General features: G+C 68.7%; 61 protein-coding genes and 9 pseudogenes (2 of these 70 running past the window's edge). 40 read left to right on the top strand and 30 right to left on the bottom strand.

Annotation, left to right across the window (positions count from 1 at the left end; genetic code table 11):
- Positions 1-831: the 5' portion of a hypothetical protein gene (locus tag AC0OLQ_RS24515; protein WP_484532416.1), read on the bottom strand. The gene continues 60 nt to the left of window position 1, outside the view; the window shows 831 of its 891 coding nt (coding positions 1-831); its start codon is at positions 829-831; its stop codon lies off the left edge, out of view.
- 525 nt (positions 832-1,356) lie between these two features.
- Here AC0OLQ_RS24515 and AC0OLQ_RS24510 point away from each other — a divergent pair.
- A complete protein-coding gene (locus AC0OLQ_RS24510) occupies positions 1,357-2,154 on the top strand; it encodes a DeoR family transcriptional regulator (RefSeq protein ID WP_484528230.1) in 798 nt (265 codons plus the stop codon).
- Positions 2,155-2,300: 146 nt separating this feature from the next.
- On the top strand, positions 2,301-2,981 hold the full coding sequence (locus tag AC0OLQ_RS24505; RefSeq protein WP_484528229.1) for a YdcF family protein: 681 nt from the start codon (positions 2,301-2,303) through the stop codon (positions 2,979-2,981).
- A gap of 6 nt (positions 2,982-2,987) precedes the next feature.
- Here AC0OLQ_RS24505 and AC0OLQ_RS24500 read toward each other — a convergent pair whose 3' ends face one another.
- The gene (locus tag AC0OLQ_RS24500; protein WP_484528228.1) at positions 2,988-4,214 is read right to left on the bottom strand and encodes a helix-turn-helix domain-containing protein; all 1,227 of its coding nucleotides are present in this window, start codon (positions 4,212-4,214) and stop codon (positions 2,988-2,990) included.
- Positions 4,215-4,584: 370 nt separating this feature from the next.
- Here AC0OLQ_RS24500 and amcA (AC0OLQ_RS24495) point away from each other — a divergent pair, with 370 nt between their 5' ends.
- The 5 genes and pseudogenes from amcA (AC0OLQ_RS24495) to AC0OLQ_RS24475 all read left to right on the top strand — a co-directional run.
- Positions 4,585-4,749: a multiple cyclophane-containing RiPP AmcA gene (gene amcA, locus AC0OLQ_RS24495; protein ID WP_484528227.1), complete on the top strand. Its 165-nt coding sequence runs from the start codon at positions 4,585-4,587 to the stop codon at positions 4,747-4,749.
- A complete protein-coding gene (locus AC0OLQ_RS24490; protein WP_484528226.1) occupies positions 4,746-5,093 on the top strand; it encodes a hypothetical protein in 348 nt (115 codons plus the stop codon). The genes amcA (AC0OLQ_RS24495) and AC0OLQ_RS24490 overlap by 4 nt, the downstream gene beginning before the upstream one ends.
- Complete coding sequence (gene amcB / locus AC0OLQ_RS24485) at positions 5,090-6,226, top strand: cyclophane-forming radical SAM peptide maturase AmcB (protein ID WP_484528225.1); 1,137 nt, start codon at positions 5,090-5,092, stop codon at positions 6,224-6,226. The genes AC0OLQ_RS24490 and amcB overlap by 4 nt, the downstream gene beginning before the upstream one ends.
- A pseudogene (gene amcA / locus AC0OLQ_RS24480) lies at positions 6,223-6,404 on the top strand (multiple cyclophane-containing RiPP AmcA). Before amcB ends, amcA (AC0OLQ_RS24480) begins: the two are co-directional and overlap by 4 nt.
- 62 nt (positions 6,405-6,466) lie before the next feature.
- Positions 6,467-6,631, top strand: a pseudogene (locus tag AC0OLQ_RS24475) (pentapeptide repeat-containing protein); the annotation flags it as partial.
- Positions 6,632-6,696: 65 nt separating this feature from the next.
- On the opposite strand, the pseudogene AC0OLQ_RS24470 reads toward AC0OLQ_RS24475, so the two are convergent.
- Positions 6,697-8,043, bottom strand: a pseudogene (locus tag AC0OLQ_RS24470) (TOTE conflict system archaeo-eukaryotic primase domain-containing protein); the annotation flags it as partial.
- 220 nt (positions 8,044-8,263) lie between these two features.
- Between AC0OLQ_RS24470 and AC0OLQ_RS24465 the strand changes: the two are divergent.
- From AC0OLQ_RS24465 to AC0OLQ_RS24430, 8 genes and pseudogenes are all read left to right on the top strand, one after another.
- On the top strand, positions 8,264-8,575 hold the full coding sequence (locus AC0OLQ_RS24465; RefSeq protein WP_484528224.1) for a hypothetical protein: 312 nt from the start codon (positions 8,264-8,266) through the stop codon (positions 8,573-8,575).
- Positions 8,576-8,581: 6 nt separating this feature from the next.
- Positions 8,582-9,733, top strand: coding sequence for a hypothetical protein (locus AC0OLQ_RS24460; protein WP_484528223.1), 1,152 nt, complete (start codon positions 8,582-8,584; stop codon positions 9,731-9,733).
- 581 nt (positions 9,734-10,314) lie between these two features.
- A pseudogene (locus tag AC0OLQ_RS24455) lies at positions 10,315-10,791 on the top strand (IS110 family transposase); the annotation flags it as partial.
- A gap of 165 nt (positions 10,792-10,956) precedes the next feature.
- A complete protein-coding gene (locus AC0OLQ_RS24450) occupies positions 10,957-11,724 on the top strand; it encodes a DUF4396 domain-containing protein (RefSeq protein ID WP_484528222.1) in 768 nt (255 codons plus the stop codon).
- A 549-nt stretch (positions 11,725-12,273) separates the two neighbouring features.
- Positions 12,274-12,744 (top strand): annotated as a pseudogene (locus AC0OLQ_RS24445) (low temperature requirement protein A); the annotation flags it as partial.
- A gap of 175 nt (positions 12,745-12,919) precedes the next feature.
- Positions 12,920-13,150 carry a hypothetical protein gene (locus tag AC0OLQ_RS24440; RefSeq protein ID WP_484532533.1) on the top strand — a complete coding sequence of 77 codons (231 nt, stop codon included), beginning with the start codon at positions 12,920-12,922 and terminating at the stop codon, positions 13,148-13,150.
- A 121-nt stretch (positions 13,151-13,271) separates the two neighbouring features.
- The gene (locus AC0OLQ_RS24435; RefSeq protein ID WP_484528221.1) at positions 13,272-13,502 is read left to right on the top strand and encodes a hypothetical protein; all 231 of its coding nucleotides are present in this window, start codon (positions 13,272-13,274) and stop codon (positions 13,500-13,502) included.
- 420 nt (positions 13,503-13,922) lie between these two features.
- Complete coding sequence (locus AC0OLQ_RS24430) at positions 13,923-14,531, top strand: hypothetical protein (RefSeq protein ID WP_484528220.1); 609 nt, start codon at positions 13,923-13,925, stop codon at positions 14,529-14,531.
- A gap of 257 nt (positions 14,532-14,788) precedes the next feature.
- Here the strand turns inward: AC0OLQ_RS24430 and AC0OLQ_RS24425 are convergent.
- A pseudogene (locus AC0OLQ_RS24425) lies at positions 14,789-15,076 on the bottom strand (transposase); the annotation flags it as partial.
- A 33-nt stretch (positions 15,077-15,109) separates the two neighbouring features.
- Positions 15,110-15,355 carry a transposase gene (locus AC0OLQ_RS24420; RefSeq protein ID WP_484528219.1) on the bottom strand — a complete coding sequence of 82 codons (246 nt, stop codon included), beginning with the start codon at positions 15,353-15,355 and terminating at the stop codon, positions 15,110-15,112.
- Between the two features lie 148 nt (positions 15,356-15,503).
- Between AC0OLQ_RS24420 and AC0OLQ_RS24415 the strand changes: the two are divergent.
- A pseudogene (locus tag AC0OLQ_RS24415) lies at positions 15,504-15,901 on the top strand (transposase); the annotation flags it as partial.
- 82 nt (positions 15,902-15,983) lie between these two features.
- Here AC0OLQ_RS24415 and AC0OLQ_RS24410 read toward each other — a convergent pair.
- A complete protein-coding gene (locus AC0OLQ_RS24410; protein ID WP_484528218.1) occupies positions 15,984-16,304 on the bottom strand; it encodes an STAS domain-containing protein in 321 nt (106 codons plus the stop codon).
- Positions 16,305-16,493: 189 nt separating this feature from the next.
- On the opposite strand from AC0OLQ_RS24410, the gene AC0OLQ_RS24405 reads away from it, so the two are divergent.
- A protein-coding gene (locus tag AC0OLQ_RS24405; protein WP_484532363.1) for an IS5 family transposase occupies positions 16,494-17,299 on the top strand; the annotation gives its coding sequence in 2 pieces (ribosomal slippage) (positions 16,494-16,829 and positions 16,832-17,299; 804 coding nt in all).
- Between the two features lie 233 nt (positions 17,300-17,532).
- Here the strand turns inward: AC0OLQ_RS24405 and AC0OLQ_RS24400 are convergent.
- The 6 genes from AC0OLQ_RS24400 to AC0OLQ_RS24375 all read right to left on the bottom strand — a co-directional run bounded on the left by AC0OLQ_RS24400 (position 17,533) and on the right by AC0OLQ_RS24375 (position 23,178).
- Entirely contained in the window at positions 17,533-18,525 is a 993-nt protein-coding gene (locus AC0OLQ_RS24400) for a hypothetical protein (RefSeq protein ID WP_484528217.1), read from the bottom strand.
- Positions 18,526-18,745: 220 nt separating this feature from the next.
- Positions 18,746-19,426 carry a hypothetical protein gene (locus tag AC0OLQ_RS24395; protein WP_484528216.1) on the bottom strand — a complete coding sequence of 227 codons (681 nt, stop codon included), beginning with the start codon at positions 19,424-19,426 and terminating at the stop codon, positions 18,746-18,748.
- A 158-nt stretch (positions 19,427-19,584) separates the two neighbouring features.
- On the bottom strand, positions 19,585-20,232 hold the full coding sequence (locus tag AC0OLQ_RS24390; protein WP_484528215.1) for a hypothetical protein: 648 nt from the start codon (positions 20,230-20,232) through the stop codon (positions 19,585-19,587).
- Between the two features lie 1,253 nt (positions 20,233-21,485).
- Positions 21,486-21,704, bottom strand: a complete 219-nt coding sequence (locus tag AC0OLQ_RS24385; protein ID WP_484528214.1) for a Rho termination factor N-terminal domain-containing protein — start codon at positions 21,702-21,704, stop codon at positions 21,486-21,488.
- Between the two features lie 15 nt (positions 21,705-21,719).
- Complete coding sequence (locus AC0OLQ_RS24380) at positions 21,720-21,956, bottom strand: hypothetical protein (protein WP_484528213.1); 237 nt, start codon at positions 21,954-21,956, stop codon at positions 21,720-21,722.
- Between the two features lie 442 nt (positions 21,957-22,398).
- Positions 22,399-23,178, bottom strand: coding sequence for a transposase family protein (locus tag AC0OLQ_RS24375; protein WP_484532318.1), 780 nt, complete (start codon positions 23,176-23,178; stop codon positions 22,399-22,401).
- Between the two features lie 99 nt (positions 23,179-23,277).
- Between AC0OLQ_RS24375 and AC0OLQ_RS24370 the strand changes: the two genes are divergently transcribed.
- The 4 genes from AC0OLQ_RS24370 to AC0OLQ_RS24355 all read left to right on the top strand — a co-directional run bounded on the left by AC0OLQ_RS24370 (position 23,278) and on the right by AC0OLQ_RS24355 (position 26,255).
- Positions 23,278-23,772 carry a hemerythrin domain-containing protein gene (locus AC0OLQ_RS24370; protein WP_484528212.1) on the top strand — a complete coding sequence of 165 codons (495 nt, stop codon included), beginning with the start codon at positions 23,278-23,280 and terminating at the stop codon, positions 23,770-23,772.
- A gap of 224 nt (positions 23,773-23,996) precedes the next feature.
- Positions 23,997-24,851 (top strand): RNA-guided endonuclease InsQ/TnpB family protein, encoded by an 855-nt coding sequence (locus AC0OLQ_RS24365; RefSeq protein WP_484528211.1) that lies wholly within the window; start codon positions 23,997-23,999, stop codon positions 24,849-24,851.
- Positions 24,852-25,038: 187 nt separating this feature from the next.
- Entirely contained in the window at positions 25,039-25,812 is a 774-nt protein-coding gene (locus AC0OLQ_RS24360; RefSeq protein WP_484528210.1) for a hypothetical protein, read from the top strand.
- Positions 25,809-26,255, top strand: a complete 447-nt coding sequence (locus AC0OLQ_RS24355) for a PP2C family protein-serine/threonine phosphatase (RefSeq protein WP_484528209.1) — start codon at positions 25,809-25,811, stop codon at positions 26,253-26,255. Before AC0OLQ_RS24360 ends, AC0OLQ_RS24355 begins: the two co-directional genes overlap by 4 nt.
- A 61-nt stretch (positions 26,256-26,316) precedes the next feature.
- On the opposite strand, the gene AC0OLQ_RS24350 is transcribed toward AC0OLQ_RS24355, so the two are convergent.
- Positions 26,317-26,583: an STAS domain-containing protein gene (locus AC0OLQ_RS24350; RefSeq protein WP_484532415.1), complete on the bottom strand. Its 267-nt coding sequence runs from the start codon at positions 26,581-26,583 to the stop codon at positions 26,317-26,319.
- A gap of 954 nt (positions 26,584-27,537) precedes the next feature.
- Between AC0OLQ_RS24350 and AC0OLQ_RS24345 the strand changes: the two genes are divergently transcribed.
- Positions 27,538-28,020 (top strand): DUF6766 family protein, encoded by a 483-nt coding sequence (locus tag AC0OLQ_RS24345; protein ID WP_484528208.1) that lies wholly within the window; start codon positions 27,538-27,540, stop codon positions 28,018-28,020.
- Positions 28,021-28,373: 353 nt separating this feature from the next.
- A pseudogene (locus AC0OLQ_RS24340) lies at positions 28,374-28,541 on the top strand (transposase); the annotation flags it as partial.
- 18 nt (positions 28,542-28,559) lie between these two features.
- On the opposite strand, the gene AC0OLQ_RS24335 reads toward AC0OLQ_RS24340, so the two are convergent.
- Positions 28,560-28,901, bottom strand: a complete 342-nt coding sequence (locus AC0OLQ_RS24335) for an STAS domain-containing protein (protein WP_484528207.1) — start codon at positions 28,899-28,901, stop codon at positions 28,560-28,562.
- Between the two features lie 1,502 nt (positions 28,902-30,403).
- On the opposite strand from AC0OLQ_RS24335, the gene AC0OLQ_RS24330 reads away from it, so the two are divergent.
- Together AC0OLQ_RS24330 and AC0OLQ_RS24325 are read left to right on the top strand one after the other, a co-directional pair.
- Positions 30,404-30,619, top strand: coding sequence for a thiamine pyrophosphate-dependent enzyme (locus tag AC0OLQ_RS24330; protein WP_484528206.1), 216 nt, complete (start codon positions 30,404-30,406; stop codon positions 30,617-30,619).
- Between the two features lie 80 nt (positions 30,620-30,699).
- Complete coding sequence (locus AC0OLQ_RS24325) at positions 30,700-30,930, top strand: hypothetical protein (RefSeq protein ID WP_484528205.1); 231 nt, start codon at positions 30,700-30,702, stop codon at positions 30,928-30,930.
- 162 nt (positions 30,931-31,092) lie between these two features.
- On the opposite strand, the gene AC0OLQ_RS24320 is transcribed toward AC0OLQ_RS24325, so the two are convergent.
- From AC0OLQ_RS24320 to AC0OLQ_RS24300, 5 genes are all read right to left on the bottom strand, one after another.
- Entirely contained in the window at positions 31,093-31,488 is a 396-nt protein-coding gene (locus tag AC0OLQ_RS24320) for a hypothetical protein (protein WP_484528204.1), read from the bottom strand.
- Positions 31,489-31,648: 160 nt separating this feature from the next.
- Complete coding sequence (locus AC0OLQ_RS24315) at positions 31,649-31,936, bottom strand: PRC-barrel domain-containing protein (protein ID WP_484528203.1); 288 nt, start codon at positions 31,934-31,936, stop codon at positions 31,649-31,651.
- Positions 31,926-32,297: a hypothetical protein gene (locus tag AC0OLQ_RS24310; RefSeq protein WP_484528202.1), complete on the bottom strand. Its 372-nt coding sequence runs from the start codon at positions 32,295-32,297 to the stop codon at positions 31,926-31,928. The genes AC0OLQ_RS24315 and AC0OLQ_RS24310 overlap by 11 nt, the downstream gene beginning before the upstream one ends.
- A 1-nt stretch (position 32,298) precedes the next feature.
- Positions 32,299-33,597, bottom strand: a complete 1,299-nt coding sequence (locus AC0OLQ_RS24305) for an NRAMP family divalent metal transporter (protein WP_484528201.1) — start codon at positions 33,595-33,597, stop codon at positions 32,299-32,301.
- On the bottom strand, positions 33,594-34,043 hold the full coding sequence (locus tag AC0OLQ_RS24300; RefSeq protein WP_484528200.1) for a hypothetical protein: 450 nt from the start codon (positions 34,041-34,043) through the stop codon (positions 33,594-33,596). Before AC0OLQ_RS24300 ends, AC0OLQ_RS24305 begins: the two co-directional genes overlap by 4 nt.
- Before the next feature lie 273 nt (positions 34,044-34,316).
- On the opposite strand from AC0OLQ_RS24300, the gene AC0OLQ_RS24295 reads away from it, so the two are divergent.
- Entirely contained in the window at positions 34,317-34,646 is a 330-nt protein-coding gene (locus AC0OLQ_RS24295; RefSeq protein ID WP_484528199.1) for a hypothetical protein, read from the top strand.
- A 290-nt stretch (positions 34,647-34,936) separates the two neighbouring features.
- Here AC0OLQ_RS24295 and AC0OLQ_RS24290 read toward each other — a convergent pair whose 3' ends face one another.
- Positions 34,937-35,095 (bottom strand): hypothetical protein, encoded by a 159-nt coding sequence (locus AC0OLQ_RS24290; RefSeq protein ID WP_484528198.1) that lies wholly within the window; start codon positions 35,093-35,095, stop codon positions 34,937-34,939.
- A 387-nt stretch (positions 35,096-35,482) separates the two neighbouring features.
- Here AC0OLQ_RS24290 and AC0OLQ_RS24285 point away from each other — a divergent pair, with 387 nt between their 5' ends.
- The 4 genes from AC0OLQ_RS24285 to AC0OLQ_RS24270 are packed head-to-tail and all read left to right on the top strand — an operon-like array spanning position 35,483 to position 37,823.
- Positions 35,483-35,881, top strand: a complete 399-nt coding sequence (locus tag AC0OLQ_RS24285; protein ID WP_484528197.1) for a hypothetical protein — start codon at positions 35,483-35,485, stop codon at positions 35,879-35,881.
- 53 nt (positions 35,882-35,934) lie between these two features.
- Positions 35,935-37,131 (top strand): NRAMP family divalent metal transporter, encoded by a 1,197-nt coding sequence (locus AC0OLQ_RS24280; RefSeq protein ID WP_484528196.1) that lies wholly within the window; start codon positions 35,935-35,937, stop codon positions 37,129-37,131.
- Position 37,132: 1 nt separating this feature from the next.
- The gene (locus AC0OLQ_RS24275) at positions 37,133-37,504 is read left to right on the top strand and encodes a hypothetical protein (RefSeq protein ID WP_484528195.1); all 372 of its coding nucleotides are present in this window, start codon (positions 37,133-37,135) and stop codon (positions 37,502-37,504) included.
- Complete coding sequence (locus tag AC0OLQ_RS24270; RefSeq protein ID WP_484528194.1) at positions 37,494-37,823, top strand: PRC-barrel domain-containing protein; 330 nt, start codon at positions 37,494-37,496, stop codon at positions 37,821-37,823. Before AC0OLQ_RS24275 ends, AC0OLQ_RS24270 begins: the two co-directional genes overlap by 11 nt.
- A gap of 124 nt (positions 37,824-37,947) precedes the next feature.
- Here AC0OLQ_RS24270 and AC0OLQ_RS24265 read toward each other — a convergent pair whose 3' ends face one another.
- Positions 37,948-38,139 (bottom strand): sigma factor-like helix-turn-helix DNA-binding protein, encoded by a 192-nt coding sequence (locus tag AC0OLQ_RS24265; RefSeq protein ID WP_484528193.1) that lies wholly within the window; start codon positions 38,137-38,139, stop codon positions 37,948-37,950.
- A gap of 41 nt (positions 38,140-38,180) precedes the next feature.
- On the opposite strand from AC0OLQ_RS24265, the gene AC0OLQ_RS24260 reads away from it, so the two are divergent.
- Complete coding sequence (locus AC0OLQ_RS24260) at positions 38,181-39,659, top strand: tripartite tricarboxylate transporter permease (protein WP_484528192.1); 1,479 nt, start codon at positions 38,181-38,183, stop codon at positions 39,657-39,659.
- Positions 39,660-39,802: 143 nt separating this feature from the next.
- Complete coding sequence (locus AC0OLQ_RS24255) at positions 39,803-40,447, top strand: GNAT family N-acetyltransferase (protein ID WP_484528191.1); 645 nt, start codon at positions 39,803-39,805, stop codon at positions 40,445-40,447.
- 247 nt (positions 40,448-40,694) lie between these two features.
- Here the strand turns inward: AC0OLQ_RS24255 and AC0OLQ_RS24250 are convergent, their stop codons facing one another.
- On the bottom strand, positions 40,695-40,871 hold the full coding sequence (locus AC0OLQ_RS24250; RefSeq protein ID WP_484528190.1) for a hypothetical protein: 177 nt from the start codon (positions 40,869-40,871) through the stop codon (positions 40,695-40,697).
- 409 nt (positions 40,872-41,280) lie between these two features.
- Positions 41,281-41,583, bottom strand: coding sequence for a hypothetical protein (locus AC0OLQ_RS24245; RefSeq protein ID WP_484528189.1), 303 nt, complete (start codon positions 41,581-41,583; stop codon positions 41,281-41,283).
- A 59-nt stretch (positions 41,584-41,642) separates the two neighbouring features.
- Between AC0OLQ_RS24245 and AC0OLQ_RS24240 the strand changes: the two genes are divergently transcribed.
- Complete coding sequence (locus AC0OLQ_RS24240) at positions 41,643-42,272, top strand: TetR/AcrR family transcriptional regulator (protein WP_484528188.1); 630 nt, start codon at positions 41,643-41,645, stop codon at positions 42,270-42,272.
- 882 nt (positions 42,273-43,154) lie between these two features.
- On the opposite strand, the gene AC0OLQ_RS24235 is transcribed toward AC0OLQ_RS24240, so the two are convergent.
- Positions 43,155-43,730: a TetR/AcrR family transcriptional regulator gene (locus AC0OLQ_RS24235; RefSeq protein ID WP_484528187.1), complete on the bottom strand. Its 576-nt coding sequence runs from the start codon at positions 43,728-43,730 to the stop codon at positions 43,155-43,157.
- Between AC0OLQ_RS24235 and AC0OLQ_RS24230 the strand changes: the two genes are divergently transcribed.
- On the top strand, positions 43,720-44,775 hold the full coding sequence (locus AC0OLQ_RS24230; protein ID WP_484528186.1) for an SMP-30/gluconolactonase/LRE family protein: 1,056 nt from the start codon (positions 43,720-43,722) through the stop codon (positions 44,773-44,775). The two genes, AC0OLQ_RS24235 and AC0OLQ_RS24230, sit on opposite strands and share 11 nt — an antisense overlap.
- Before the next feature lie 432 nt (positions 44,776-45,207).
- Here the strand turns inward: AC0OLQ_RS24230 and AC0OLQ_RS24225 are convergent.
- Positions 45,208-45,393: pseudogene (locus AC0OLQ_RS24225) on the bottom strand (TetR family transcriptional regulator); the annotation flags it as partial.
- A gap of 35 nt (positions 45,394-45,428) precedes the next feature.
- Here AC0OLQ_RS24225 and AC0OLQ_RS24220 point away from each other — a divergent pair.
- The 5 genes from AC0OLQ_RS24220 to AC0OLQ_RS24200 all read left to right on the top strand — a co-directional run bounded on the left by AC0OLQ_RS24220 (position 45,429) and on the right by AC0OLQ_RS24200 (position 48,529).
- Positions 45,429-45,719, top strand: coding sequence for an antibiotic biosynthesis monooxygenase (locus AC0OLQ_RS24220; protein ID WP_484528185.1), 291 nt, complete (start codon positions 45,429-45,431; stop codon positions 45,717-45,719).
- Positions 45,709-46,698: an ATP-binding cassette domain-containing protein gene (locus tag AC0OLQ_RS24215; protein ID WP_484528184.1), complete on the top strand. Its 990-nt coding sequence runs from the start codon at positions 45,709-45,711 to the stop codon at positions 46,696-46,698. The genes AC0OLQ_RS24220 and AC0OLQ_RS24215 overlap by 11 nt, the downstream gene beginning before the upstream one ends.
- Complete coding sequence (locus AC0OLQ_RS24210; protein ID WP_484528183.1) at positions 46,695-47,531, top strand: ABC transporter permease; 837 nt, start codon at positions 46,695-46,697, stop codon at positions 47,529-47,531. Before AC0OLQ_RS24215 ends, AC0OLQ_RS24210 begins: the two co-directional genes overlap by 4 nt.
- Positions 47,532-47,581: 50 nt before the next feature.
- Positions 47,582-48,010 (top strand): hypothetical protein, encoded by a 429-nt coding sequence (locus AC0OLQ_RS24205; RefSeq protein ID WP_484528182.1) that lies wholly within the window; start codon positions 47,582-47,584, stop codon positions 48,008-48,010.
- 126 nt (positions 48,011-48,136) lie between these two features.
- Positions 48,137-48,529 carry a TrmO family methyltransferase domain-containing protein gene (locus tag AC0OLQ_RS24200; RefSeq protein ID WP_484528181.1) on the top strand — a complete coding sequence of 131 codons (393 nt, stop codon included), beginning with the start codon at positions 48,137-48,139 and terminating at the stop codon, positions 48,527-48,529.
- Between the two features lie 206 nt (positions 48,530-48,735).
- Here AC0OLQ_RS24200 and AC0OLQ_RS24195 read toward each other — a convergent pair whose 3' ends face one another.
- From AC0OLQ_RS24195 to AC0OLQ_RS24175, 5 genes are all read right to left on the bottom strand, one after another.
- A complete protein-coding gene (locus tag AC0OLQ_RS24195) occupies positions 48,736-49,647 on the bottom strand; it encodes an NADP-dependent oxidoreductase (protein WP_484528180.1) in 912 nt (303 codons plus the stop codon).
- 44 nt (positions 49,648-49,691) lie between these two features.
- A complete protein-coding gene (locus AC0OLQ_RS24190) occupies positions 49,692-50,072 on the bottom strand; it encodes an MmcQ/YjbR family DNA-binding protein (protein WP_074311761.1) in 381 nt (126 codons plus the stop codon).
- 45 nt (positions 50,073-50,117) lie between these two features.
- The gene (locus AC0OLQ_RS24185) at positions 50,118-50,765 is read right to left on the bottom strand and encodes a nitroreductase family protein (protein ID WP_484528179.1); all 648 of its coding nucleotides are present in this window, start codon (positions 50,763-50,765) and stop codon (positions 50,118-50,120) included.
- Positions 50,766-50,826: 61 nt separating this feature from the next.
- Positions 50,827-51,648, bottom strand: a complete 822-nt coding sequence (locus AC0OLQ_RS24180) for an isocitrate lyase/PEP mutase family protein (RefSeq protein ID WP_484528178.1) — start codon at positions 51,646-51,648, stop codon at positions 50,827-50,829.
- 78 nt (positions 51,649-51,726) lie between these two features.
- Positions 51,727-52,260 carry a carboxymuconolactone decarboxylase family protein gene (locus tag AC0OLQ_RS24175; protein WP_484528177.1) on the bottom strand — a complete coding sequence of 178 codons (534 nt, stop codon included), beginning with the start codon at positions 52,258-52,260 and terminating at the stop codon, positions 51,727-51,729.
- Positions 52,261-52,396: 136 nt separating this feature from the next.
- Between AC0OLQ_RS24175 and AC0OLQ_RS24170 the strand changes: the two genes are divergently transcribed.
- Positions 52,397-52,694: the 5' portion of a TetR/AcrR family transcriptional regulator gene (locus tag AC0OLQ_RS24170; RefSeq protein WP_484528176.1), read on the top strand. 338 nt of this gene lie beyond the right edge of the window; the window shows 298 of its 636 coding nt (coding positions 1-298); the start codon lies at positions 52,397-52,399; its stop codon lies off the right edge, out of view.

The following is a 52,694-nucleotide window of genomic DNA, read 5'->3' as shown; positions in this document are numbered from 1 at the left end:
GATGCTGAAGGACTGCGGTCTTGCCGCTTGGTTACCTACGTAGAAGGCAACGTCGCGGTCAGCGGCGCAGAGCTGGGTGAGGAACTTGTTTCTCAGCTGCTCCGCAGCCTCCGCGTCGGTGAGCTGGTCGAGACGGCGTTGTAGGGCGACGAACTCCCAGTCCCAGAGTGTCTGCTGGTGACCGCGGCAATGACGGTCTGCGCAGCGGTAGCGGTAGGCGCCGGTGAAGCGCGGTGCTTGAAGCGGGCTGCGCTTGGCCGGTTCCAGTAGGTCGAGCTGGTTGAGGTAGCCAGCGATCTTCTTGCGGTCCTCCGCCGACCAGCCGGGGTGTCGCTTGACCTGAATCGCCGAGATGTCGGCCACCCGAATCAGCGCGATCGATCGTGCGCTCGGGTCGTCGCGGGCCTGTTTGTTGAGCCGGCACATGGAGTCTTCGACGAGTGGATCGAGGAGGTTTCGACGGGACTGCTGATTGGCGATGTTCCGCTCGGTGGTGATGGTGTCCACGATCGGCTTCCAGCTCTCGCGCCGCTGGTCTTGCCTGGCTGGCAGTGCCTCGACGTGGATGATGTCGTACTTGTGGAACCTGCCGTCGTCGTCGAGGTCCCGATAGTGAACCGGGTAGAGGCGAATCCAACCCGTCCAGGGCGGGTCCATGCCCAGCGCCCCGACGCAGACCGTCTCCCCGTACCGCGCGGAGGGGTTGGGTGCCGCCTTCACTGTGATCAGGAGGCGGAGTGTCGCTGGTCGTGCCAGGACTGGCTTCGGTCTCGGATCTTTGTCGGTGCTCGGTCCCCACAACGGAAGCTGTTCCAACGGAACCACCCACATCGCTAAATGCAGCTGCCCAGGCACATTTAGTTACATAGACAGTCTCGCATCTGAGTGGATCGGGCGCTAGCCGGCAGGGGTGAGGGCCAGCCTCTCAGCCGAACGCCGGCGCGGAGAGCTCACCTGGCTTTGTCACTTTTAGTAACCGCTGTCTCGGCGTATGGCACGTCATCGCCGAGCCGGGAAGGCGCGTGTCAGGCGTTTCTGGAGGTCGGTGCCGCAGTGCGGTGCTATCCGTGGAGATCAACTTTTGGTGGCCCGGTTTGACCGCTTCGCTTCTTCTGTCCTCGGCTCTTCGGCTGATTCAGTGAACAGTGATCTCCAAAATCGGCCCCAAAACCACGGTTTGGGTATGTGGGTGCTCGCATGGCCCGTTGATGCCTCGCTCAACGGCCTCCGGCGAGCGCTGTCTCCGGTCACGGCGGTCCCGGTTCCCGATCTTGCGGTCAGGGCATCGACCACTCTCTGTTACAGCCTTGGCAAACAGGATGTCGGACCGCCGGGGCTCGGAGGGATCATCAGGGAATGGGTGACCAGGATGCCGTGCGGCGGCTGTCCCCGCGGCGGTGGCGGATCCTGTCGTACCTGGCACAGCATGGGTCCGCGTCGACGCTGGACGTGGCGCTTGTCTGTGCGGTGTCGCGGCTGACCGCTCACCGGGACCTGGTGTGGATGCACGAGTCGGGACTGGTGCGCCGCGAGCGCTCGGCGGAGGACCGGACCCATACCTGGTGGTACGGGGTCACGGCCGAGGGGACCGAGGTGCTCCGGCGCGCCCTGACGGCATCGGGGCGGCCGGTTCCGTTGCGGGTGGGTCAGCGGTCCTCCGGTGTGGCAGATGCACTGCTGTTTCTGCCGTTGGTCGAGGTGTCGCGGCGCAACTCGGGGCGGTGTGAGCTGTTCCAGTGGCTGGCGACGATGGAGACCTCGTCGTGGTTGCGCCAGCACGACCTGCCGCAGCTGCGGGCCGACGGCTACGGCGTATGGCTGCAGGACGGGCGGTGCCTGCGGTTCCTGGTACACGTCGACCGTGGCCCGATCGGAGACGTTGTCGCCGAGTACGAGCGGCCGGCATCTGGGCTGGGTGGACTGTTGGGCGGCTACCGGCGTGCGGACCGGCTGGTGCCGGTCGGGGCGGTTCTGCTGATCGCGCAGGACGCCGAGCGGGAGGAACTACTGCGGGCCGGCCTGCTCCGCGAGCCGCTGCGGAACGCTGTCGCCATGACCACGCGGCAGTTGTTGTATCGCCACTGGCCGGACGAACAGGTATGGCTGGTGCCGGGCGAGAATGGCAGGCGTCGCCTCGTCGAGGTCGGATCATGACCGCACCACGTCACATGCTCCGGCCGCCGCCAAACCAGCTGATCCTGACGAGGCCAGCGGCGCGGTCTAGAGCCAGCGGGCGTCGTGCTGTCCTGCTGCCCCTACGCTAGCGGCATGAGGGAACCCAGCGCGGGCCGGACTGGTAGGTGCTGATGAACCGGCGTGCGGCGGCACCGGCCGAGGCGATCCCTGACGCGATCCGGGCGGATGTAGAGACGCTGTGGCGCTACCACGACATGCGCCACGAGTTGCGCCCGTGCGACGTGGGGGTCGGGTTGGGCAGTCATGACCTCGGCGTGGCTGTCATCGCGACGCGCTTGTTTCACGATGGCCTGTTCCCCTGGATCGTGTTCACCGGCGCGAACGCCCTGACGACCGTCGAGCGGTTCCCGCGTGGCGAGGCGGTGCACTACCGCGAGTACGCGATCGAGCAGGGCGTACCTGCGGAAGCGATTCTCGTGGAACCGCGCGCGACCAACACCGCACAGAACCTCGAGTACTCGCGCAAGCTACTCGCCGAACGGCAGATCCCGGTGCAGTCGGTGCTGATCATGTCGCGGCCCTACCAGCAGCGTCGGGCCTACGCCACGTGCAGGCTGATGTGGCCGGAGGTCGATGTGGTGTGCGCGTCGAACCCGCTCGAGCTGGACGACTACGTGCGCAGCATCGGCGACACACGGCGGGTGGTGGACATGCTGGTCGGCGACACGCAGCGGATCGAGGTGTACGCCGAGCGCGGGTTCGCGATCCCGCAGGAGATGCCGGACGAGGTGCAAGCGGCATTCGGTCGCCTGGTGGCGGCTGGCTACACGAGCCGGCTGATCTGAGCTCAGTTACCAGCGCGGCCCTCTCGACCGGACGCCCATCCGGTCGCTGAGTTCGACGGCCAGTCGGGGTGGCCGGGGGCGGGTGAGGATGTCCCGGACGAGGTCGCGGGAGAGCTGGTGGTAGCGCACCTGGTCGGGGCCGATGACCTCGGCGTCAAGAAGCGCGGCGAGCGCGTCGTCGATGCGGTTCCACCGGGCAAGGGCTCGGGCGGTTTCAATGGCGTGCCGCACCTGCCGCTCGACGGGCACGGTGCTGGTGTCGAGTGGGGCGCCGATGGCGATAGCGCGTTGCACGTCGCCGAGTTCCATCGCCACGGTCGTCTTGTGAATCGACACGTTGGTCGGCCCGAACGCGGTCCACACGTGGTTGCCGTCGGCACCGAGCCGCTGCGCGGCGGCATCGGCCTCCGTGATGTGGGTGTCGGCCGAGGCGCGGTCGTCGTCTCGAGCGGCGGCCAGCGCGCAGACCAGGTGCAGGCTGCCGTAGACCGACAGCAGCTGCGCAGTGGGCTTGGCGAGCCGTGGTTCCAGGAACTGTGCCGCCGTGGCGGCGAGGCCGCGGGCTTGGGCGTACTCACCGATAGATGCCAGCGAGTGTGCGGCGGAGCGGCTGAGCGAGCCGATGACGACGTGGTCTTGGCTGGCATTGGCGGCGGCCAGGCCACGGCTGGCGGCGGTCCACGCGAGGTCACCTTCGCCGAGCTTGGTGAGGAACAACGCGGCGAGCTGGTGGGCGTAGGCGGTCATCGCATGCGCGCGCTGGCCGTCGTCTCCGTCGTACGCCTCGGTGGCGGTGAGGCAGTCGTGGATGAGGTAGGGGAGGCGGCGGGCGAGCGTGCCGTAGCGCGAGTGCTGGTAGGCGGTCCAGATCTCGGCGACATCGCTCTCGATCTCGCGCAGGGCGGGCGCTTCGACGTCCCCCGTGCTGGCCAGCGCCGGCGCGAGGTGGCGATAGTCGTGCAGCGCGGCCCGCAAGGCGGGGATGGTCTCGCGACCCGAGTCGTCGGACCACTCGAACAGGCTCGGTGCACCGATCAGGTCGCCGAGGGACACGTCCAGGGCCTTGGCGATCGTGCGAATGACCGACAGCCGGTCCAGGTCGGCCCGGTTCGTCTCGACCTTGCGTAACCACTCCTGCGTCTTGCCGACCAGACCGGCCAGCACCTCCTGGGAGAGCCCGCGTCGACGCCGGTAGAAGGCGACGCGCTGTCCGATCGTCATGTCGTCCGTCATCCCTCGCACACCATCACCCTGCCCGCTGAAGGCCGCCGGACCCGGTACGGATTTTCCCGGTCCTCCGTACGGACCGCCCCTACGTTCAGTTCACCCCAGATCACCGGCGCGTGTCGATGCCGGTGTCGGGGATGACTGACAGGGAGCTGTAGATGGAGGGATCGATGAGCGGCGCACCACACCACGGCTTGGGCCGCTGGCTCGGCCCGTCCGGGAGCGAACTGTCTCGGCGCTTTCCCCGCCTGCGTACCGCCATGAGGGCTGCGCGGGTGGGTGATCGGCGGTCTGCTCCCAGCCGCCGTGATGCGGCGGCGGGCTCGCCATTCCCCCGGCGAGCCCGCCGCTCATCGTCCCTGGCGGGGGTGGCGGCATGACGGTGTATGTCTCGCGTAACGCCATGGCCGGCCAGTCCCGGCGTCCCGAGCCTAGGTGGACGGCCTCGCCTGGGCAGGTGTGGCCCGCTGATCCGCCGCTGCTCACCTTCGTGTGGCGTCGGCTGTTCGAGCAGCAGTCCCGCGAGGGCGGTCGCCGGTGACCGGGCAGCAGCGCCGTCTCGCGGCGAACCGGCTCGCGCCAGCCGAGGTGGAACATCTGCCGATGCGCCCGCTGTGGCTGTGCCGCCGATGCGGGCAGCCGTGGCCCTGCGGGGCAGCAAAGCTCGCGCTCCTAGCCGAGTATCGAGAAGTGCCGGTGAGCCTGTTTCTCTACCTGGCCGGCTGCCTGCACGAAGCGATCGACGACCTGCACCGGCTCAACCCGAGCGTCACGGGTAGCGCGGCAGACATGTTCGACCGGTTCCTCGGCTGGCCGGCCCGCCACACCCACGCCTACCGGGTCAGTACCACCACGGCCGCCAGCACCGAGGAGGCCTCCCCGTGAACGGCATCGGCCTCATCAACGCCACCGGCCAGCCGGCGGTCGCCGGCAGTTTCCACACCCTGGTCGTGCAGCCGACGAGCTTCTGCAACCTCGACTGCGCCTACTGCTACCTACCCGACCGGAGAACGCGCCGCCTGATGAGCGGCGCGGTCGCGCAGGCCTGCGCCGAGTCGGTCGCCCGGCAGAACAGCAGTCATCCCGTGAGTGTCGTGTGGCACGGGGGCGAGCCCACCGCCACACCCATCGGGCTGTTCCGGGAGCTGCTGTCCCCGTTCGAGGAGCTCCGGCGCGCGGGAATGGTGCGTCACGAGATTCAGACGAACGCCACGCTGATCAACCGACAGTGGTGCGAGCTGTTCACCGCTTACGCGTTCGAGGTCGGAGTCAGCATCGACGGACCGGGCGGGTTGAACCGCAACAGCCTCGACCGGGCCGACAAGCCGACGGCCGTCCGGACCCTGCGCGGCATGCAGACCCTGACCGAGGCGGGGCTGAGGTACTCGGTGATCTGTGTGGTCACCCCGGAAACCATCGACCACGCGGAAGCCCTCCTCGACTTCTTCACCGGCCTGCCCGGCTGCGAGTCGGTGGGCTTCAACATCGGAGAGCAGGAGGGCGCCGACCGGGCACCGGTGTCCGAGGACGCCGCGTACCGGTTCTGGCAGCACCTCATCGCACGTCGCGTCGGCGGCAGCCCGCTGCGGATCCGCGACGTGGACCGGCTGGCCGACTATCTCGCCGCCACCCGCGTCGGACACGTCGACCACGCCCCGTACGAGCCGATCCCGACCGTCTCCTGGGATGGGCAGGTGGTCCTCCTGTCGCCGGAGCTACTCGGTATCACCGAGCCGCGATACGGCGACTTCATCGCCGGCAACATCCTCCAGCAACCCATCACCACCATGCTCGCCGACGCCGGCGACCTGGACTACGTCGCCGAGTTCGTCACGGCCCTCAACGACTGCGCCGACCACTGCGCCTTCTACGACTTCTGCCGCGGCGCCCAGGCCGGCAACCGCTACTTCGAGCACGCGACGTTCACCGCCCGCGAGACCAACTACTGCCGGACCACCCGACAGGCCCTCGTCCGCGCCGCCGCGCACCACCTCACCCCTCAAGGAGGAACACCATGACCAACGCTCTCGCGACCCTCGTCAACGCCGCACCCGAGCAACTCGCCCGCCTCGGCGTGGACCCGCGGCGGCCGGTAGCGTCGATCGATGCGGCGAAGTTCGACAACCGCCCCACCTGGCCAACAAGGGTAAGTTCGACAGTCGACCCGGCTGGGACAACTGGAACAAGAAGAAGTAGCCCCCACCACGGGAACGCGCGGGGTGGCGTGCCCACCCCGCGCCCACACAGGTTGAGGACACATGCGCACCACCACGATCGGCGACGTGAAGGTCCTGCTCCCGGACCTCGAACCGGACGACCTCGACACCGCGACGGGCCTGGCCGACGGCCTCACCGAGGCCCTCGTCGAGGGCGCAGCGTGGCACGGCTCGCACCTTGAAGACGCCCGCATTCGCAGCAGCCTGACGATTACGTGCCCGTACCCCTGGGTCAGGGTGGCGACGTCGTCGCGCCGCGCGAGGGAGGGCAGCAGCGCGATGTCCACCTTGCCGGTGAGCTTGCGTCGGCCGCCGCCGAGTTGACCGGGCTTGATTCCGAGGAACTGCTCGATGCGGATGCGCCACTGGTCGGCGAGGGCTTTGCGGTCGACGAGGACGAGGGTGGAGGTGTCGCGTTCGGCGATCACGGCGCAGGCCATGACGGTCTTGCCGGAGCCGGGTGGGGCGACCAGAATGCCGTCGTCGTGGGCGAGAAGTGCGCCGACCGCGTTGGCCTGCTTGCCGGTGAGTTCGGCGGTGAACGCGGTGTCGATCTCGGTCCCGGAGTCTCGTGCGTCCGTGACGGCCAGCCGCGACCCGGCGCGCTCGACGATGGTGGCGATGGTGTGCCGCAGGCCCCGCGGGAGGACCAGGTGATCATCGAGGGTGAGGTCGTAGCCCTGGATGAAGCGTGGGGTGTCCCAGGTGGACTTGCGGAGTCGCTGCAGTTCGTAGAACGTCGGGTTGACCATGGCAGCGGCGTGTTTGAACGTCGCCAGTGCGGCGGGGGTGAGCTGTCTGGCGTCGATGCTCAGCCCGGCACCGGCCTCCGCGTGGACCACCGGAGGTAGCGGAGGATGGACCTGGGTCGCGGCGGACCGGCTCATCGTGGCGACGTCGGCACCGGTGACGGCTTGCTTGGCCTGCCGGGCGACGTGTTCGGCGTCGCCGGGGCTGAGTCGGTCCAGCGTCGACAGGAACGCCCACTGGTCGGCGTACGGCTCGAGCGTGCCGAGGTCGAGAAACGTGGTCAAACCGTCCTTGCGGCGGCGTCCCTGCAGCGGTGCGGCGATGAGGTTGCCGAAGCCACCCTCAGGCAGGACGTCCTGGTTCGGGAGCAGTCGGTCGTACGACCGCAGATCCATCGATCCGCGTAGCACCATGGCCTCACGGAGAAGGACGGTGCCGACGGCCCGCGCGGTGGCGGCGGGAACAGCGCCGGTGAAGAAGATCTACACGTGGGCGCCGCGGCCTGACTGGGAGATCTCCAACGCAGCGGGCACCGCGCTGGCCCCTGCCGCCTTCACGTACGCGAGGGCGTCGAGCATCGCCGTCGGCCCGTCGAAGTCGGCCACGACGAAGTGGCAGGTGTTGCCGGGCATCAGCGGGTACAGGCCCATGAACACGTCGCCGACGAGATGCGCCGCGACGACCTCCGTCGTCCGGGGCAGGTAGGTGGCACCGCGCCGGTCCATACCCTTACGCCAACCGCCGGCGACCGCGGGCATCCACCCGGCAGCGCCGGTACGGGCGTTCTCCCACCGCACGGCGTACACGTCGGCCCGGGCCCGGAACCGGTCGGCGAACAGCGCCAGCTTGTCCCGGGTCGCCGAAGCCATGGTGACCAGCCCTGGCGGCTCAACCGGCGCGGACAACTGCTGCGGTGCCGCAGTTGTGTCCTGACCGCGCAGGTCCAGCAGACGTGCCAGTCGCGTGTTCTCCGCCCGTAACCGCTCCACCTCCCGCCGAAGATCGACGAACTCGGCCACCGAACCCATGCCGACCATCCTCGCGCATCGGGCTTCGAACACCCCGACACCGGTCCGATATCCTCCGCCGATGGCAGCGAAGGGAAACGCCGCGTTCGAGGCGATGATCGAGGACGCCACCGTCGACGCGTACGGCGACGACGAACAGCTCACCGGCCTGTTCACCATGATCGAGGAGCATCTGGCGGTGCCGTTCACCACCACCGTCCTCGGCGTCGAGGTCACCGTGCGCAAGATTGACCTGACCGCGGACAGCATCGTCGCGGTCTGCGCCCGAGGCCGCCACCGGCAGAGGATCGGCATCCTCGACCTGCCGCTACCCACCCCCGCGCCGGACGGGACCGCGTGGATCGACGCCTACCGGCACTGGGCCGGAAGGTAGGCCACGGTGAGCGAGTACCAGTACTACGAATTCACCGCCGTCGACCGACCCCTCACCTTCAGAGACCAAGCCGACCTGCGGTCGCTGTCGACCCGGGCCGACATCACCGCCACCAGCTTCGTGAACACCTACGAGTGGGGCAACTTCAAGGGCGACCCGCGCAAGCTGATGGAACGGTACTTCGACGCACACCTGTACCTGGCCAACTGGGGCACCCACCAGATCATGCTGCGGCTACCGAAACCCGTGCTCAACCCCGCAACTGCCGCCCAGTACTGCCAGGGCGACAGCGCATCCGCTTGGACCGCCGGCAAGCACGTCATCATCGACCTCCACGACGAGGACGAGGACGGCACCGACGAGTGGGACCTCGACGGCCACGGTCTGCTCGCCTCGATCATCCCGGTCCGGGCCAGCCTCGCCGCTGGCGACCTGCGCCTGCTCTACCTGGCCTGGCTCCGCTGCATACAGTCCGAGGAGATCGCCGACGACGAGCCCGAACCGCCCGTCCCAGCCGGACTGGGCACCCTCGACGCGCCCCTCACCGCCGTCGCCGAGTTCCTGCGCATCGACCCCGACCTGATCGCGGCTGCGGCGGCCGGGTCGTCGCCGGCCGCCACCGGTGAACCGACCGCTGCGCAACTACGCACCTGGGTCGTCGGGCTGCCCGTCCGGGACAAGGACGCCATCCTGACCGACCTGATCACCGACGGCGACAGCCACCTACGCAGCCAACTGCTGCGCCGCTACCGCGACGCACACCGCACCGATACCCCCACCCCGGCAGCCGCCCGCACCGCCGGGGAACTGCTCGCCACCGCCGAGGACCTACGCGCCGAACGGGAACGACGGGACGCCGAGCAGCGCGAACGCGACCGGATTCGCCGGGAACGGTCCGCCGCAGCAGCCCGGCAACGGCACCTCGACACCCTCGCGAGCGACCAACCCGCCGCCTGGCAGCGGGTCGACGAACTCATCGCCACGAAGAAACCCCGCGAGTACGACACCGCCGTACAACTCCTCGTCGACCTGCGCGATCTCGGCGAACGCGACGGAGACATCACATCGTTCCGACACCGGCTGGCCGAGCTACGGGCGGTGCACGCCCGCAAGCCCAGCCTGCTCGAACGCCTCAACCTCGCGGGCCTCGACACCTGAACAGACCGGAGCGACCGCCGCCCACATCCACACATGTCCCTGTTTCTGGCGACGCGGCCCACGACCGCATCATCAAGCTGCAGCTGATCCTGACCGACCCGCACGGTCGTGCGGGTGACTGCCCGGCGACCGACGAACTCACCGCAGTCGACCGCTGGCCCGATGCCGCTGTCATGCCGTGGTCCTCTCTCCCGTGCGGCTTCGTCGGAGGACGCATGGTTGACCGCCCGGTGACCGTCGCCAGAGTGCGGGGAAGATCGTGAGGCCGCCGCGGCGTACCGGCGTGACGCCCCGGACAGCCGACGCCAATGGCAGCAGACTCCAGGAGCCCGTCCGGACCCGCAAACCAGACATCGAATTACGTCGTTTGCTGGGGTGGGCCCGGAGGGTCGGGTGACTGTCTGGGTGTGTGCTGCCGATGTCATGGCCAGCTTGGAGTAGGACGCCCCGGCCCTCGCTGATGACCGCTGTATCAGCACTGGATGGAGACTTGCGACCGGTCGCCCTTTCCGAAGTTGTGGCTACTGAACCGCGGCGGGTCCACGCCCCCTGACCAGCACGAGCGAAAAGGGTGATGCCCGATGGGAGGCCTGTGGGCCGGCGTCGACGTCGGCAAGACCCATCACCACGTGTGCGTCGTCGACGACGGCGGCACTGTGGTCCTGTCCGAGAAGATCCCCAACGACCAGCACGTCATCTCCGGCATCACCGGGCGGCTCGGCAAGCGCCGCAAGCCGATCCGTTGGGCCGTCGACCTGCGCGGTGGACCTGCCTCGTTGCTGTTGGCGGTTCTGTTCGACCGGGGGGCGGACGTTCGCTACGTCAGCGGCACGGTCACGTCCCGGATGGCGGAGGCGTTCCACGGCGAACGCAAGACCGACGCCCACGACGCTTACGTCATTGCTCAGACCCTGCGCATGCGCGGCGACCTTCCGGCGCTCAGCGTCGCCGACGGCGTGCGGCAGCAGTTGAAGCTGCTCGTCTCCCGCCGCCTCGACCTGGTCGCAGACCGGGTACGTATCACCGCCCGCATCCAGGAACTGCTGACCATGATCAGCCGCCTCACGGTGAAGGGGCGCGTAACCCGGTGAAGGATTGCTCGGCATCGGGCTCATTGTTCAGCCCGCAAGGCGCGATGTTGTGCAGGTGGGCGATGCCGGACGCCTCGCCGCCCGATGTGCTCTCATGTTTGAGGCGGCATCTTGGGCCGCCTTCCTCACCTGGTGGCGGAGTTCGTCACATCCGCCGCCACCGACATTGCATCGAGTGTCGTGGAGCGAACGGAGATGATTGTGCAACCGACGTGGCTCCTGATGCTTTCGTGGGCTGTGCTCTTTGTGGGGTTGGCCAGCACCGCCGTTGTCGTTGTTGACCAATTTGTGTTTGGATATCGTCAGCCGGTCAAGGTCATGGAGATAGTCTGGCCAGCGACCGCCCTCTACCTTGGCCCAGCAGCCGTCCTGGCCTACAGAAAGTGGGGTAGACCCCAGTCTCCCCGGTGGCTGGACCGGCACGGCAACCCGCCCAGAAGGTCGCGACATGCTCCTACGGTAATCCAAATTTATCATTGTGGGACGCACTGCACTCTGGGTGTCATCATTGCTACGCCTATCACCTACGGCGTTGGCCTCGAAATATTCGGCAGCACACTGTGGCCCGAAGTCGTCGGCGACTATGTAGGCGCAGTGGCCATAGGCGTTGCATTTCGCTACTCTGCTGAGTATCACACGGGCGGTCGAAGAGCGTGGGCCGCAATGCGGAAATTTTTCAGGAGCGATCTGCTGACCGTGTCCGTCTTCGAGCTCGGCCTATTAGGTTGGCTGGCGCTAATGCATTTTCTTGTTTTCCACGAGACCCTGCGGCCTAGTAGTCCGGTGTTTTGGCTCATTATCCAGGTCGGGCTGATCATCGGCTTCTTCGCCGCTTGGCCGCCAACCTCGTTGCTGATCCGCCGCGGCGTCAAAACGGAATTGCTGGGCACGCCGCAGTAGGTGGTGATGCGCCGACGCCCTGGGGCGGAGGGGTGCACGTTGAGCTTGGCGCCGCGCAGCACGGCGAACGCCAGCGCGACGGCGGGGCCACCGGCGGGCGTACTCGCCCGGGTGCAGCCGCTCGCCAGCGACGATCCACGCCCGGCGGTGCCGGTGCATGAGATGTACCGCGCCGATCCGGTTGAGGGCGGCCAGGAGCACTCGGCGTAGCGGCCGGGACACCGGGGCGATGCGGGGCCGGTCGATCAGCGACTCGCCGCCCGAACGGGCGACCAGGAACCGGAGCACGTCGGTGGCGGTGTCGACCAGCGCCGGCACGTGCGCCTCGACGGCGGCCGGGTCGACCGGGTCCGCGAGCAGCCACGCCAGAACCCGGCCTTCGTCTCCCGGACGGGCACGGCGGCGCGCAGCCACGACACGTCGGTGCGGTCCTCGGCGGCGAGGCGCAGGTTCAGGTCGTCCACCTCCGCAGGCGACAGCGCGGTCCGCCCGGCGAGCAGCGTCGCCAGCTCGGTGCGCGCGCCGCCGCGGAGGCTGCCGCCGAGGGCGATGATCGTCGTGCTCTGCTACATCGGCCTGCGCGTGCTGCACCTGGCCGCGTTCCGGCTGGTCGTCCGCCCGGAGCGGGCACCACCCGCTGAACTGCTGCGGGCAGGGCTTCCGACCGTGGCCGCGCTCGTCCTGCTGGTGTGCGCCGCGCTGGCTTCCTCGCGGCCGCATCCCGCCGAGGGGCTGAGCCGGCTCGTGGTGACTCTCTGGCTGGTAGCCATCGTCGTCGACCTCGCCGGGGGATGCCTCGGCGTCCGGCGGTTCTGGCGGGTGAGTTCGGCCAAGCATTGGACCGACCGGTACGCCCTGATCATCCTCATCGCGCTGGGCGAGTCGATCATCTCGACGGGAGTGGCCGTCTTTGGCCGCGCGATTTCCTGGTCGGTGATCGTTGCCATCGCCACCAGCATGGTTCTGCTGGCCGCGCTCTGGTGGGCGTACTTCGACACGGACGCTCTCGCCGGGGAGCGCGTCATGCAGGACCGAACCGGGAGCGACCGGGGCGGGGCTGGCGCGCGACGCGTACGCCTACCTGCACCTGCCTATGATCGTCGGGCTGATACTGCTCGCGGAGAATCCTTGACGTGGTCAGCGACCCCTCGGGACCGGCGCTCACCCCACTGGGCACGCCAGCCTCTTCGCCGGAGTGCTCGTCTACCTCCTCGCCAACCAGGCATTCTGGTGGCGTATCCAGCGCGAAATCCGCTGGGTACGGGCCACCGGAATCCTGCTGGTGGCGATCCTCGCGCTGGTGACCAGCCTACTGCCGCCGTTGTGGGCGCTGGCCATCCTGACGGCCGCCACCGCCGCCGTCATGATGATCGACTCTCAACGCGCCGCCGAGCTACGGCGGCGGCTGCACGAGCCGCGACCGTAGGCCATCCTGACCGACCCCCGAGCCGTCAACCCCATCAGCTAGCCCGCTGTGATCCCCACCGCCATCGCCCTACCCGCGCCACGTACCAACCGGCGCGAGTAGCTGGTTCGAAGCCTACCTGGTGCTGACCTCGTTCAAGCCGGCCAGCGACGCGATCGCCGTGCCGCCGACCGTGCTGCCCGAACGGTTCAGCCTGGACAACTACCTCACCGCGCTGAACCGGCCCGGGGTGACCGCCTCGTTTATCAACAGCGTCAGCACGGCGGTCATCGCCACCGTGCGGTCCATGGCGCTGGCCGTTCCGGCCGCCTGGGGCATCACCCGCTACCGCAGCGGACCGGGCAGGCGCTGATGGCCGGCTCGCTGCTGGTCCGGTTGGCCCCGGCCGTCGCGGCCGGCACCCGCTGGCCACCATTCTCGGCGCGGCCGGGCTCGCCGACACCCCGACCGGCCTGGCCCTGGCCCAGACCTCAGCGGCACAGCTCACCCGTGGCGGTTCGAGACGCGGCGAGACGCCGGCGGCTGGCGGGTGTGGGCAGCCGATCTGCCGCCGTGGTGCGGTGTGCACGTCCGAGCGGATGCCTGCCGTTGAGCAGCTGCCGCCAAACGTCGGCTGAGCAGGTCTGGACCGAAGCGCAACGCGCCTCGCCGTCGTTACGGGCATAGAGGTCGCGGGGACCCAGCCGCCCGTTCGCTCCTCCCGCTCCCTTGCCCATGGGCCCGGGAGGTGTTGAACCGCACGGCCGGGCGACGAGCACGATTGGCAGGGGGCATGAGCGGAGAGGGTCCGGTCGAGCGGGCTGCGGAGAAGTCGCGACAGCTCACCGAGGGGGACGACCTCCTACGTGGAACGGCGGAGCAGAAGCTGCAAGGCTTCTACGCCATCGCGTTTGGCGCCTCACTTTTCGCCTGGGACCTGGCGTACTCCCTCGGCACGCACCGGACCATCTTCTACTACCGGCGACAGGAACTGTTCGTGCTGTCCCTCGTCGTACTCCTGAGCGCCCTCCTGCTCCGCCGCCGGGTGCATACCCACCGTTGGGTGCTGCTGTTCTTCCTCCCTCCGGTTGCGCTCCTGCTGCTAAGACTTGGCGTGCCGCGGCCACACGAGGCCGTGGCACAGACCGCTGACCGGGTGCTGAACGTCGCTACGATCGCCGTGGTGCCGTTCGTCGCGGCCGTCATCGTCCGGCTACTCGCACCCAAATACTTCACCCTCCCGGGCCGCCGGCTCAAAGTCACCCTGGCCGCGATCGTCGCCACCGTGGCGCTGATCGGCTTCCTCCTCGGTCACTTCAATTACCGCTTCCTCACGTGTGAACAGTTCATCGAGGCGGGCGACAGCCCTCCCCAGAATTGCGCGCATCGCGCGGAGAAGTGAGCTGCTCGCCATCACCTCAACCGACCAAGGCGACCAACCGATCGCCACACCTGCTGGCAAGCCGGGTGTATCCGTCGCAGCGACTCACCGCGGTCTAGCTATCGTCCCGCCCTCGTCAGGGCCGCTTGCCACCCTCACCGCCGTTGCTGCGGATCAGGCTGCCCTCAGGCTTCACCAGGCCGCTGCGACGACCCGGCGGGAGCGGACTCTCACCCCTCCTCGATCAATCAGCGCTACATGGCGCACAACTCCGCCGCGAAGAAAGACGCCGCGGACTTCAAGATCTGATTCGCCCGCCGCAGCTCACGATTCTCCCGTTCCAACACGGCGAGGCGTTCGGCGTCGCTGCTGGTGATGCCCGACCGCTCACCGGCGTCGGTCTCGGCCTTCTTCACCCACGTGCGCAACGCCTCCGGATGAACCCCGAGCTGACCGGCGATCCGCCGGATCGCTCCGACCGCGGACGCCGGGTCCCGGCGGGCCTCGACGGCCAACCGCGTCGCACGCTCACGCAGCTCATCGTTGTACTTCCTCGGTGCGGGCATCGCTGGTGTTCCTCCCAGGTTTCGATGTCTCCATCAAGCCCGATGCGGGACAAACCCGAGCTCCTGAGGAAGGAACTCCCACGGGATTCCGGTGTAGAGCACGAACAAGATCCCGCACAACACCTGCCGGTCATCAAGCGGCTTGCGACCGGGATAGCGCTGCCGACGAGGCGGGCGGGGCGGCAGCAACGGCTCGACCTCGGGCCACAGGTCGTCCGAGACGATCCACGGCGGCTGCTCACCTCGCCTCACGGCCGAACACTGTAGTTGAACGTCCATCAGGGACAGACCCGCGTCTGCCTAGATCATTCTGTTAGGAGTTCTTATACTCCAACGTCATTTGGCTCCGGCGCTGGGCGTGGCGCAGGCATGAAGACGGCCACCGCGTGATCATCGATGGTTTGTGAAGACAACCGAAGATCGTGCGGTGGCCGCGGGCCCCAGCGTAGACGTTGCCCGATGGCGAAGCATCCTCGACGCGGCGGTAGCGCGTGTGGCTGGCCGGTTCGTTCGGGCCGAGCCGAGCCGGAGCATGGCGGCGTTCGTCGAGAGACTGCTGTCGGTGGTGGAGCGCAAGACGTGCTGGTCCCTGGCGGAACGGGCTGGTCGTGCGGATCCCCAGGCGATGCAGCGGCTGCTGCGTACGGCGGTGTGGGACGCCGACGCCGTCCGAGAAGATGTTCGCGCCTGGCTGATCGAGCAGCTCGGTCACCCCGACGGTGTGCTGATCGCTGATGAGACCGGGTTCCTGAAGAAGGGCGCCTGTTCGGTGGGGGGCAGCGGCAGTACACCGGCACCGCCGGCCGGATCGAGAATGCTCAGGTCGGCCGCGGAGTTCGGCCTACCGTTCGTTTTTAGTCGTGAAGCGCGGCGGGGTAAGGGGCTCAGCGGGTATGACCGGAAGTGACTATCGGTCGCCGGTGAGCACCTCGTAGACCCCTGCCATTCGAAGCTGCCTTTCTAAAAAAGTGCTGACTTGCCGCACCGCCAGCGAAGTGCCCAGCCCTCGGGCGGCGCGCTGGGCGGCGAGGAGGGCCGCCAAGCCCATGGAGTCCACGAACGTGACGTGCAGCATGTCGACTACCAGTCTGGGTGGGCGGCGACGCGTGACCTCGTTCATTAGCGCGGCCTTCAGGTCTTCGGAAGCGGCGATATCGATATCGCCGCGCACGTGAATCGTAGAGGTGCCGTCCGCCGCAAGGGATGTACTGATCGTGAAGTTACCCACCTGTCGCGTGTTCTTTCATGCGAATTCCACATCCAATCTTGCGGTGTGCTCGGAACCCTAACGCCCACCCACGGAAACGGCACCTTCTTGTGTTCGATGCTAATCTGCCCGCACTGGGCCCTTTAGAGGGTGTCTCGGGTGGCGGTCGGCTGACCTTCGTGGTAGATCACTTCTACTGTGGACGAGCGGTTGATCCGGCAGTGGGTGCCTGACGAGTTGTGGAATCTGGCGGGCCCGTTGATCCCGCCGCCGCCTCGGCGTCGGCAGGGTGGGGGAACCCCGCCGATCGACGCGCGGGCTGTGTTCGCGGCGATCGTGTACGTGCTGAGCACCGGTTGCGCGTGGCGGCACCTCCCGCCCGGGTTCGGGGTGTCCAGGGCCACCGCGCACCGCCGGTTCACCGCCTGGACGGCCGCCGGGCTGTGGCGCAGGCTGCACGTGGCCGCCCTGGACCAGCTCGGCGCGCAAGGGCTGATCGACTGGTCCCGCGCTACCGCCGACGCCGCCTACGTGCGGGCGAAAAGGGGGGCGCTCTGACCGGTCCGAGCCCGGTCGACCGGGGCAAACCCGGCAGCAAGATCCACGCCTTGTCCGAACGCGGCGGGCTTCCGTTGTCCGTGGGCGTGTCGGCGGCGAACACCCACGACAGCCGCTGCCTGGAATCCCTGGTCCAGGCCATCCCCGCCGTCAAGTCCCGTCGCGGCCCCCGCCGACGACGGCCCGACAAGCTGCACGCCGATAAGGGATACGACTACCCGCACCTGCGCCGCATGCTGCGCCAGCGTGGCATCCGACCCCGCATCGCCCGCCGGGGCATCGAGTCCCCGAACCGCCTCGGCCGGCACCGGTGGGTCATCGAGCGGACCTTCGCATGGTTCACCGGCTACCGCCGGCTGACCATCCGCTACGAACGCAACCCCGGCCTGTACTGCGCATTCATCACCCTCGCCGCCGCACTGACCTGCCACAAGCGCTACCTCAAACTCACCACCTGAGACACGCTCTTAACAGGATCGCTGCATCCGCAGCACGTCCGGGCCCAGGTCGTCGTCGGCGAACTCGGCGAGGGTCTGCTCCAGCCGCCGATGGGCAGCTGCGCTCGCACGGGCAGTTCGGCCCGTCGGCTTCGATGCCTACACAACCGGTCGTCGCTGGCGCTGCCAGGCGAACGGGTGGACCTCTGCCACTCGTCGAGCTAACAGTTCGCCTCCCTATTAGGTCGGACCCGCTACCGCCCGGGCTGACCGGACAGAACCTTGCAGTCGTTGCCCGACGCCGCGAGTAGAGCGCCCGCGGTGTCGAGCCGGCCGACCGCGCGGTGGGTGGCGGCGAAGGTTTTCCACTGGAGCGGGTCGACGGTCAGCACCGCCGCGGCCGGATGGTTGACCAGGAGGTCGAGCCGGTCGGTGTCGATGACTGATAGGGCTGCCTCGGCCAGGCACATCACAGGTAGCCCGAAGAGGGATTCCTCGCTGGCGACCTTGGCGATCGCTTCGCCCACGGCGGTCGAGCCCTCGGTGAACGCGAGGATGGCGGAGGTGTCGAGGATGAGCCGGATCGGGCGGTCGTTCAGGGCGGGGGTGGGCTGGTCGGGGCGGGAGGATGGGGTGGATGAGCGGTCGCGGCGCCGACGCTGTCCTGGAGTGCGCCACATGGGGTAGGTGGGGCTGCCGTCGGGGAGGGTGAATGGTTCGAGGGGGACGTAGCCGTGCCGTGCGTACAGGTCCCGGTCGGCGAGGGTTGTCACCTCCGTGTAGGTGGGCATCGGCATCTGGCCCATTCGCGCGTTGCTGCTGGCAAGCAGGGTGCGGGCACGCCTGACCCGGTACGGCTTCGGCGCGACGGTGAAGAACGCCAGGTGGTGGTGCGGGCCGTCGGGTCGGTGCGAGTGCAGAACGTCATCGAGGTGCAGGAAACGGTCCACGTAGTCGCCGCAGGCGACAGCGAGCCGCTCGCCGTACCCGATCGGCGGTGAGATGGGACCGTGGCGGTGCAGCCACACGGCGGCGGCGGAACGATCGTGCAGGAGATGGGCCTCGCCGAACAGCAGCGCGTGTTCGATCCAGACGCGGACGACGGCGCTGAGGATGTCCCGCCGACGGTGTTCGTCGGGTACGAGCCATGCGCCGATCGTGCTGTCGGCGAAGGGGCCGACGACAAGATCCACGATCTGCGGGATGTCGTGCCAGTGGGCGCGACAGACGGGCAGGTGGTTGGTCACGCGGTTCTCCGGGTAGCAGATGCGGCTGGTCAGCGATGGCGGTGTCCCCAAGCTGCGCAGTTGTGGGACGTCATACGCCCGGCAGTAGATGCGGCTTCTTCTTCCCCTAACGAGCCGATCAGCCGGGGCGCCGTATTGGTCACAGGCGAGACGGACAACGGGCCGATGCCCTGGCCCGCTGGCCGGAATGGCGGGGCCATCCCGGCCAGATCGGGTGGCTTCAGTGCAGCGCCCACCGGGTCGACGGGTTGTTGTGTGGTAGGACCAGCGGACGCCGCACGGGTGAGCGGACGTTACGGCTGGACCGTCCCTTCCACAGCGGCGACAACCGCCACATCGAGTGCGCGGGGGTGTGATCGCCGAGCGGAACGGCGTCCCGGTCGGTGTACGCGTGCCGTCGAAACAGCCTTCGGTCGTCGTCGGTGAACACCTCCACGTACGTGGGCAGCCCGAGTGTGTCCATCCACTGCTGCGCTCCGGCGAGGGCCGCCGCGGCGTGGCCCGACTCCGCCGGGCCCGGCGCGGCGAGCAGGGCCAGGTGGTTGTGCGCCTCGGTAGGACGCCGCGCGGCGAGGGCCTGGTCCAACTGCAGGAAGCGATCCAGGTGCGCGCCGCATGCTTCTGTGAGCCGGTCGGCGTATCGGGCTGGGGGCGGGATGGGCCGGTAGCGGTGGAACCAGACGGTCGCGGCGGTGCCGTTGGGTAGCAGGAACGCATCGCCGAAGAGCAGCGCGTGTTCGATCCAGATCCGAGACACAGCGGCGAGGATGGTCGGCCGGCGTCGCTCGTCGGGGACGAGCCAGGCGCCGAGCCCGGTGGGAGCGAGGGTTTCGGTGACAAGATCGGCGATCCGGCCGATGTCGCACCACCGAGCCCGGACGACGGGCTGGGTCACGTTCATGGATAACTCCTGGCCATCATTGTGATGGGACACGTCGGGAACGATGCCGGCGTCGTTGCGGGGCCACCGCGAGCCGGCGTGGGCCACCAAGGGCCGTCAGGCATAGGGGTACGCAGAGGCCGCCGGTGCCGCGCGGACGGCACGGAACGGCCCGCCGGTCAGGCGGGCCGGGTGTCCGGGCGGGGCGAGCGGGACGGCAGAGCGTCGCCACCGGTCGGGTGGCAGAGGCGCTCGGCCACGCTGGGTGGCGTCCAGACCGACGCGGGGGCGTCGGCCGGGCCCCCGTGGACAGCACCGGACGCGCCGGACCCACTGGTGCCGGGGGCGGGCGGGGAGCCGGCATCCGGCCAGGGCAGGTGCGGCGCGGCCGGCCGGGCGAGGCGCGGCAGGGATGACAGCTGTGTGGTGGCGTGCCAGTCCGGCGGGGTGCTGGTGGAGTCGAGTCCCGCAGCGGGCTTGTCAGGCGTGGCGACGACCGGTCCGGTGGCAGGCATGGTGCGGCCCGGACCGGTGCCAGGCACCGGGCCGCCGGCCGGGCTGGTCGGCGGCGTCGTCGCCGGTGGTGTGGCGGCCGGCGGGTCCAGAAGGTCCGTCACCGGTTCGAGGGTCTCGAGCACAGGATCCAGCGGCTCGAGCACCGGCTGCAGCCCTCGCCAGACGGGCGAGAGGACCGGGGCGAGCGGCTGGGTCACCGGACGGAGGGCGTCAGCCACCGGCATGAGCACGTCGGACTGCACCAGGCCCGTGACCGGGCGCAGCGCGTCGGCCACCGGGGTGAGCACCCCAGTTCGGACCGGCTCGGTCACCGCGCGCAGGGCATCACCCGCTGATGTCAGCACACTCCCGCCATGCAGCCCGGCGGCCGAGCGGGATGCGCCGGCGGCGGCCTTCGGCGTGCCGACCCGTGCCGGTGGCTCCGCGTGGTGGGCGGGCGGTGGTGACGCCCGGCCCCGCCGGGTTGCTGCCTGGTCCGGGGTCGGGCGGCTCGGTGCTGTTCGGGTGGGTGGTGGCACCGCTCGGGAGCCTGGCTCCCTCGGCGGAGCGGCTGGCGACGCGGGGTCGCTGATGGGCACCTGCGGTGTCGGCGAGGGTGTCGCCGCCTCGAGAACTGGGCGGAGGACGTCGGTGAGCAGGTCGACGGCGGCGTCGATCGGCGCGGCCGGCGGACGGTCGGCGGCGTAGGCGGTCGCGGTGGTGGCAGCCTCGTGGGCGCCCCACGTCACAACGACCCCGCCGACCAGGAGCCCGAAGCGCAGCGCGACCCGCGTCCACCGCCCGCCCCGTCGACTCATCCCAGCATCCCTCCGACCCTCGGCCATCGCCGATGATCAATCATCCGTACTCTACCGAACGCGGTCGCCCGATCACAGCATGCCGCTGGTCGGAATCGGGCGCGTCGCGCCCGGGCGGCAGGCTTGGGCGCTCCCGACCGGGCTGCCACCGGCATGCATCGACGACCTGGCGCACGAACTGTTCGAATGCCGCCTGATGTGATCGGGAACGCGGAGGAGCCTGGCGACGGTGCCATCGCCCGACGGTGGAGGCCGCCGCCGGAGCGGGCCGCGGTCCGTCGGGGGAAGTCGTTGTGCTCACACTCGATTGATCTCCACCGGCGCCAGATTTCCTGCGGGTGATATCGGCCGTCACGTCGTACCGGCGATGTGGTTCCGTCGGGGATGAGGCCGCGCACCCCGACCTTCCATTACTCAAAGGCCTATCGCTGGCGTCATCCCTCCATGAGGGCGAGATGGATCCAATGGCTGGACGCGATCCCGTGACCTCCGACAGCGCCGGCGCGTTTCACTCTGCGGCGGGCCTGCACGGGATATCGGGTGGCCTACCCAATTTCTGCGGGCCCGCCGTCCCGGCACGGTTGGCGAGAGATCGAACCATTTCGCCACCCCTCGACCGTTCCCGTTGGTGTCACATCGACTCAATGCGGTAGCCCGTGAGCGCTCGTGACTCGGTTCACCCTACGTCGGTGACGTGGGCGCGCGGCCGCGTACGGACGCGGCGGCGAGGGCCGGCGCCCCGCCGGGATGGCGGGACGCCGGTGCGGTCAGGTCTGATTGCCCGGAAGGTTCTTGTAGTCCTGCGGGCTGACCCCCTGCGGCCTTGGATCCTTCTGGGTCTGACCACCGCCATGGTTGGCGTTCGTCGATCCGCCGAGGGCCTCGATCATGTCGTCCTTGTTCATCTGATCGACGTTGTCAATTCCGGCCCGTTCGGCCTGCTTGCGCAGCTGGCCGGTGCTCATCTGGGCACGGTCGGGTGCCATGGGTGCCTCCCTCAGTCACCGGACAGACTGCAGGGCGCGGTAGGCGCCGGCGGGATCCGTGGTGAAACGCTCGCCCTGCTGGTCGAGCTTGCGAAAGCCGTCCAGCAGCTGCCGCGACTCGGCCTCGCTGAGCTCGTTGTCGGCCTGCTGGTCCTGGCTGAGGCCACGCTCCAGCCACCGCACGATCTCGCTCCAGCTGTGCCAGTCACCCCGCCGGTAGACGACCTCGATGTCCGACTTCTGGTAATCCATCTCCACCTCCTGCTCACGGGCTCCGTCGCCCGGCGGTTACCCGACCCGGGACGCACCCAACATCGACCACGTGACGCAGGGGAAGGCTACGGGCCGTAGGACCACTTTCGGTGAGTTGCTACGGCTGGGGCGCCCCGATCACCACTCGCCGGGCACGGGCCGCGCGGGTACGGGCGGGTCGCCCACGCGGTTACTGATGCGTGTGAGGGCCTCGGAAGCGGCGTGGTGGCCACCTGGACGTTGCGTAGCCGGGCGATACGAAGTGGTAGCGCCGGCCCCACCGTTGCCGGCAGAAACCGCGCCGACGACACCGAGAAGTCCTGACACTATGGCAACCATCCCACCCATATGGCATTGCCAATTTCTCGGAATGATGCGTTCGGCCGGGTCTAAGGGACGTCTCGTAACTGGGTGAAGGCGTTGCCCGACGCCGGACCGGTGGTCAGCCAGCGAGGATGATGTTGTGGAGGTTGGCGATGCCGGAAGTGGCGTCGGCCAATGTGTGGGCGGCGCGGCGGTAGTCGCGCAGGATCTTGAAGCACTTCATCCTGGCCAGGGCGTGTTCGACCCCTGCTCGGACCCTGCGGTGTTCGACGTTCAGGGCTTCCTTCCAGTCCGGGAGGTCGCTGCCGTCGGCGGGCTTGCGGTACGGCATGATCACCTCGGGGTTGCCGCGGTAGCCGCCGTCGGCCATCACCGGGCGCCCGTCCAGTTTCTGGTCGATGCCGCTGGTGCGGTAGACGATGGTGTCGTTGCGGTTGCCGGGTTGTGGGTCGCCGATGGCGATGACCAGGCGGGTGCTGGCGTCGATGGCGACCTGCAGGTTCGCCGAGTAGCGGTAGTTTTTGCTCCGGGCGGCCAGGCGGTGATCGCGGGTGGGGATCAGGGTGCCGTCGACGATGGCGATTTGCTCGACTGGCCGTTTGCGCACCGGCGCGAGGGCCAGTAGCGGCGCAAGGGTGTCGATGACCCGGTGCGCTGCGGAGTGCGACACCCCGAACAGCGGGCCGATCTGGCGCATCGTCAGGTTCGTGCGCCAGTAGGTGGCCACCAGCAGCACCCGGTCGGCGAGGTCCAGGGCCCACTGCCGGCCCGGCCGGCCGTCGGCGATGGCGTCACCGCCACGCTCGGCGACCAGCCGGACCAGCTTGCGGAACTGGGCGGGCTGCAGCCCGGTGAACGGGAAGATCCACTCAGGGTGGGTTGCGGTGATCACCTGCACCCGGGCATCCTGCCCGATCATCCTCAAGAGACGGACGCCAGGGTTACGAGACATCCCTTAGGCTCGGAGGCGCCACCCAGAGCCATTCGAGGGAGCAACATGCCCACCGACGCCATCGATCTGCTCATCGAGGACCACCGCAAGATCCGCAGGTTGTTCAAGGAATTCCAGGACGCGGCGGACGCAAGCAGGAAGGGCCAGGTGGTCAACCAGATTCTCGAAGCCCTCACCGTGCACACCTACATCGAGAACGAGTGCATGTACCCGGAAACCCGCCGGCTGCTGCCGGACCTCAATGAAGCGGTACTGGAATCCTACGAGGAGCACCACGTCGCGGACGTGCTGGGCTTTGAACTCGCCATGATGAGCCCCGACAACGAACATTTCGAGGCCAAGACGATGGTCCTTATCGAGGCGGTCACCCACCACATTGAGGAAGAAGAACGGGAGTGGTTCCCGAAGGTGTACGAGGCTCTTTCCCCTAAACAGTTGCAGGACCTCGGCGCGCGGCTGGCCGACCTGATGAAGAAGGCCCCCCGGAAGCCGACCGCACCCCTCGCGCTGAAAAAGGCCATGGACGCCGTGCGGGCCTGATCCGACGGATAGATTCCTCGCCCCGGTGTCAGCAGGTCTTTGAAGAAGCCGCGGTCGATCTGGGCCGCGGCCTGTCCGCGTACACGGCATCGGGCACCGGTCACCGGCGGGGTCGGCGGGTCGGTTTTCCGAGGTTCAAGTCGAAGAAACGCGCACCGCTGTCGTTTCGCATCCGCAGCAGGACCTCTGCCGCAGGTCGGGCGGGTATCCGGGTCGGTGAGCACGTGCCGCGGACCGTGACCCTGCCTGGCATCGGCGCCCTGGCGGTACGGCAGGACACCCGCCGGGTGCGGCGCATGCTGGCCGAGGGGCGGGCGAAGGTGGTGTCCGCGACGGTCAGCCACCGGGCCGGCCGGTGGGCGGTGTCACTGACCTGCGACGCCGCCGACCTGCACGATGCCCGCCGCCACGAGCCGAACACCGGCGCCGCAGGGTGGGTGGGTGTCGACCGGGGCCTGTCGACGTTCGTCGCCGCAGCGCGCGCCGACGGCACGCAGGTCCTGCGGGTCGACGGCTGGCCACGGCCCGCCCGGGCCGCGGTGGCGCGCCAGCGCCGCCTGTCCCGGAAGGTCACCCGCAAACAGCGCGGCTCCAACAACCGTGCCAAGGCCGCGGCCCGGCTAGGCCGCCACCACGCCCGCCTGGCGTCGGCGGTCGCCGACGCGGCATGGGGCGAACTGGCCCGCCAACTGGCCTACAAGCAGCAGTGGCGCGCCGGCCAACTGGCCCTGGTCGACCGCTGGTACCCGTCGACCAAGACCTGTTCCGCATGCCGGACCGTGGCCCCCGCAATGCCTCTGCACCAGCGCACGTTCACCTGCCAGGCGTGCGGATATCAGGCCGATCGGGACCACAACGCCGCGGTCAACCTCGCTGTCTGGGCCGAGCAGCACCACGCCCAGGTCCGGGACCTCCCCGCAGGGGGCCCGGTCACCAACGCCGGCCGAGGGGAAGGCTCTGGCCCGCGCACACGCGCGGGCGAAACCGGCCCCGACGACGCAGGAACCGTACCCACCCCACCCGGGGCGAGGCGCGGACGCCCGAGAAGGGCGCTGTCTCACAACTCCACCGAGTTATGAAACAGGCCGTAGCCGTGGGAGTGCCCATCTACGGGGACACACCACCGCTTCGCAAACCAGCCCTACTCATTCACACAAACCCGCGGGTCGAGGCCGCCCGCAGCATCGCTGAGGGATGAGCGGAGATCGGGCGTACGCTGAGCGGTTGAACGCGCACGCGTGGATGGGGCAGCGGAGGTGGGTGGGTATGAGCGAGCAGGACGCGCTGCACAGTCTGCTACGGCAGTCGCACCACGCCCGACCGGAGGACCTGCCCGGGCTTGCGCGCCAGGCCGCGTGGCAGCTCGGCGCGGACGACATGATCCTCTACCTGGCGGACCACGAGCAGCGTCAGCTGCTTCCCATGCCCGAGCTGAGCGCAGCACCGCGTCAGGCGCTGGCCATCGACGGAACCCTGGCCGGACGGGCGTTCAGCATGATCCGTCCCTTTGGCGCCGCTGTGGGCGCTGGCGACGCGCGGCTATGGCTGCCGCTGCTCAACGGCCTGGAGCGCATGGGCGTCGCGGAGGTGATCAGCGCGGTCCCCGTATCCGACGCCTCGGTGGCCGCGTTCGAGGCGGTCGCCTCCCTGCTCGCCGACCTGGTGATCAGCCGGTCCCACTACAGCGACACTGTCGAGCGGGTCCGCCGGCGGGCGCCGATGCGCCTGGCGGCCGAGATGCTGCGCGCCCAACTACCACCGCTAACCTTCTCCACCGGGAACATGATCATCAGCGGAATGCTGGAGCCCTGCTACGACGTGGGCGGCGACGCCTTCGACTACGCAGTCAACGGCGACATCGCCCATCTCGCCCTGTTCGACGCCGTCGGGCACGGCTCCGGAGGCGGTATGAACGCGGTGATGCTCGCCAGTCTGGCCCTGGCCGCGTACCGCAACGCTCGCCGGGGCGGGCTCGATCTGATCGAGACGTACCCCACCACATCGACTCCGCCGTACGCGACCATGACCGGCGTGGGTTGATCACCGGCGTGCTGGCCGAACTCGACCAGCGGACCGGCCGGCTACGGGTCATCTCCGCCGGGCACCCCGGCGGGCTGGTCCTGCGACGCGGCAAGGTCGTCACCGTCCTACCGACCCCCACCGCCCTGCCGGTCACCCTCGGCGACAGGCGCCCACCCACGGTCGTGGAGAAAGCGCTGGAGCCCGGAGACGATCTGCTCTTCTACACCGACGGCATCATCGAGGCCCGGTCGGCCGACGGGGAGAGGTTCGGCATCGGCCGACTGGTCGATTTCACCGTCAAGGCCCTGGCCGACGAGCTTCCACTGCCCGAGACCATCCGGCGCCTCGTGCACGCGATCCTCACCCATCAGGACGACCGGCTCCAGGACGACGCCACCGTACTCATGGTCCGCTTCCTTGAGCCCGCGCAGGTGAAGGGAACCTCGCCGGTCAGGGCCTGACCGTGCTACCCACCACGGGTGTCACGACGGACACCGTGTTCGTCTCGTGTACACCCGATACCTACGCGTTCAGGCCGCTGCCGCCGGCCCACCGGCGGCAGTGCCGAGCAGTTGCATGATGCCGGTGATCTCGAGGACCCGGCGGACCTAACCGGCGGCGTTGACCAGAGTGAGGCCTACACCTGTCGACTGCCTCGTAGCGTGCGCCCACCAGCTTGCTGAGCACCGTCGAGTCGATAAAGCTCAATCGTTCCAGGTCTACCTCGACGACTCTCACCTGGCCGATCGTCTCGCGTAGCAGCTCTTCGAGCCGGTCGGCGCCGGACATGTCGATCTCGCCGGACAACGCAGCACAGCACGGTCGGCGCTGACGTCAACACGCCAGTGCCAGGTCTCCTGCGGGCCATCGTCACCATCGTCCCCTGCAGTCGGTCGCGCCGGGATCCGCGCTGTCACCGGGCGACCATGTGACGCAACTCGGTTAGCCTTGCGGCCGTGATCCCTTCCGATAATAACGGCACTCCGACGCCTGTCCGGGAGGCTTCACCCCGTACCGGAGCCGTCCGCCCCGCCGCTGCCCATGGCGGGACGGTAGCCCAGCATGTCCCCCTCCCCGATAGCCGATTGACGATCACATCGGATGGCAGAGGCCCGCCGGCGCGAGTCGTAGAGGGCGGCCGTGCCTGCGGCTGGCCGGCGAACGCCTCGACGTCTCGCCATCACGGATAATGCCCGTGAGGGGAGGGCGGACAACCTCCGCTGTGGCGTCTGCCGGCGTTCGACTTCCCCTCGCGGATCACCGCTGGGAGGGCGCGGTGTCGCGTGGCGGCATGGCGCGGGACGGCACCAGGCCGACATCGTCGCCGGTACCAGGTAACTCAATGAGGCGGCACCGCAACCAGGGTCGCGGCGCCGCTGAAACCATGGGTTCAGCGTCTATTGGCCAGCCTGCGGGTGAATTCCACACCGGGCGCGATAATGCCGAGCCCACGGTAGAGGTGCAGCCAGTTGTCGGCGCCGTTGAGCGGTACGAGTTGGCACCGCTCTCGTGGTCGATGACCAGGCCGTAGAGCCAGAGCACCCCGCCACCGCCGATCAGGCTCGTGCGCGCCGGAGACGGTGCCCCTGTGATCGCGTGCGAAACCACCGGGATCGCGGGCTCCGGACAGCAGCGCCACACTCCTGAGCACGGCACCGACCGCGACGCGGCAGGCTACCCACCAGCGGCAACCTTGTTTATCCACCGTCGGCACGGGGCACCATGCAGCCGTCCTGCGAGAACATGGAAAAGAAGGTGAGTGCGATGGCGGGCGCGAGCCGAACGGCGACCGGTGGGTCCCGGTCCAAGGATCCTGAACGGGGTAAGGGGCGAGCAACGGAAGGCAGGGGCCAGGCCCGATCGGGTGGGCCATTGGGACCGCCCTTCCGTAAACCTCGATGGGTCAAGGCCTACTCCTTCGCGTTGATCACCGGCGCACTGTTTATCTTTTCCTGGCTTGGCCAGTTCATCTTTCAGATGATTACCGAAAGCAACGAGGCGAGGCAGCACGGGCAGTCGTTTGCCTGGAGCGAGTTCCTGCCGCAGTTCTTCTCCTCGACCTTCGAGAACTGGCAATCCGAATTCCTACAGCTCGTCTGGCAGGCCGTCGGCTTGGCTCTGTTTTACTACTGGGGATCGTCACAGTCCCGGGAATCCGACGAGCGGATCGAGGCCAAGCTTGACGCCCTGCTGCGGGAACGGGACCTGGACCCGGAGCGGCCTTGACACCCGCCATGCCGGCCGGTCTCCTGAAACGAAATCCTGCAGCTGGTGGGGTAGACCGGATCCAAGCCATACCAGGGGAGCGGGGCGGGTGACGAGCGTTGATCGGAGACAACCGTCGCCGCCGGCTCCCCCGGCGTTCCCGATTCGGAGAACTGCCAGGGTGTGGGCCCCACGAAGCGGGTACGGTCCGCCGGGCCAAGACGGGCATCCGATGATTCCGCTTCATATCCCAAGCCAGGCCGCCACGCGAGCAACCGGCTCACCATCGGGAGGCGCCATGTCAACCCCGCGCACCTGCACTAGGGCGTGTCCTGTCGATCTTGTAGTGGTTGATCGTTGACCACGTCCCGGTGGTGCGTCGTGGTGAATTGACCGATGAAGCTTGGGCGGTGATCGCGCCGCTGCTTCCCGAGCCTGGCGGTGCGCGGGGGCGGTGGCGGGATCACCGGCAAGTCATCAACGGGATCCGACTGGCGATGGGCGACGGCACGCGGCGGCGCCGGCGGCGGACCGGGCGCTGGTAGACCGGGCGGGGCTCTTCAATCGTCCGGGCAGAGCACGGCGAGCACACCGGTGATCTCCAGGACCCGACGGACAGTGCGACGCGGGCGGCTGACGACCAGACGGCAACCCCGCTCACGCGCATGGGTGTGTCGATGGACGAGAACAAGGATCCCGGAGGAGTCCAGGAAGCTCACCTCGTCGAGGTCCACCTCGATCACCTTGGGCGTGTGGTGAGCGAACAGGGTGCCCAGGGTCGCGTCGAGTTGCCGGCAGGTGGCCAGGTCCACCTCGCCGGCAACCTCGACCCGGAGGTGATGGTCGCTCAGTATGTGGACCATGATGGCAATATCGGCGGTGGAAGAGGAGGCGGTCGTCATGAAGACTCCCATGGACGCACCGGCGTCGATCCCTCGTAGCAGAAGCAGGGCCGCTTCGACCGTATCGGATCCCGGCGGAGTTCGCATCCCCCGTCGACCAGGAAGCGGACATGGAAGGTGGGCGCTGGACCGGCCTACGCCGGGAAGGCCTGCAGGAATAGGACGATCGGGATCCATCGCGCGTTCTGGACGACGCCCGCCGGGCACTGGCGAGGTCGGCACCGGCAGGCCCAGGGGCATAGGGTGTTGCAGCCCTGCACTCCGCACCGAACAGGTGCGGCGAACCGGCGTCACACGACGGGCGTGGATCCGGCTCTGCCGACCGTGGATCCGTGCAGCGGCCCCTGCGGGGGCTGCCATACAAGTGCGTCACGTCCCCTCCAGAGCGGGCGATGGGGCGCGCCGGTTCTAAGGATCGTGTGTCATGACGGAGCAGCCCATGGACCCCACCGAGGCGTTCGCCGATCTCGGTCGGATCAAGCTCGGTGAGGTCGGCCTCGAGGACGTGCTGCGGCAGGTCGCCGACCTTGCCAAGCGCACGATCTCGGCCGATGTGGAGGTCTCCGTCACCCTGGTGCGCGGTGGGCAGGCGCACACCGCGGCGTTCAGCGGTGACCTCGCCCTGCGGTGGACGAGTGGCAGTATGCCGAGGGACGGGCCGTGCCTGGACGCCTCGGCCAGCGGCGGCGTGCTGTCCGTGCCGGACCTGACGGTCGAGGAGCGCTGGCCGCAGTGGGCCAAGCGGGCCGAGGCCGGCGGCGTGGGCAGCTCGCTGTCGATCGGGCTGCCGATCCAGCAGGCCGTCGCCGGTGCCTCAACATCTACGGTCCACGCCGCTCGCCTTCGACGACGACCCCACCTGCATGATCCTGCCGCACGACGTGCAGAACGCCCCCGCTCCCGACCTCACCGGGCACGAGCACGGGGTCATGGTGACCAGCACGGGACTGCCCACTCCGGAGCTGAGGCCCCGCCCGGACGACCTCCGGGCCGCCGCCGACGTGCTCAACGACGGGCGGCGGGTGGCGATCCTGGTCGGCCAGGGCGCCCGCACCGCGGCCGCCGAGCTGGCGGGCTGGCCGACCGGCTCGGCGCCGGGAGCGCGGCGTCCCTTCTCGGCAAACCGGTCCTCGACGAGTCGCTGCGGAATCACCCGGGGGTTATGGGCCACCTCGGCACCACCGCCAGCGCCACATTCCTGCGGGAGTGCGACACGCTGCTCATCGTTGCAGCAACGACCCCTGCACGGAGTTCTACCCGGCTCCCGGTCAGGCCCGTGCGGTGCAGGTCGACATCGACGGCCGCCGCCTCGGCATCCGCTACCCCATCGAGGTGCCGCTGCTCGGCGACGCCGGGGAAAGTCCGCGCGCTGCTACCGCTGCTCACCGAGCGGCCGGACCGGGCGTGGCGCGAGCGCATCGAGGTGGAGGTCCGCCGCTGGCGGGAGATCGCCCGGCAGCGGGGCCACCCCCGAGGCCGAGCCGCTCAACCCGCAGTACGTCGTGCACGCGCTGAACGACCACCTGCCCATCGACGCGCAGGTCTCGGTGGACGTCGGGGGATCGATCACCTACTGGTACGCGCGCCACCTGCGTCTGCCCCCGGGTGCGCCGGCGCACCTGTCCAGCACGCTGGCCTCGATGGGCTCGGCGCCGCCGTACGGGATCGCGGCCAAACCCACCGCCCCGGACCGGCCGGTGGTCGCCCCTCGCCGGTGACGGCTCGATGCAGATGAACGGGCTCGCCGAACTGCTCACCGTGGCCGCCCGCTGGCCGACTCGCCCGACCCCCGCTTCGGGTGACCGTCCTGCAAAACCGGGACCTCGCCGAGGTCAGCCGGGAACAGCGCGATATGGAAGGCGATCCACGCTTCGTGGACTCCCAACGCCTGCCCGACGCCCCCGATGCCGAGTGGGCGAAGCTGCTCGGCTGGCACGGCCTGCGGGTGGACATGGCACCTCCGACGGGGATCGGTGGCGGTTCTCGTCCGGGCTTGAACCGGCGAGGAGAACCTTGGCGCATGTCTTGACCCGGCAACGACACTATCGCGGCCCGCCCCTGAAGCGCATCTGGATCATGACGATCGCGGCGGAGCGAGCGCGCGACGTCCCCGTCCGTTCCTGAGAATGTCACTTGGCGACGACGAGCGCCTGCGGGGCAGCGGCCTTCATCCGGGTCCGCAGCACTTCAACTACATGGCGGTCTCCTCCTCGCACCGCCGCACGACCGCGAGCAGGTCCTCGTCGCGGGCACCATAGGCGGCTTGGCCGACGACGGTCCAGGCGATGTCGCACTCGGCGGCCATCAGGTACAGGTCCTGGAGGTCTCGGAGGAGGCCGATGCCGCCGGCGCGGGTGCCGGTGAACAGTTGCGAGTGCAGCCGGTCGGGTTCGACGGGGGCGTCCTCGGAGTAGCGGGCGGCGAACGGGTGCAACTGTTCGGCGTGCGCGTCGCAGCGCTTTGCCTGCCGCTGACGGAGGTGCTGGATGTCGGGTTCCTCGGCGTGCGCGTCGGCGACCTGCCGGAACGCGTCGGCGAGGTTGACCTGCGCCCGGCGCAACAGACCGAGGTAGCGGGCGAGGTGCACGCTCACTCCTTCCCGCTGGTGGTCTGGGCTGCCGGCCCGCCCACGGTCGGCGGCACCCCGGCGTCCGGGGGCGGCGCGCTGCCGCCGATTGTCGGCGCCGTGTGTTCCTGCGGATGCCCGTTCCTGGTCGTCGGCCTTCGCGGCCATAGTGCTTGGGGTGCTACAGGTGTGCGTCCTGCCATGGGATGCGGGTGGTGTGGCGGCGTAGGACGATGCGGGCGACGTGTTCGAGGAGCCATGGTCCGACGGTTTCGTGGCGTTCGTAGCCGAGGAGGCGTCCCCACCGTCCGGCGGTGACGATGAGGGCGGTGACGCGTTCCTGGCCGTCGTCGTCGCGGGTGGTTTCGATGTCCGCGACCCGGCCGATGACCCGGCCTTTGTGGTCACGGATGGGCCTGCCCAGGATGACGCCGGCGCGCAGTGGGGTTCCGGCCTGGTCAGGTGGCATCGGCTGCTCCGGGGATGCGGGCGATGAGATGGTCGCGTAGCCAGGTCTCCAGGGCCGGGTCGGGCAGCAGTTCTCGGCGTACGGAGAGGTTGACGGCGCTGGTGAGTTCGGCGACGAGGCTGTAGGGGATGCGAATGGGGCCCCGGTCCCGGTCGGCTGCGAGTCGTCGGGCGGTGTCGGCCATCCAGCGGCCGAGCGCGCCGCCGATGCGCACGCCGAGGGCTTGTTGGCCGACCAGCAGTGCGGCCACGTATGGGGTGCCGTCGTCGGTGAAGGCCAGTTCGACGTCGTCGACCTTGCCGACGGGCTGGCCGTCGAGGTCGAGGATCTGTCGGTCGAGCAGATCGAAGCCGACGAGCATGTCAGCCGCCTCCCATCCGGGTGGAGATCATCAGGGGTATCGCCGCGATGGCCGCGGCGAGCACGACGGCGAGGTAAATCAGGCCGAGGGCGTTGGCGAGCCGGCCGTTGACGCGTCGGTCGAGGTAGCCGCGGTCGTTAGCGACAACCAGGATCGGCAGGTAGGTCAGCGGTAGGGCAACGGCGCTGAACACCAGGGTGTATTCCGTGAGTTGGATCGGGTCGATGGTGGTCATGAGCACCGCCACCCCGACGAGGATCGAGACGATGAGGACGGTGTGGAAGCGCGCGGCTTCCCGGGGGCGGCGCAGCTTGCCCCAGGCCCAGCCGAAGTATTGGGCCACGGTGTAGGCGCTGGACAGGCCGGTTTCCATGGCGGCGCCGAAGGTGGCGGCGAAGAAGCCGAGGATCGCCGCGGCCAAGCCCAGCTTGCCCAGGGTGATCGCGGCAGGCAGTGCGACCTGGGACAGCGAGTCGACCGACATCTGCAGGGGGTAGAACACGGTGGCGGCGGTGGCCATCAGCGCGAACGCCAGGAGACCGCCGAGGGGGAATCCGACGAACACGTTGACCCGGGAGGTGAGCAGGTCCTTGGGGCTCCACCGCTCTTCGACACCGCCTGAGGAGAAGAAGAACACCTCGTAGGGGGTCATCGCGGAGGCGAACAGCGCCACGGCGAAGAACCAGTAGGTGCCCCAGTCCTCACCGGCGGGCGGGCCGGGGTGGGCGGCCTGCTGCCACAGCTGCCCGGCGTCGGGAGAGAGGCGGAACAACGCGATGATGAATACGACAAGTGCGAGGCCGGTGATGCCGAACAGGTTCTCCAGCAGCGAGAACTTCGCCCGCCACAGCGTTACCCACAGCACGACTCCGACGACGGGCACCCACAGCAGATAGTTGACGCTGGTGGCCAGTTGCAGCGCCAGGCCGACACCGCCGATCTCGGCGCCGAGGGTCAGGACCGTGACGAACAGGGAACCGGCGAGATTCGCCAGCGCCACCCGCGGGCCGAGGCGCTCGCGGACCAAGTCGAACACTGGTCGTCCGCTGACCGCAGTCACGCGACCGCTCATCTCCGCGTACGTGCAGATGCCGATCACACCCACGACCAGGACCCACGCGTGGGACATGCCGAACCGGGCGCCGGCCTCAGCGTTGGCGACGATGTCGCCGATGTCGACGAACCCGCCGATCGCCGTCAGCACCCCCAGAGCGATCGCCAGAACTCGCTTCGCGCCGCCGTTTCCGGCCGCCGACGGCGTGTTCACCATCCCGCTGGCCAGTGACGTAGCGACGCTCATCGGTGGTCCTCGATGAGCTTGTTCAGCTGCTGGGCGCTGCTGTCGAGGGCTTCGATCGAGTTGGCCAGCGTCGCGTCGTCCTTGGCCGCGGCGGCATCGGACAGCTCGCGGGCGGTGGCCTGCACCAGCGGGGCGAGGCGGTCACGCAGGGCGGCAGAGGCGTCATCGGAGGCGACCGACTCGGCCAGCGTTTTCTGCGCCCCGGCCACCCCCTTCATTGCGTCGTCGTATGCGGTCGCGGCAAACGCGGCGGTGACGCGTTTTCGAAGCTCCTGGCGACCGGTCAGCACCCCGGTGACGGCGGCGTCATGCGCCGACGCGGCCACCTGCAGCACCGTCCGCAGGTAGCCAGACGCATCCTGCGGCCGCGACTCCTGATACGCCAGACCCGCCCAAAGTCCAAGCAGCGCTGTGGCCGCGATCATCAAACGGTGGGTGCCCTTCACCTAGGGTCTCCTACCCACACGGCGGCATCCGCTAATCCCACCGAGGTCACGGGCGCGGTGGCCCACCGGGGCGGGTTTCATGCCCCGGGCAGAGAGCTGGCGAGTCCTGAGCGTCGTAGGCGTTGAGGTGTCTGCTGAAAGTCCGACCGCCGCTGTAGAAACCAGGCGGTTGCCGGCAGGACGATCTTCGGGCACAGCACCGGCATTCAACCGCCAGATCGGTTGGACCGGAAATCGGACACCCCGACTGCGGAAGCGGGTTGGGAGTTCAGGGTGGTGACCCAAGGCCGGGTCCGGCTGTGGCGGAGGCGTCCGACAGACGCGGCATCGCACCCGCTCGACGCCGTCTGCTTGGGGGTCATCGACACCGAGATGATCCAGCGGATCACCGGCGACACTCGCGAGAGGCGGGAAGCGATGATCGCGGGGGAACCGTCGTCCGTCTCGGTAAGGGAATGGGGCGCAGACGTGTTTCCGGATGGGTCACGGCTGGTTCGGGTCGAGACCCATATCCCGGAGGAGGGCATCACGCGACTGGCCGTGTTCCTGCGCCTCCTTCGAGACGGAGATTATCTGGAAGGCGAGCTTGCCGAGCCAGGATAGGAGGAACAGCGCTCCGGTGACGAAGGCGAACGAATACGCCTCGGTCCATCGTGGCTTGCGGAACGCGGTCCATCATGCCGCATGCCGACGGTAGCCTGTTTCCGGGCGGGCTGTTCTCTTTGGTTTGGGTTTGCCATGGGCCAGCCTCTCGTCGTGCGGGTGCTGGTTCAAGGTCCCACGTCCTGCGAAATCTGAAACAGAACCCTTGGCTGCGGCCGCTGTCGTCGACAGCTGGGCCGCAACGAACGACGCCGGCGCCCGGGAGGCGCCGGCGTCGTTCGTTGCGAAGCTCAGTCCTTGGCTTCCCGCTTGGCCGTCTGAGGTTCGGCTCCCTTGCCGACTCGCTTGAGGGCTTCGTGGAGCTGGCCCTCGGTCATCTTCGAGTTGCCCTCGATGCCGGCGTCGTGGGCGCGCTGGCGCAGGTCGTGCAGCTGCTCGCGATCGGCCATCTCAGCCTCCCCTTGCACGTCGGGCCCTCGTCCGGGCCCCGTAGAGATCGCTGGTTTCCCCCACGCGACCGCGGATAACGCACCTGCCCGCAACGCCTCCGTTACCCAGCGGTTGACTCTGTTGGATCTTGTGTGGCTGTGTGGCCGAGGGCGAATCCGGTCTGCCAGGTTTACGCGGGGACCTGTCGTTCGATGCGTCGCATCAGGTGGCGGCCCGGCCGCGTGCGCATTGTCGCTGTCCCATTGGGGAACCGCTTCGCTTCTCACCCGGAATGGGCACCTTCGCTCCTATTCTCAGGGAGAAGGACAAGGCTCCCTGGAGGAACGGTGTCAGTGCGGGCGTGGGGGACAGGGGGACTGGTCGGTCTCGTGCTGTGCTGGGCGGGCGTGGGTTATGAGATCACCAGGTCGCCGGACGTCCACGACTACCGGGTGGCAGCGGTGGAGTCGGCGCAGTCGGCGTACCACGCCGTGGAGACGGCTTGGCTGGTCGGTCAGGCGCGGCTGGACGGCCGGGTGCTCGGCCCGTACGTCGACAGCGTGTGGGAGGACGGCCGGGACGCGCTGGCGGGTGCCGCGAAGCGGTTCGCCGGCGGGACGTCGGTGGACGACGCCACCGCGCGGATGCGCGGCCGGCTCGGGCCGCTGCTGTTGGCGGCCGGCGCCCGCCTCGACGCGGTGCGGAACGCCGCCGACGATGCGGATCCGGCTGCCCTGCGGCGGGCAGTGGGAGAACTGCCGTCGGTCGCCGGCCAACTGGACGCCTTCATCGAGGAGTACGGGTGACCGGCCCGGACGGTGGCCGGTGAAGAAGCTCCTCGCCGTCACTCTGGGTGTTTTTGACCGCGATTGGCGGATTCGTCGACATCGGCGACATCGTCTCCGCCTCTCAGGCGGGCAGCCGGTTCGGGTTGCGGCATGCCTGGGTGTTGGTGATCGGGGTGGTCGGCATCTGTGTCTATGCGGAGATGGCCGGCCGGGTCACGGCGATCAGCGGCCGGCCGGTGTTCGACCTGATTCGCGAGCGGCTCGGCCCGCGGGTGGCCGTGCTGAACCTGCTCGGGTCCTATCTGGTCACCCTACTCACCCTGGCCGCCGAGATCGGCGGTGTCGCCCTCGCGTTGCAGTTGCTCAGTGGTACCTCGTACCTGCTGTGGACGCCACTGGTGGCGCTGTTGCTGTGGCTGGGCCTGTGGCGGGTGAAGTTCGAAAGCCTGGAGCGGCTCTTCGGCCTGGGTGGCCTGCTGCTCGTGGTGCTGCTGGTGGCGGCGTTCCAGCTTCAGCCGTTGACGTCCAGCCTGTCCCGGCAGGCGGTGTCGACGACGCTGCCGGCGGGGGAGAGCTGGCCGACGTACTGGTACTTCGCGGTGGCGATCTTCGCCTCGGCGATGACCCCGTACGAGGTGTTTTTCTTCTCCTCCGGAGGGGTGGAGGAGAAGTGGACGCCGAACGATCTTGCCATCTCGCGGATCAACGTGTTCCTCGGTTTCCCGCTCGGCGGGCTGCTCGCGTTCGGGTTCCTCGCCGCGTCGGCGGCGGTGTTCGCCCCACGGGACGTGTCCGTGGACACCGTCGGCCAGGCGGTCCTCCCGGCCGGGCTGGCGTTCGGCGAGATCGGGCTTGCCCTGCTGCTAATCGGCGTGTTCGCGGCGACGTTCGGAGCGGCGATGGAGACCAGCCTGTCGGCCGGCTACACCGTCGCCCAGTACTTCGGCTGGTCCTGGGGAAAGCTGCTGCGCCCCCGGCAGGCCGCCCGCTTCCACACCGTGGTGCTCGTCGGCATTTTGGTCGCGGTGGCGGCGCTGCTGACCACCATCGACCCCGTGCAGCTCACCGAGTACATGCTGATCTTCAGTGCGGTGGTGCTGCCGCTGACGTACCTGCCGATCCTGATCGTGGCCAACGACCGCGACTACCTCGGCGACCGGATCAACGGCCAAGTCGCCAACACGCTCGGCCTGGTCTACCTGGTGGTCGTGCTGGTCGCCGCCTTGGCTGCGATCCCGCTGATGGTGGTGACGGGAGTGGGACGCTGACATGTCGCTGCTGCTGAACTTCAACCTGCTGGACAGGCAGATCCTCGACCGGGATGGCATCGCTGTTGGCAAGGTTGACGACCTCGAACTGCGGCACACCGACCACGCGGTCTACGTTGCCGCCCTGCTCACCGGGCAGCAGGCCCTCGGTTCACGCTTCGGTGGATTCCTCGGCCGGTGGATCACCGCCGTCGCCGTCCGTCTCGACGACCGGGACGAGGGGCCGCGCCGCATTCCGTACCACCTGGTGGACCACGTCGACGCGGCCGTGCACCTGCGGGTCAGCCGGGACCTGCTCCCCGCGCCGCCCTTGGAGGAATGGCTCGACGCGCACCTGATCGACCGGATCCCCGGAGCCGGCCATGCCGGCTGAGCACGACGCCCTGCGGCGGGTCAGCGATCTGATCGGCAGGAGCGTCACCGCCGCCGACGGTCACTGTGTGGGCCGAATCGTCGATGTCGTGGCCGAGCCCGAGGAGCCCGGTCAGCTGCGGCTCACCGCCGTCCTGGTTGCCCGCGGACCGTGGGGGCGGCTGCTCGGCTACGAACGCGACGAGGTGCGCGGGCCGTGGCTGCTGGAGAAGATGGCCCGCCGGATCCTGCGCAGGCAGATCACCCAGGTGCCCTGGTCAGACCTGCCTCCGGCAGCCGCCGGGCATCCAATCGACCGGCATGACGCAATGGAGCGGTGAGGACAACGCTCCCCGCACTCCACCGGATGGACCCAGTGCCTCTCACCCTCGGACGCGCAGTAGCCCGGCCAGACCCGCTGCCAACCCCAAAGCCCTACGGCGCGTGTGCTGGCGCGGGCGGGCGTCACGTTGGCGGAGGTTCGACCGGCCCGACGACGCACGTCGCCCGCGATGTCCCGAGAACGACCGCCACCTCGGATACGGTCAGCCGTTCCCAGGCCACCAGCCGCAGAATCTCCTGATCGGCATCGGGCAGCCGACTGAACGCGACCGCGACGTCGCGCCGGCTGACCACCTCATCCGCGTGATCCACCATCACTGACCGGTCCGGCCGGGCCGCGACCCGCCGCGGCCGGCGTGGGTCTCATCCTCGCCACCGTCGGGCTCGACCCGATCGTCGGCACGGCCCGGTTCACCTTCGGCAGCGACCAGCTGGCGGACGGGGTCGACTTCGTGATCGTCGCGATGGGGCTGTTCGGCGTCGGTGAGATCCTCTACAACCTGGAGCACCGGCTCCGGCCGCAGCCCGCCGTACTGTCGTTCGGGCGGGCCATCCCGACCCGCCTCGAGTGGCTGCGGTCCCGGCTGGCCATCCTGCGCGGATCGGTGGTCGGCTTCGTCCTCGGCGTGCTGCCCGGCGGCGGCGCCACCATGTCCTCGCTCGTCGCCTACGCCGTGGAGAAGCGCTCGGCCAAGGATCCGTCCCGGTTCGGCAAGGGCGCGATCGAAGGGGTGGCGGGCCCGGAGAGCGCCAACAACGCCGCCGCGACCTCGTCGTTCATTCCGTTGCTGACCCTCGGCATCCCGGCGAACGCGACCATGGCCGTGCTCTTCGGCGCGCTGCTGCTGCAGGGCATCCCGCCGGGGCCGCAGCTCATCGTCGACCACCCCGACGTGTTCTGGGGCGTGGTCAACTCCATGTACGTCGGGAACATCCTGCTGCTACTGCTCAGCATCCCGCTGATCGGGGTGTTCGTGCGGCTGCTCAAGGTCCGCGCGGCGATCCTCGCGCCGCTGACCGTGCTCATCACCATGATCGGCGTGTACAGCATCCGGAACAACGTCTTCGACATGTTTCTGGTCGTGGCGCTCGGCCTGGTCGGGTACGGGATGAAGAAGCTCGGCTTCGAGCCCGGCCCGTTCGTGCTCGCCTTCGTCCTCGGCGAGTTGTTGGAGTCGTCCTTCCGCCGGTCAATGCGCCTCTTCGGCGGCGACCTCACCGGCTTCGTCGAGCGGCCGGTGTCGGCCGTGCTGGTCGCCGTCTTCCTGCTGGCCGTGGTCATCGTGCCGGAGTGTCGATCGAGGAGTAATCGGGGCGGGGTGGGTCGCGCTCGACGGGTCGGCTGGTGGCGCGGGGGTCGACGACCACCGCTGCTCCCCCTCGGCACAGCGGTGGGGTCGCGCCAGCCACCAACCTCGTGCTGGGCGCGTCGACCGGCATGGCCCAGCCAAGGGCGGTGTCCAGCGTGCGAAGGCCAGCCGGTAGGGGAGCGGGGCCGGTATCAGCACCGACTGGAGCGCCAGTCCGCGTCATTATCGTCCGTAGCCAGACCCCCACCTAACGCATTCTGCGTTAGGTGGGCGGCGACGATGGCAGAGGCGAGTCGTTCCCGGCGCACGTGCGTGGGTGCGGGCCTCGTCTACCAGTTGGCGGGCCTTGTCCTTCGCGGTGTCGATGGCGGCCTGGGCCTCCCGATATTCACGCGCGGCGGCCTCAAGGTCATCCTGCAACTCCCGGCCCAAGCCCCCGCCCGCCCCGCAAACCGACCCCCGCTTCAACGCCTGCCAAGAAAGCCAACGCAGCGTCGACCAAGCCTGGCCGGGCTGCGGTCGTAGCACCAGTAGATAAGTAGCCGATGAGCGTTGCGTCACTCCGCCCAGACCGGTCGCGATATCGAACTCCTCGGGCGCGTGTCAGCGTGCGTGCCGGTGGATATGGTCGCACCCGTACGTGTGCGTGACACGTGGAGTGGACGAGGATGGTCGAGACGATGGTCGTGGTCGAGCGGGGAGACGAACTCGGCGAGGGATACCGGCGCCGCATCACCGAGGTCTACGTGCGCAGCTTCGCAGCGGACTTCGTCGCGTTCTCGCGCGACACCGGCAAGTTGGCCGACGCGTTCGAGCACATGCTGCTGCCCGAACGGTTCTACATCGCGCTCGTGGACGGGGAGCCCGCTGGCCTCGCCTCGCTCACCGCGGGCGACCAGACGCAGTTCGCGCCGCGCTGGCGGGAGATCCGGCGCCATCTCGGGCTGGCGCGCGGGCTGCTCGGCTACGTGGTGATCCGGAGATGGTTCATGCGCCCATCCGACGGCGCCCGGCCCGGGCTCGCCGAGATCGGGTTCGTCGCCACCGAGCCGGCTTGTCAGGGTCGCGGCGTCGCGACCGCGTTGCTGCGTCACCTGCTGGCGTTGCCCGAGTATCGGGAGTACGTGCTCGAGGACATCAAGGACACCAACGCACCCGCCCTCGGCCTCTACGCCAAGCTCGGCTTCACGGTGTACAAGCGTCGGAAGGTGCGCTTCGCGCGACGCGCCGGATTCACCGAACTCGTGTCGATGAAGCTCGTGCAGGACTCCACGTCGCAGCCTACCGCCGACCGATCACCCGAAGCCGTCTGACGGACACCTGAGGTGCTCCCGCTGCCCGAGGCCGAGATCTAAAGACCCAACCCCCTCCCCCTGCGAACGCTCGCTCATCATCCGCAGACCGCGCCTCGTGGAGCGGAGCCAGCTGACGGATGGCGACGCGCGGACGTAGCCGAATTGAGGACGTTGCTTTGGGTGGCATGTCGCGGGTCGTTCGGTTCCGTCGTCGACCGCGTACCGCTGCCGGGCGAGGTGGTGTGTGGTCACCCGGCAGCGGCGGTTACGCCGTCAGCCGCGCGTGGTGCAGGATTGCGGCCAGCTCGACCGGCCGGCTGAGCATCGGCCAATGCCAGGTCGGCAGTTCCTCGTAGCGCCACGCGTCGCCGGCCATGTGGCGGTACAGCGGCATTGTCGCGGCCATCCCCTGCGCTTGGGCCGCGGTGAAGCTCGACAGCACCGCGTCACCGTCCGGGCCAGACCTGGCCTGTCCGGGCATCGGTGTGCTGGCGGACAGCTCTGCGGCCCGGGCCGCCGCGCCTGCTCGCGAGTGACCGTGCAGCCGGCCGAGCAGATCGAGGTTTTCCCGGGCGGTTAGGCCGTCGTCGAGCGGCCCGGTGAGGCTGATCCGGTCGCGTACGGCTCGGGCATGGCGGGACCACGTCGTGGCCGAACACCCTTGCGGTGCCCGCGTCGGTGGGTAGCAGTGTGCCCAGCACCCGGATCGTAGTCGTCTTGCCGGCACCGTGGAGCCGAGGAATCCCTACACGGACCCGCCGGGATACTCAGGTCGATCCCGTCCACGGCCCGTGTCGTGCCGAACGTCTTCACCAGGCCGGAAGCTTCGACGGCAAGGTGGCTGGAGGCTGTCATCGGCCCCAGACATCCTCGTCGACCACGTCGCCCTGCTCCGCGGTGACATCGCGGGCGACCGCGAACGCCGCAGCGGCCTCCGGCAGGCGCGGTGCGCCGTCGAGGGCCGCGCGCAGGGTCTCGGGCGAGTCCCACCGCCACATGTCCACCCACGTCCGTTCGTCGACGCGGATCAGTCGGGTCTCGGTCGGAGCGCCGAACGCCGACCGGATCGCGTCGAGGAGGTTCCTCCGTCGCTCCAGCACGGTGTCGGCGTCCGTCGGGTCGGCGGTGAAGCGCGTTATCCGGATCAGAGCCATCCCTGCACTCCCCACTAGAGCTAATGTCTAGAGAACTATTCTAGTGCTACAGTACAGGCATGCAACTGGTCAAGAGCACCGGCAAGAAGGGCGAGAAGTCACGGCAGACGCGGCGGCGGATCTTGAAAGCCGCGTACGAACTGTTCGTCGAACAGGGCTACGGAGCCACGACGCTGCAGAGCATCGCCGAGCGAGCCGGCGTCGCCGTGCAAACCATCTACTTCGCCTTCGGCAACAAGCCTTCGCTGCTCAAAGAGCTGGTTGACGTCACCATCGCCGGCGACGACGAGCCGATCCCCACGATGCAGCGCGACTGGTTCCAGGCCGCGCTCGCAGCCGACACCACCGAGGCGCATCTGGGGGCGCTCGTGCGGGGCACCTCCCAGGTTCTTCAACGGGTCGCGTCGATCATGGACGTCCTGCGCGCCGCCAGCGCGCAAGACCCAAGCCTGGCCAGCCTGTGGCAGCAGGACAGGGATCCGCGCCTCGAGGTCCAGACCGCCGCGGCTGCCAGCCTCGTAGCCAAACCCGGCGCACGGGCGGACGTGTCGGTGGAGTACGCCGCCGACGTGCTCTACGGCATGCTGAGCCCGGAGGTGTATCTCCTGTTCGTCCGTGACCGAGGCTGGACCCCGGAGCGTTGGGAGCGGTGGGTCTACCACACGCTGCACGCGCAGCTATGCGATTAGCGCGAGCGCAAGCGGTCAGCCGCCTTCCTCGTTCCGCCGGCCCGCGCAATCGCCGCACACCCGCGCCAGTCGCCTGCGCGCCCACAACATCAGCAACGGCACGCACACCCCGCCCAGATACTCGCTCGCCATCTGTCGTCCCGTCGTGGATATGTCTAGGACGCAGCGCTGCAGTGCAGCGCGGTCGTAGTGGCTCCGCGCACAATGGCATGGAGTACCTGGTGGAGGCCTAGGGTTCGTCGCGCGAGGAGCCGTCAAGCCGATGGCCGACGTGTGAGCGTATCGGCGAAGCGTCCGAGGCTGCGAGCAGCGGCAAGCCCCGCTTTAAGGCAGTGGTTGCGTCCTGGCGTGTCGCCTGGGCCTCGTAGCGGACACCAAACGCCACCACCGATCGGCGATCCGGTAGCGCCTGGATACCAGCATCGGGGTGGCCTCACGATCATGCTCACTCGCGCCCGTTGGGTGCCCGAAGCGCCTGCAAACCAGCCCATCCCGACTTTCACCCGCCAGCCGCGTAGCAGGCTGCGGATACAACGCCCACGAAAGCCAGTTTGGTGCGGAGGACAGGTGGGCCAGCAGACCTAGCACGAACAGGCCGGTCGTCGCAGCAGCCCAGCGGACCTCCGACAGCGACCACAGGGCAGTCCACGGCTGACCACGCCGCCGTGGTCCCGCCGGCAGTAGAGGCTGCGCTGCTCGCGACGCGTCGAGCGTCCACGCGAGGTCGGTGGTGTCTGCGCTGACGAAGACCGTTTTCCAAGTACATCGCGCCAGTGAAGCTGTAGCCGTAGAGGGTGTACTCCCACCCTGCGGGCCCACGGTAGTGCGCAGATCCGCGCACCCGGGACAGCCAGAACCCGACTGGCTGCTGGGGAGTTCGCGTCAGTTGGGCCGGTAGGAGGCGAGGAACGCCTGGGCGCCGGCGTCGGCGTAGCGGTCGAGGGCGGCGGGGTCGGGTCGCTCGGTGTCGCCGCAGAGCATCATCCGGTTGAGGGGGATCGACATCACCAGCCAGTTGAAGTGTTCGGCGGCCAGCTGCGGGTCGTCCAGCCGAAGCTGGTTGCGGGCGGCGAGACTTTCGAAGGCGGCGGCGAGCGCGTCGATGGTGCGCCCGGGACCGCGTTGGTAGAACAACCGGCCCAGCTCGGGGAACCGGCCCGCTTCGCCGATCACCAGGCGGCGCAGCTGCATCACCCGGGGCTGGCTCACCTGGGAGACCAGCGCGCGCGCCAGCTTCTGCAAGTCGGCCTCGAGGTCGCTGCTGTCGGGCAGACTCGCCACCTGGCGTGCGACCGGGTCACTGACCAGTTCGACTGTGCCGGTCACGATCTCGCGGAACAGGCTCTGCTTGTCGGTGAACTGTTTGTACACGGTCTGCTTGGACACCGCCGCCGCGGCGGCGATCTGGTCCATGCTGGTGGCCAGGTAGCCATCGCGCAGAAACAGCGTGCTGGCCACGTCCAGGATCGCCTGGCGCTTTCGCGCGGTCCGGGTCTGCCCGTCGGATGCCGTAGTCGTCTCTGTCACGCCGCCAACAGTACTGGACAGTCCAGTTCTAGGCGAGTACGGTACTAGACCGTCCAGTTCCGCTCGGTCGATGCGCAAGGTTCTCATGTCACAGGCGTCATCCCTGCCGCGGCCCCGGGTCCTGCTCAGCGGCCTGGCCTACGTCGAGTCACCCCGTTGGCACGACGGCCGGCTGTGGTTCGCCCATTGGGGTACCGGCGAGATCGTCGCGGTCGCGCCCGACGGCAGCAGCGAGGTCGCGGCGTCCGGCCCGCCCGGCCTCGGCTGGTCCATCGACTGGCTGCCCGACGGCCGCCTACTGGTTACCGGCGAGGATCTCATGCGGCAGGAACCGGACGGGTCGATGGTCCGGCACGCCGATCTCAGCGGACTGGCGCCGTTCTGGAACGAGCTTGTCGTGGACGGCCGCGGCAACATCTACGTCAACAGCATCCGCTTCGGCTTCCGCGCAGGCGCACCACCGGAGTCCGGGATCATCGCCTTGGTCACCCCGGACGGGACAGCGCGCGAGGTCGCCGGTGACCTGGAATTCCCCAACGGCATGGTAGTGACGCCAGACAACAAAACGCTGATCGTCTCCGAGTCGTTCGCCGGGCGGCTGACCGCGTTCGACATCGCTGCCGACGGCAGCCTGTCCAACCGCAGGACATGGGCCGACGGCCTCGCACCCGACGGCATCTGCATGGACGCCGACGGCGCGATCTGGGCCGGCGCCGCCGACGTCGCCATCGCCACCGGCCGTGCCGACTCGCCACAGGGCGCCGTCGTCCGGGTGCACGAGGGCGGCAAGGTGACCGACCGAATCGAACACGACCAGGTCATCTTCGCCACCATGCTCGGCGGCCCAGACCGCACCACCCTGTTTCTCCTCGCGGCCGAGTTCCGCGGCGTCGAGCACATGGACGAATCGGTCGCCGCCCGCACCGGCCAAGTGCTCACCGCAACAGCGCCGACGCCCGGCGCCGGCCGGCCATGACCGGCATCCGGACCTCCTCACCGGCACTCCCAAGTCCAGCTCACCCTGCCCAACCTCGGCCTCGCCAACGCACGAGTACGAGCAGAGGTTAGCCGCGGTCCCCGCGGTGACGCCGTCCCGCGCTCCGGGCTTAGCGACCAGAGCCTCGGCAACGGCCGTGCGCACGGTGAGCCGGGGCTGCTCGCCGTCTGGCCGCTGTTGCGCGACCCCGGCGTCGGGGGCCGTCGCGGTGGCGACCATGTCGATGATGGCCGACACACGACGCAGGGCGGCGCCCGTACCGCACGTGCGCGTGTAGCAGGGCGTCGGCGGTCTCCGCCGCCATGGCGGCGCGGAACCATGGCCGCTCCATCGTGGCGACCGGCTCGTCGTCTCCGACGATCGTGACGTCGACAAGCTCCTTGAGCAGCTTGCACTTGTCCCGAACACGAAGTAGATCGTCTGGATCGCGACCCCCGCCCGGTCGGCGACCGCCTGCAGGTTCGTCGCGCCATACCCGTTGGCGACGAACAGATCGAGCGCGTCATTGAGGCTGTGCCGCCGTGTCTCTGCTGCTCGCTGGCTGCGCCTCTGCAGCGCTTGACATTGGACACCGCTGTAGCGTAGCTCTAGAATCATTCACTAGAGGCACCTTCTAGAGATTGGTTCTAGGCATGTCTGTCATCACTCTCACCCGCTTCACGATCGAACCCGGTGCCGTCGCCGCCTTGCGGACCCGGCACAGCGACCTGGTCGCCGCGATCCGCTCGGCGACCCCGGGCCTCGTTGAGGCACGACTTGGGAGGATCGACGAACGGACCGTGGTCGGAATCTGGCGGTGGGATTCCGCCGAACACCTTCAGGCGGCCCGCCGGATCGCGCCGGACCTCCCGGAGACCGCGGCTGCGTTCTCGCTGGCGAGTGCGGTCACTGCGGATGATGTGGCCGTGGTCGATGAGCACTGACCCGGCGCGCGGCGAGCTTGCGATCGAAGCCACCGGCCTGGTGAAGGTCTTCGGTGCCCGCCGCGCCGTGGACGGGCTGGATCTGGCCGTGCCCGCCGGCGGTGTGTTCGGCTTCCTGGGTCCGAACGGGGCGGGCAAGACGACCACCGTCCGCGTCCTGGCCACCCTGCTGCGACCGGACGGCGGCACCGTTCGGGTGCTCGGCCACGACGTCGTGCACGAAGCCAACCGCGTCCGCGACCGGATCAGTCTGACCGGCCAGTTCGCCACGATCGACGAGGAACTGACCGCAGTCGAGAACCTCACGATCCTCGCCCGACTCCTCGGCTTCAGCCGTGCCCAGGCCAGGAACCGCGCTGACGAACTGCTCGACGGCTTCGGCCTCGCCGACGCCGCCGGTACCACCGTGAAGACCCACTCGGGAGGCATGCGCCGCCGGCTGGACATCGCCGCCAGCATCATCGTCACCCCCGACCTGCTGTTCCTGGACGAGCCAACGACGGGCCTGGACCCGCACAGCCGCAACCAGGTGTGGGGCATCGTGCGCGCCCTCGTCCGCGAGGGCACCACCGTCCTGCTCACCACGCAGTACCTCGAGGAGGCGGACCGCCTCGCCGACCGCGTCGCCGTCGTCGACCGCGGCCGGATCGTCGCGGAGGGCACACCCGCCCAGCTCAAGGCGTCGGTCGGCGCCGGCACCGTTCAGGTCCAGGTCCTCGACCCGGACCGCCGGGCCGAGGCCGCGCGCCGGCTGACCGACGCGCTGGGCGTCGCGGTCCAGGCCGACGCCAACGACGGACTGCTCTCAGCCCGGGTGGACGACCCCACGTTCGCCTCGCTCGCGCTCACCGACCTGACCCGGGCCGGGATCGACCTCACCACGTTCGCCCTCGGCCAACCGAGCCTCGACGAGGCGTTCCTGGCCCTCACTGGGCACCGCCCCCAGGCCAGCACCGACGCCAGAAAGAAGGCAGCATGACCACGACACCGACGACGCCGGACACGATCGACCACGCACTCCATGACGCAGTCTCGACTCGGCCACGGCCACCGCGGGCCAGTCCGGTGTCGGCGTCCCTGACGTTCGCCTGGCGGGCCCTGCTGAAGATCAAGCACGTCCCGGAACAGCTCGCCGACGCGATCATGATCCCGGTGCTGTTCACCGTCATGTTCACGTACCTGTTCGGCGGCGCAATGGTCGGCTCGACCCGCGAGTACCTTCAGTTCCTCCTCCCAGGCACCATGGTCTTCGCGGTCCTGCTCATCACCGTCTACGCGGGAGTCAACCTCAAAACCGACATCACCACCGGCGTCGTCGACCGCTTCCGATCCATGCCGATCTGGCGGCCGGCCCTCATCGTCGGCGGCCTGATCAGCGACGCCGGACGCAACCTCCTGGCCGCGGGACTCGTCCTCGCCCTCGGACTCGTCATGGGCTTCCGGCCCGAGGGCGGTGTCGTCGGGGTCCTGCTGGCGGTCGCGCTCGTCCTCGCGTTCGCCTTTGGCCTGTCCTGGGTCTGGGCGACGCTCGGGCTGGTCCTTCGGACGCCGAGCGCCATCTCGGCGGTGAGCTTCCTCGTGCAGTTCCCGCTCACCTTCGCCAGCAACGTGTTCGTCGACCCCCAGACCATGCCCCGATGGCTGCGAACGTTCGTCGAGGTCAACCCGGTCAGCCTGCTCGTCGACGCTGCCAGAGGCCTGATGCAGGGCACCGCCGAACCCACACAGATCGGTGGCGTGCTCCTCGCTGCGGTCCTACTCGTGGCGATCTTCGGCCCGTTGACCATGCGCCTGTACCGCACCCGGACATGACACCCGACCGTCGCCCATCCCGACGGACACCCGCAGGAGGAACGCGCCCCATGCTGACACGCCTTCACCTGGCCGCGGCCGCGACAGCCGTCACCGCGACCGCGCTGCTCGTCCTCACGGCGATCATCACGACACTCCTCGACGCACACCAGAGCGCCGACGTCCGCCAGGCTGTGCTGTGGGGACAACTCGTCCTCGTCCCCGCCCTTGTCATCACCGGGGCGACCGGATTCCGCATGGCCGGAACCTCGGCCGACCCCAGGATCGGGGCCAAGAAACGCCGGATGCCGTTGATCGCCGGTATCGGGCTGCTCCTGCTGGCTCCCGCCGCCTTCGCCCTGCACCGGTTCGCATCACGCGGCGACTTCGGTGGCCCGTACTCCGTCGTCCAGACAGTCGAGGTGCTCGCCGCCGCGACGAGCCTCGCCCTGATGGCAGGCAACATCCGCGACGGTCTACGGCTCACCGGACGCCGCTGACCGCTCCACAACCACCGGCCGCCCACACGGCCGCTCTTCTAGAAGGGCAGGGCAGACGATGCAATTCGTGGTGCAGCCAATCGGAACCGTTCGCAACAGCCGCCCGGACATCGCCGTGACCGATCATTGGGGAGCGGTGACCAGCACCATCACGGTAGACCCACGGTTCGGCGAAGACTGTCTGCTCGGCCTGGCGACTTCTCCCACGTCGACGTCTTCTTCGTCTTCGACCGGGCCACGGAACGGCCCCACTACCGGCCCCGCCCGTCACGCGGCCGGGAGGATCTGCCGGCTGTCGGCGTCTTCGCCGACCGCGGGCCCCACCGCCCCAACTGCATCGGCATGACCACCTGCAGGATCACGTCGGTGGACGGCCGGGCACTCGAGGTGCTCGGCCTCGACGCCGCGACCGGCACACCCGTCATCGACCTGAAACCGACGATGATCGAGTTTCAACCCGCCGCCGTCCGGCAACCGGCATGGGTCACGCGCCTCATGGCCGAGTACTTCGTGCTCTGAGGCCCTGAAGGGGCGACCGCACCTGGACTATCTGCATGATTCCGTCGAGACGTTCCAGGTCGGCCAGCACGTGTAGCCCGGTGATGCGGTCGCCGTCGATGGTCAGGGGCAGGGAGAAGGGCGGTGTGTCCACGAAGGCGCTGGCCCCACATAACGCACGAACACCATCAGGTCGGACGATCTGCAACGTCCTTCTACCGCGGACGTCAGAACTCGAGGACGTACTTGACCCCACCAGAGCGGCCGCCAGCGACCTGGTCCGCGATCGCGGCGCCGTCCTTGATTGGCGTCGTCTGGACGTCAAGTCTCAGTTCGCCGGAGGCGGCGAGTGCCGCGAGTTCGCCGAGTGCACGTCCGTCGGGCTGCACGTAGAGGTTCGAGGTGGTGATTCCGCGAATCGGGTCGGGTGCGTCCGAGGTGATGGAGGTGAGGCGGCCTCCGTCGGTGAGCAGTCCGATCGCGTCCTCGGCGGTGCCTGTCGCGGCGATGAGGACGGCGTCGAATCGGCGATCGCTCTTCTGCGCCCAACCGTCAGCGTGGGTGTCGATGACCTCGCTGGCGCCGAGGGCGCGGAGCTGATCGGCGCGGGCCGGCCCGGCACCGGCGACGATGTCGGCGCCCCGGAGGCGGGCGAGTTGCACGGCCAGTGACGCGGTGGGGCCGGACGCTCCGACGACGAGCAGGCGGGTGGTGGCGTCGACCTGGAGCTCGTCGAGGGCCTGCTGGGCGGTGAGCCCGGCGACCGGGAGTGCCGCCGCAATCTCCGGAGCCAGGTTCTCGGGCAGTCGTGCGACGTGCGCGGAACGGACTAGGACGCGCTCTGCCCAGGTGCCGCTGCCGCCTGGCAGGGGCGCCTCGTGGACCAGCACGAGGTCTCCCGTGCGGAATTCGGTCTCGTCCGGGCCGGTCGCGGTGACGCGGCCGACGGCTTCGACGCCCAGAGCCGCGGGCGGAACGAGGCCGACGTCCCATCCGCCCGTGTGAAGCAGGGCGTCCCACGGCCCGATCCCCGCCGCGACCACCTCCAGGACGAGCTCGCCCACGTCAGGCTGGCGGGGGTTCGGAAGGTCGAGGATCTCCAGGGCGCCGTTGGCGGCTCGAACACCGAGTCCGATCATGGTTCTTCCTTCTGTGTTGATTCTGTTCGTGCGTGTTTCGGGTTTCAGGCGGCCGGGTTCGTGCTCGGGTCCACGGGCCGCTTGGATTTCGGGAGTTTGTCGACCACGAGCCGGTAGGAGTCGGTGACGAGTTCCTTCACCAGATTCTCGTCGAGGCTGGGCCCGCCTGCTGCCGTGATCCAGTGCTTCTTGTCCATGTGGTAGCCGGTCGTGATCTCTGCGTACTGCTCGCGCAGCCCAACGGCCTCGTCCGGATCGGCCTTCAGGATCACGACGGGGTGTCCCGGCATGTCGGTCATGAGCATGAAGACCTTGCCGCCCACCTTGTACAGCTCCCAATTCGGGCCGACACGGTGCTCGAACGTCACGTCCGGCAGCTCTGTCGCGTACTCGTTCGCGACCTTCTGGAGTTCCTGTCCGTCCATAGCTGATCAGCTCCTCTAGCGATCGGTTCGCCCGGGCCGGGCCGCTCAGGCGAAGGTGAACAAACGCTCGGGCTCGAACCGCGACACCGGGGTCTTGTACTGCTTCGCCTCGTCGGGGTAGCCGAGCGCGAGCAGCACGGTGGTGGTGTGTCCGGTCGCGCGGATGTTGAAGGCCTTGTCCACGCTGATCGGGTCGAAGCCTTCGAGCGGCATGGCCTCGACGCCGAGCTCGGCGGCTGCCATCATCGTCAGACCCATCACCATGTAGGTCTGCTTCTCCATCCAGTGGTAGATGTCCTTGTAGCTGTATTTGCGCAGGCTCACGAAGTCACGAGTCATCGATTCCCACCGCTCGTGCTTCGCCTCATCTGCGAACCGGCCGTCGGCCCGCTCCTTGGCGAACACCGCTTCGAGGTGGTGCTCGGGCACATCGGCCCGAGTGGTGAGGATGATGGTGTGCGAGGCGTTGAGGACCTTCTCGGCGTTGTCCTGGAACCGCTCGCCGAGGTTGGCCGCCAGCCGCTCCTTGCCCTCCTGGGTGGACACGACGTAGAAGTGATTCGGCTGGATGTTCGTCGACGTCGGAGCCGAGCGCAGGAACTTCAGCAGCTGCTGAAGAGTCTCATCCGGGATCGTCTTGCTGCCGTCGAAATACCGGCTGAGGTGCTTGCTCATGAGCTTGTCGAGATCCATGTCATCGTGCTTTCTGTGCGTGATGAGTTGAGGGGTTGTAGATGGTGAAAGTCGGATGCGGCTAGGGTTTGCGGGCGAGGAGTTCGCCCACCCGGTCGAAGCTGATGCCTGTCGTGGCCGAGGCGATGTCGCCGGCCTTGAGCGCCGTGGCCGCCTGTTCGAGAGCACCCATCGCATGCGTGTAGAGCGCAGGGCCCAGGCTGATGCGCTTGACCCCGGCCTTCTGCAGTTCAGAGACGGTCAGCACCTGGTCCGCCGGCGAGATGAGAACGTTCACGGGTGTCGGCGCGACGGCGGTGACGATCGCGACCAGGGACTCGAGGTCGGGCGGGAACGGCGCGTAGAGCACGTCGGCGCCGACCTCGGCGAAGGCCGTCAGCCGTCGGATGGTGTCATCGAGGTCAGGCCGCCCCTGGATGAAGTTGTCGGTGCGCGCGGTGACGACGATGCGTCGCTTCGCCGCGGCGACCGCACTGCGAACCCGGCCTACCGCGTCGTCGAAGTCGCGGATCGGGTCATCGGGATTCCCGGTGGTGTCCTCGATCCCGATGCCGGCCAGCGCGTGCTCGACGGCACTGTCCACAGTCACGGCGACGTCCTCGGCGGTGACGCCGTAGCCGTCCTCGAAGTCACCGTTGACAGGCAACCCCGTGAGCCGGCCGAGCAGCTGTGCGTGGTCGAGATGCTCGTCGCGGGTGATGCTGTGGCGACCGTCGATGCGGCCGAGCGCGGCCGCCAGGGCCGCCGACGACGTGCCGATAGCCTCGAAGCCGGCATCCGCCAGGACCAACGCCGACACGCCATCCCAGGCGTTCGGCATGACGAGGCCACCTTCTCGGGTGTGCAGTGCCATGAACTTCTCATAGAGCTCAGAACCGGGCATGCCGTTCCTTTCCAGTGCGGTCGATCAGGGCGAGGGTTCGACCGGTCAGGCCGCTGTTCTCGCGAGTTCGGTAAGCGCTCACGCGAGGTGGGGGGCCGGGATGTCGACGTCGGTCAAGTTCACGTTGTTGAGGTAGTTCGTCAGCAGTGCCCGGACGACCAGCGTGACGATCGCCAAGATCTGCGGATCGGTGTACCCGGCACCCTGGACGGCCGCGAGGTCGGCATCACTGACCCGTCCGCGCGTCTCGATCACCCGCTGGGCGAAGCGAGCCACCGCAGCCCGCTTCGGATCGACCGAGCTTCCCGCCCGCGCCAGCTCAATGTCCTCCACGGACATGCCGCCCTTCAGGGACCCGGCCGTGTGCAGCGCCAGGCAGTAGTCGCAGCCATCGGCTTCAGACACGGCCAGCGCGATCGTGTGGCGCGTCCTCGCGTCCAGGAGCCTGCTCGCCTTCGTCTGCACCGTCATGACGAGATCGAGGACGGTCGGGTTCGACGCGAGCATGGTGAACATGTTCGGTACGAAGCCGAACTGCGCTCCGACCTGGTCAAGCGTGCCCCGCACGTCGGCGGAGGGCTCCTCGGCAGGAAGAACGTTCAGGCGTGACATGGGAAATCCGCTCCGGTCCATGTGGGTGGTGGTCGGTAACCGACCTCCGTCAAGTTTTGGGCTGCGCAGCCCACTCGCTAGATATAACACTACACAAGACTGGGCTGTCAAGCCCACTTTTGATAAGGTGTGAAGCATGAAGTCCACGACGGCAGCGCCAGAGCCTCGCCAGCTCACCGAGAAGGGGCAGGCGACGCGTGCCCGGATACTGGAGCACGCCGCCGCGCTCATCTACGCCGAGGGCGTCCACGCCACGAACAACGACAAGCTCCGGCGCGCCGCCCGCGTCAGCGGGTCGCAGATCAACCACTACTTCCCGACCAAGGAGAGCCTCGTCCTGGCGGTGATCGAATGGCAGGCTGAACGCGTCCTCGGGCTCCATCACAGCGAACAGTTCGATGGCTTCGAGAGCCTCGAGGGGTTTCGGAAGTGGG

It is taken from the genome of Micromonospora sp. Utrum1, assembly GCF_057197805.1.
The sequence above is the reverse complement of the archived record's forward strand: the minus strand, read 5'-3'. Positions and strand labels throughout refer to the sequence as shown.

What these genes read in the sequence shown, in the direction of transcription:
- AC0OLQ_RS24510 (WP_484528230.1), top strand. Translation starts at nt 1,357, where the DNA reads ATGGGTGACCAGGATGCCGTGCGGCGGCTGTCCCCGCGGCGGTGGCGG.
- AC0OLQ_RS24500 (WP_484528228.1), bottom strand. Translation starts at nt 4,214, where the DNA reads ATGACGGACGACATGACGATCGGACAGCGCGTCGCCTTCTACCGGCGT.
- amcA (WP_484528227.1), top strand. Translation starts at nt 4,585, where the DNA reads ATGACGGTGTATGTCTCGCGTAACGCCATGGCCGGCCAGTCCCGGCGT.
- AC0OLQ_RS24465 (WP_484528224.1), top strand. Translation starts at nt 8,264, where the DNA reads ATGGCAGCGAAGGGAAACGCCGCGTTCGAGGCGATGATCGAGGACGCC.
- AC0OLQ_RS24430 (WP_484528220.1), top strand. Translation starts at nt 13,923, where the DNA reads ATGAGCGGAGAGGGTCCGGTCGAGCGGGCTGCGGAGAAGTCGCGACAG.
- AC0OLQ_RS24420 (WP_484528219.1), bottom strand. Translation starts at nt 15,355, where the DNA reads ATGGACGTTCAACTACAGTGTTCGGCCGTGAGGCGAGGTGAGCAGCCG.
- AC0OLQ_RS24395 (WP_484528216.1), bottom strand. Translation starts at nt 19,426, where the DNA reads ATGAACGTGACCCAGCCCGTCGTCCGGGCTCGGTGGTGCGACATCGGC.
- AC0OLQ_RS24385 (WP_484528214.1), bottom strand. Translation starts at nt 21,704, where the DNA reads ATGGCACCCGACCGTGCCCAGATGAGCACCGGCCAGCTGCGCAAGCAG.
- AC0OLQ_RS24380 (WP_484528213.1), bottom strand. Translation starts at nt 21,956, where the DNA reads ATGGATTACCAGAAGTCGGACATCGAGGTCGTCTACCGGCGGGGTGAC.
- AC0OLQ_RS24370 (WP_484528212.1), top strand. Translation starts at nt 23,278, where the DNA reads ATGCCCACCGACGCCATCGATCTGCTCATCGAGGACCACCGCAAGATC.
- AC0OLQ_RS24360 (WP_484528210.1), top strand. Translation starts at nt 25,039, where the DNA reads ATGAGCGAGCAGGACGCGCTGCACAGTCTGCTACGGCAGTCGCACCAC.
- AC0OLQ_RS24350 (WP_484532415.1), bottom strand. Translation starts at nt 26,583, where the DNA reads ATGTCCGGCGCCGACCGGCTCGAAGAGCTGCTACGCGAGACGATCGGC.
- AC0OLQ_RS24345 (WP_484528208.1), top strand. Translation starts at nt 27,538, where the DNA reads ATGGAAAAGAAGGTGAGTGCGATGGCGGGCGCGAGCCGAACGGCGACC.
- AC0OLQ_RS24335 (WP_484528207.1), bottom strand. Translation starts at nt 28,901, where the DNA reads ATGACGACCGCCTCCTCTTCCACCGCCGATATTGCCATCATGGTCCAC.
- AC0OLQ_RS24315 (WP_484528203.1), bottom strand. Translation starts at nt 31,936, where the DNA reads ATGCCACCTGACCAGGCCGGAACCCCACTGCGCGCCGGCGTCATCCTG.
- AC0OLQ_RS24310 (WP_484528202.1), bottom strand. Translation starts at nt 32,297, where the DNA reads ATGCTCGTCGGCTTCGATCTGCTCGACCGACAGATCCTCGACCTCGAC.
- AC0OLQ_RS24305 (WP_484528201.1), bottom strand. Translation starts at nt 33,597, where the DNA reads ATGAGCGTCGCTACGTCACTGGCCAGCGGGATGGTGAACACGCCGTCG.
- AC0OLQ_RS24290 (WP_484528198.1), bottom strand. Translation starts at nt 35,095, where the DNA reads ATGGCCGATCGCGAGCAGCTGCACGACCTGCGCCAGCGCGCCCACGAC.
- AC0OLQ_RS24275 (WP_484528195.1), top strand. Translation starts at nt 37,133, where the DNA reads ATGTCGCTGCTGCTGAACTTCAACCTGCTGGACAGGCAGATCCTCGAC.
- AC0OLQ_RS24270 (WP_484528194.1), top strand. Translation starts at nt 37,494, where the DNA reads ATGCCGGCTGAGCACGACGCCCTGCGGCGGGTCAGCGATCTGATCGGC.
- AC0OLQ_RS24265 (WP_484528193.1), bottom strand. Translation starts at nt 38,139, where the DNA reads ATGGTGGATCACGCGGATGAGGTGGTCAGCCGGCGCGACGTCGCGGTC.
- AC0OLQ_RS24255 (WP_484528191.1), top strand. Translation starts at nt 39,803, where the DNA reads ATGGTCGAGACGATGGTCGTGGTCGAGCGGGGAGACGAACTCGGCGAG.
- AC0OLQ_RS24245 (WP_484528189.1), bottom strand. Translation starts at nt 41,583, where the DNA reads ATGGCTCTGATCCGGATAACGCGCTTCACCGCCGACCCGACGGACGCC.
- AC0OLQ_RS24240 (WP_484528188.1), top strand. Translation starts at nt 41,643, where the DNA reads ATGCAACTGGTCAAGAGCACCGGCAAGAAGGGCGAGAAGTCACGGCAG.
- AC0OLQ_RS24220 (WP_484528185.1), top strand. Translation starts at nt 45,429, where the DNA reads ATGTCTGTCATCACTCTCACCCGCTTCACGATCGAACCCGGTGCCGTC.
- AC0OLQ_RS24215 (WP_484528184.1), top strand. Translation starts at nt 45,709, where the DNA reads ATGAGCACTGACCCGGCGCGCGGCGAGCTTGCGATCGAAGCCACCGGC.
- AC0OLQ_RS24210 (WP_484528183.1), top strand. Translation starts at nt 46,695, where the DNA reads ATGACCACGACACCGACGACGCCGGACACGATCGACCACGCACTCCAT.
- AC0OLQ_RS24205 (WP_484528182.1), top strand. Translation starts at nt 47,582, where the DNA reads ATGCTGACACGCCTTCACCTGGCCGCGGCCGCGACAGCCGTCACCGCG.
- AC0OLQ_RS24195 (WP_484528180.1), bottom strand. Translation starts at nt 49,647, where the DNA reads ATGATCGGACTCGGTGTTCGAGCCGCCAACGGCGCCCTGGAGATCCTC.
- AC0OLQ_RS24190 (WP_074311761.1), bottom strand. Translation starts at nt 50,072, where the DNA reads ATGGACGGACAGGAACTCCAGAAGGTCGCGAACGAGTACGCGACAGAG.
- AC0OLQ_RS24185 (WP_484528179.1), bottom strand. Translation starts at nt 50,765, where the DNA reads ATGGATCTCGACAAGCTCATGAGCAAGCACCTCAGCCGGTATTTCGAC.
- AC0OLQ_RS24180 (WP_484528178.1), bottom strand. Translation starts at nt 51,648, where the DNA reads ATGCCCGGTTCTGAGCTCTATGAGAAGTTCATGGCACTGCACACCCGA.
- AC0OLQ_RS24175 (WP_484528177.1), bottom strand. Translation starts at nt 52,260, where the DNA reads ATGTCACGCCTGAACGTTCTTCCTGCCGAGGAGCCCTCCGCCGACGTG.